We start from the raw sequence: 56,910 nt of genomic DNA, 5'->3' as shown, positions 1-56,910 counted from the left end.
ACTGCGCGACGGCGAGGGAGAGAACGGCGGGCACTCCCCCATCCTTGTGGCGCCGGCGGGCGACGGCAACCGCCTCGACTGGCGCACTGCCCGAACGCATGCTAGTGTTATCTCTTGTGCCGCGGGGTGGAGCAGTTCGGTAGCTCGCTGGGCTCATAACCCAGAGGTCGCAGGTTCAAATCCTGTCCCCGCAACAAAAAGAAGGCCCGGATCCTCGGATCCGGGCCTTCTGCTTTGCGCGAGAAGCCCCGGTCAGGGCGCATTTCCCCCTCAGGCGTCCGGGTCGATGCCGACCGACATCCGTTCGAGGAAGTCGGCGATCACGGCGAGCTCCGTCGGCGAGTAGTCGAACGCGACATCCCGCATCGCGTCGATGCTGTCGCGGAAGTGGTGCGTGAAGTCGGTGCGGGACTTCTCCGTCAACGAGATGAGCCGCGCCCGACGATCGACCGGATGCGGCTTGCGCAGGACACGCCCCGAGTCCTCGAGACGGTCCACCAGCTTCGTGGTGGAGGCGGTCGAGATCCGCAGGTGCCGCGCGATGTCGTGCGGACTGACGTCCTGTCCCCGCTGCTCGCGGATGATGAGCATGCGCAGAGCGGCGAGGTCAGTGGCGTTCATGTCCATGTCGCCCTTCATGCCGCTGTACATGCGATCCATGGCGTCGCTGAAGGCGCGCACGGCCGACAGGACGCGCCATACTGCGCGATCCATATCACGCGACGTATCGTCGGAGTCAGCGGGACTCGCCATGTGGACACCCCCTCATGCCGTATGTATGCTCAATCGAACTCGGTTAGCTAGTAAAACTAGCAAAATGGAAGGGCGCATGGACGAGATCGAACAGGTCATTCTTGTGGATGACGAGGGCAACCAGATCGGGACTGCGCCCAAGAGCAGTGTCCACGGTACAGACACCGCGCTGCATCTCGCCTTCTCCTGCCATGTTCTGGATGACGAAGGTCGCGTCCTCGTCACCCGTCGAGCCCTGCACAAGCGCACCTGGCCCGGCGTGTGGACGAACTCCTTCTGTGGACACCCGCGGCCCGCCGAGCCCCTCCTGAACGCCGTGAAGCGTCACGCCGACTCCGAACTCGGACTGCGCCTGACCGACATCGAACTGGCCCTCCCCCTCTTCCGTTACCGCGCCACCGACGCGAGCGGGATCGTGGAGAACGAGATCTGCCCCGTCTACATCGCCCGCGCCGAGAACCTGCCGCAACCCAATCCGCTCGAGGTGCTCGAGACGCAATGGGTGCATCCCGCCGACCTGGTGGCAGCCCTCGATGCCGCGGAGTGGGCGTTCAGCCCCTGGCTCGTGCTGCAAGCACGTCAGCTCGATCTGTTCGTCACCCAGCGACGGATGCAGGCGGCGACGCGATGATCTCCTGGCTCAGCGCGGACAACCGCGCCGGGATCGACGCGGCGGTCGATGCGGCTCTCGCCCGCATCCGTCGCCGCGCGACCGACGGCGCAGACGCCTACGCCGCGCTCACCGCCGCGGTCACGCGCGCGGCCACCGGAGGAAAGCGCTTCCGGCCGGCCAACGTCGTGGGCGCGTATCTCGCATTCGACGGCGCGGACGAGGCGCTGCCGGCGGTGTACGAGGTCGCTGCGGCCTTCGAACTGCTGCACGCGGCGTTCGTGGTGCACGATGACGTGATCGACCACGACGTCCAGCGCCGCGGCGTGCTGAACATCTCCGGCGAGTTCCGCACGCGTGCCACCGCGGCAGGAGCGTCCCGCTCGGGCGCGAACGATCTCGGCGACGCCGCGGCGATCCTCGGGGGCGACCTGCTGTTGTACGAAGCCACCCGCATCCTCGCGCTCGTCGACGTGCCCGCAGCGACCCGGACCGCACTCGTGGAGCTCTTCGACGACGCCGTGTCGGTCTCGGCCGCCGGCGAGCTCGCCGACGTCGAGAACGCGCTGGGACTGCACCCGGCGGAGGCCGCGTCCGTGCTGACGACCGCACACGACAAGACCGCCGTGTACTCCTTCGACGCGCCGCTGCGTGCAGGTGCTCTGCTCGCCGGCGCGAGCGAGCCCGAGCTCGAGGCGCTGCGCCGCGCCGGCGGCGCGCTGGGACTCGCCTTCCAGCTCGTCGATGACCTGATCGGCGCGTTCGGCACGGCCGACCAAGCCGGGCGGGATGCGGGCAGCGATCTTCGCGAGGCCAAGCGCACTCCGCTTGTGGTCCTGGCGCAGCAGGGGGCGGGCCGCGACGCGGTCGCGGAGGCGCTCGCGGTCGCACACACGGGGCCCGTGGCGGTGCTCGCCGCACAGCGCGCGCTGGATGCGACAGGCGCCCGCGAGCGCCTCGCGGTGCTCATCGACGAAACGCTCCGCTCCGCGCGAGCCGATGCCGCCACCCTCTCCCCCGCAGCTGTCGCGCTCGTCGACGAGCTCGCGACCCGCATCGCGGAGAGGATGCCGTGAGCGCGCGCGATCAGCCGAGCGGACTCTCCCTCTACGACCGCACGGCGGTGGCGGCCGCCGCATCCGTCATCCGCGCGTACTCCACCTCGTTCGCCCTCGCGACCGGGCTCCTCAGCCCGCGCACACGCCCCCACATCCGCAATGTCTATGCGCTCGTTCGTGTCGCGGACGAGATCGTGGACGGACCGGCCGGAGAGGCCGGGCTCGACCGCGAGCGGCAGCAAGAAGTGCTGGACGCGTTCGAGCGCGAGACCCGTGCAGCCGTCGAGCGAGGATTCAGCGCGAACCTCGTCGTGCATGCCTTCGCCCTGACCGCTCGCGAGTGCGGAATCGGCGAGGACCTGACGGCCCCGTTCTTCGCCTCGATGCGGACGGATCTCGGCGTGCGCGAACACGACGACCTGTCGCACGACGCGTACGTGTACGGATCGGCCGAAGTGGTGGGGCTGATGTGTCTCGCCGTCTTCGAGAACGCGGGACGCCGCTCTCCCTCCGCTCCCCCGGCCGAGCTCGTGACGGGCGCACGCGCGCTCGGGCGCGCCTTCCAGGACGTCAACTTCCTTCGAGACCTGGAGCACGATGCGGGAGCTCTCGGCCGGGACTACCTCGCCGTCGACGGCGTCGAGCGCACGCGGGACGACGTGCTCGACCGGATCGACCGAGACCTCGCAACGGCAGCCGCCACCATCCCCCTCCTGCCTTCGGACTGCCGCAGGGCCGTCACAGCGGCCCACGATCTCTTCGCCGCACTCTCTGCGCGCCTACGCCAGGCGTCCGCCGAAGGGCGCGTGCGTGTTCCCACATCGCAGAAGGCGGTTCTCGCCGCCCGCGCCTGGCTGGGCGCCGCACCCCTGAAGGAGCGCTCATGAGTCGCACCGTCGTCATCGGAGGCGGGATCGCGGGGCTCGCCACGGCCGCCCTGCTCGCGAACGACGGGCACGAGGTGACCCTCCTCGAGGGGCGTGGCGCGGTGGGCGGCCGGGCGGGCTCATGGGAGCGCGACGGCTTCCGCTTCGACACCGGTCCCAGCTGGTACCTGATGCCGGAGGTGTTCGACCACTTCTTCCGCCTGCTGGGGACGACGACCGCAGAACAGCTCGATCTCGTCGATCTCGTGCCCGCGTACCGCGTCTATGCCGAATCCCACCTCGATGAGGCACCCGTCGACGTCGTATCTGGTCGTGAAGAAGCGACCGCCCTGTTCGAGTCGATCGAGCCGGGAGCCGGTGCGCGTCTGGATGCGTACCTGGACTCGGCCGGCGAGGCGTACGATCTCGCCGTCTCCCGCTTCCTGTACGACACCTACGAGTCGCTCGGCAACCTCACGGACCGTTCGATCCTGCGCCGGCTGGGCCACCTGACGCGCCTGCTGACCCAGCCGCTGCAGTCCAGGATCGACAAGCGCTTCACCGACACGCGCCTGCGCCAGATCCTCGGCTACGCCGGCGTCTTCCTGGGCGGCTCGCCGTACCAGCTGCCGAGCCTCTACCACCTCATGAGCCACCTCGATCTCGATGATCGGGTGCGCTATCCGCAGGGGGGCTTCACCGCGCTGATCGACGCCATCGCGCGCGTCGCGACCGAGCGCGGCGTCGTGATCGAGACCGGTGTGAACGTCGATCGCATCCTCGTCGCCGACGGCGTCGCGCGCGGCGTCGTCACCGCCGACGGCCGCCGCTTCGACGCCGACATCGTGGTCTCCACCGCCGATCTGCACCACACGGAGACCCGCCTCGTCCCCGAGCGGTACCGCACCTACCCGGAGTCCTGGTGGCAGTCGAAGACGCCGAGCTACGGCGCGCTTCTCGTGCTGCTCGGCGTGAAGGGCGAGCTCCCCGAACTCGCCCACCACACGCTCCTGTTCACGGAGGACTGGCGCACGAACTTCGCCGCCATCTTCGGCGACGCGACCCGCATCCCGGACCCGGCGTCGCTCTATGTCTGCCGCCCCAGCGCGACCGACCCCTCCGTCGCGCCCGAGGGCCACGAGAACCTCTTCGTCCTGGTGCCCATCCCCGCGGATCCGAGCCTCGGCCACGGCGGTGTCGACGGGGCCGGTGACGTCGTCATCGAGCGCGCGGCGGATGCGGCCATCGATCAGATCGCCGCCTGGTGCGGTGTCCCCGACCTGCGCGATCGCGTGGTCGTGCGCCGCACGATCGCCCCCGGCGACTTCGAGAGCGACCTGCACGCCTGGCGCGGCAACGCCCTGGGCCTCGCGCATCCGCTCACGCAGAGCGCCCTGTTCCGGCCCCGCAACGCCTCCGCCAAAGTCGAGGGACTTTACTACGCGGGCGCGTCCGTGCTGCCGGGCATCGGGCTGCCGATGTGCCTCATCTCCGCCGAGCTCGTCGTCAAGCGACTGCGCGGCGACCGCTCGGCGGGCCCCCTCGCCGAGCCGATAGCCGAGGCGGTGTGATGCCGGGTCTCTACCTGCTGGCGCTGCTTATCAGCATCGCCGGGGTGGGCGCTCTCGATGCCCGATTCCGGCTGGCCCTGTGGGCCCGGCCGGGGCGCACGGCGGCAGCCGTCGGCATCGGAACCGTGTTCTTCCTCGTGTGGGACGCCGTCGGCATCGCAACGGGCGTGTTCGTCAAGGGCGGCAGCCCCCTGCTCCTCGGCATCGATCTCGCACCTCACCTCCCGCTCGAGGAGCCGGTGTTCCTCGCGTTCCTGTGCTACCTCGCGCTCGTCGTGCACGCCGCATCCCTCCGTGTCACGAGACGTCGGCGAGACACCGTATGACCTACCCGCTGATCGTGCTGCCGTTCGTGCTGCTGACCGCCGTCGTCACCGCGGTCAGCGCCCGCCGACCCGGCTTCGCCCGACGGATGCGGGCCAGCCTCGCCACCGCCGTCGTGCTGTTCGCGCTGACCGCGGTCTTCGATAACGTGATGATCGCCCTCGATCTGTTCACCTATCCCGCGGAGCATCTCAGCGGCATCCGGATCGGACTTGCACCGATCGAGGACTTCTCCTACCCGCTGTGCGCAGCGTTCGGCGTTCCCGCCGTGCTCTCGCTGCTCCCGACTCGGAAGAGCGAATGACCGACCTCCGCCCCGCCGACATCCTGCGCACGCTGTTCGTCTCGTCGCGCCCTGTGAGCTGGATCAACACGGCGTTCCCTTTCGCGGCGGCCGTCGTGATGACCACGCGAACGGTGGATCTGACGCTCATCGTCGGCACGCTGTTCTTCCTCGTCCCTTACAACCTCGCGATGTACGGCGTGAACGACGTCTTCGACTACGAGTCGGATCTTCGCAATCCACGAAAAGGCGGCGCGCACGGCGCCGTCCTCGACCGGCGGATGCACCGGATCACCCTGTGGGCGGCGGCGCTGTCGTGCCTGCCGTTCGTCGTGTACCTCGTCGCGGTCGGCTCGCCCGCATCCTGGGTCGTGCTCGCGCTCAGCCTGTTCTTCGTGGTGTTCTACTCGGCGCCGCCGCTGCGTCTCAAAGAGGTGCCGTTCGCCGATTCGATGACGAGCAGCATCCACTTCTTCTCACCGGCCGTGTACGGGCTCGTCCTCGCGGGCGCGACCTTCACGCCGGGGCTCATCGCCGTCCTCGTCGCCTTCGCCCTGTGGGGCGTCGCTTCCCACGCGTTCGGCGCCGTGCAGGACGTCACCGCGGACCGCGAGGCCGGCATCTCCTCGATCGCGACCGTGCGCGGCGCGCGGTGGACCGTGTGGTTCGCGCTCGGATGCTACTTCGCGGCGGGTCTCGTGATGCTCGCGTCGGCCTGGCCCGGACCGCTCGGAGGCTTGCTCGTCATCCCGTACCTCCTCACCCTCTGGCCATACCGCTCGATCACCGACGACACGTGCGAGCGGGCCACGGTCGGCTGGGGACGATTCCTGTGGCTCAATCAGCTGGGTGGTTTCGGCACGACCCTACTGCTCATCTGGTACGCGCTGCTCACCGCCTGACGCGCGCCCCGCATCCCCCTCCCGCTCCCGCATCCGCGCAATGCCGCGAGCGCGCAATGCCGCGAGACTGCATTTCCCACACGAGATCACGGGCAAATACCGTGATCTCGTGCTCGAAATGCAGTCTCGCGGGGGGTGAGAGGGATGCGGGTCAGCCGCCGAGCTGGATCAGCTTGTCGACCGCGGCGGTGAGCCGGCTGTCGGCCTCGCCGTACTTCGTCCAGTCACCGGCCTTGAGCGCGGCGTCCCGGTCGAGCAGCGCCTGTCGGGCATCCTGCAGCGCGGCCTGGTAGTCGGGGCTTCCGGTGCTGCCGCCCGACGAGCCGTCGCTGCCGCCGGTCTGCTCGGGCGAGGGCGTCGTGCCGGGATCGGGCGCGACGTCCTGATCACCCGCGTTGGCGCCGGAGTCGCCCCCGAACAGGGCGTTGAGCGCCTCGTTCAGGGTGTCCTCGAACGCGACCTCCGTACCAAAGGCGACGAGCACCTTCTGCAGCTGCGGCAGCTGCGTACCGCTGGAGGCCTGCACGAACACCGGCTGCACGTACAGCAGTCCCCCGCCGACGGGGAGGGTCAGCAGATTGCCGTTGATGACGTTCGACTGCCCCTGTTTCAGGATGTTGATCTGCGCCGAGATCCCGGGATCCGAGTTGAACGTGTTCTGCACCTGGCCGGGACCGGGGATGGTGGCGCCCGCCGTGATCTCCAAGAGCCTGAGCTTGCCGTAGTCCGGGCTCTTCACGCCCGCCTGGCTGCCCGCATCCGAGTCCACCGAGAGGTATCCCATGAGGACGTTGCGCGACTCCGTGCCCGTCGACTGCGGGATGAAGCTCGTGAACATCGAGTAGCTCGGCTCGTCCTGACCGGGCATCTTCATGCTCAGGTAGTACGGCGGCTGGTTGACGTCGGGGTTCTGCGGGTCGGCCGGCGTGGACCACGCGTTGTCGCGCTCGTACAGCGACTGCGCCGTGTCGACGTGGTACTCACCGAGCATCGCGCGCTGCACCTTGAACAGGTCGGTCGGGTAGCGCACGTGGCTCATCAGGTCGGCGGACATGTCCGAAACCGGCTTGATCGTCGTCGGGAAGACGTTCTGCCACGCCTGCAGCAGCGGGTCGGTGTCGTCCCAGGCGTAGAGCGTGACCTTGCCGTCGTAGGCGTCGACGGTCGCCTTCACCGAGTTGCGGATGTAGTTGACGTTGTCGAGCGCGACGCGCGGAGTGGGGTTGTTCGCATCCTCGATGGCCTGCGACATGCTCGTCGCCGTCGAGTACGGGTACTGGTCGCTCGTCGTGTAACCGTCGACGATCCACACCACGCGGCCGTCCACGACGCTCGGATACGGGTCGGAGTCGAGCGTGAGGTACGGCGCCGCCTTCTGCACGCGCACCGCGGGGTCGCGGTCGTAGAGGATCTGCGAGTTCTCGTTGATCGAGTCGGAGAACACGATCTGCTCCGACTGGAACTTCAGTGCGTAGATGAGGCGGTTGAACATGTTGCCGATGGACGGGCCGCCGTCGCCGTCGAAGGTCGTGCGGGTGTCGTTGCCGCCGTCGCTCGCCGACGGATAGTCCAGCTCGATCGGCGTCGTACCCTCGGGCGCACCCACGATCGAGTACGCGGGCGAGTTCTCGCCGAAGTAGATCCGCGGTTCGTACTGCTCGTCGGTGAGGAACCCGGATGCGGGGATGCTGCCCTCGATGAAGACGGGGTCACCGTCGGTCGTGCGCTCGTTGCCCTTGGCGACAACGAGGCCGTAACCGTGGGTGTACACGAGGGTGGTGTTCTGCCAGGAAGCCGCATCGCCGAGGCCCGCGGTGTTCACCTCGCGGACCGAGACCACGGTGTCCTGCGTCTGACCGTCGATCTTGTACCGGTCCACATCGAGCGGGTCCTCGAAGCGGTAGTACGGACGGTACTGCTGCAGCTGACGCACGGTCGGCTGGATGATCGCCGGGTCCATGATGCGGATGGATGCGGTCGTCTCGGCGTCCGAGCGCAGCTGACCGGGCTCGGCATCGGTCTTCGCGTCGTACGACGTCGTGTCGAGACCCTCGATGTTGAACGCCGTCTTGGTCGCCTCGAGGTTCCGCTCGAAGTACGGCATCTCGAGCGTGCGCTGGTTGGGCCGCACCTGGACGGTGTTGAGGATCCACGGGTACGCCACCCCCACCACGAGCGAGGTGACCACCAGCAGGGCGGTCGCGATCAGCGGGTAGCGCCAGCGTCCGACGACGGCCGTGACGAAGAAGAGCACGGCGACGAAGGCGGCGACGATCGAGAGGATCGTGAGGCCGGGGATCGTCGCGTTGACGGTCGTGTAGCTCGCACCCGTGATCCGGTCACCCGCCTGCGTCAAGGTGCCGAAGCGGTCGAGGAACAGGCTCGCACCCTGCAGCAGCAGGTAGAGGCCCGCGATGATCGCGAGCTGGATGCGGGCGGGCTTGGAGATGCGCAGCTCACGCTGGCCGATGCGCACCGAACCGTAGAGGTAGGACACGAGCGCGGTGACCAGCAGTGCTACCAGGACGACCGCCGAGGCGAAGCCGACGGCGCCCTGATAGAACGGCAGCGCGAACAGGTAGAAGCCGGTGTCCATGCCGAACTGCGGGTCGGCGGTGTCGGTGTGGACGCCGCCCAGCCACAGCGCCGCGGTCTCCCACTGCGCCGAGGTCGCGAAACCGGCGAAGAAGCCGAAGAAGACCGGGATCCCCCACATGGCGAGACGGCGCAGCGGCTCGACGACCTCCTGGTAACGGTCGAGCTGGGAGCTCAGTCGCACGTAGACCGGTCGCAGCCGATAGGCGAGCTGGATCGTGATCCAGATCGGGATGGCCATCCCGAGGAAGCCGACGACGAACATCGCGGCGCGCCAGAGCCACTGCGTGGTCAGAACCGTCGAGTAGCCGAGCTGGTCGTACCAGAGCCAGTCGGCGTAGAGGCTCGCGAAGAGGAAGAACCCCACCGCGAGCGCCGCGATGACGGCAAGCGAGATGGCGATCACCCGCCGGGATCTATTGACAGGGACGGGCGTCGGCGCTGCGGTCGAAGTCACCCCTTCATCCTACGAGGGGCATACGCCAGCGGTCGCCGTGAGGCCGCTATGCACGGCGATCGGTCAGCTGCAGGTGGGCAGCGCCTCCAGATCGGCGTCGGACGAGATCGCGTCCAGCACGTCGACGGCATCGTCGAGCGTCGACACCGAGAAGACACGAAGACCGTCCGGAACGTGTCCCACGACCTCGTCGCAGTTGCTCTCGGGCGCGAGGAAGTACTGCGCACCGGCGTCGTGCGCACCCCAGAGCTTCTGACGGATGCCGCCGATGGGGCCCACCTCGCCGTCGGCCGTGATGGTGCCGGTGCCGGCGACCTGCGCGCCTCCGTTGAGCTCGCCCGGAGTGAGCTGATCGATCATTCCCAGCGCGAACATCATGCCCGCCGACGGCCCGCCGACGTTGTTGAGCTGCACCTGGACGTCGAAGGGGAACGTGTAGGACACGGTCAGGGTGATCCCGATCTGCCAGATGCCCGCCGCTTCACCCGTTCCCTCCTGCGGCGTGACCGTCACGCTCTCCTGGGCGCCGCCGCGGTCGACGAGGATCTGGACGGGCGCGCCCGCACCGTCGTTGATGATGCGGCGCAGGCCGTCGGCCGTCGTGACGGCCGTGCCGTTCGCCTGCAGCACGCGATCGCCCGCCTGGAGTTGACCGCTCGCGGGCGATCCGTCGGCGACGGCGGTGACCTGCAGCTGAGGGCTCACGTCGTAGCCGAGATGCGTGAGTGCGGCGGCGGTGGCATCCGCCTGCGAGTCCACCATCATCGCGGTGTTCTGTTCCGATCGCTGCTCGCTCGTCTGCCCCGTCGGGAAGATCTGCTCGATCGGGACCACCGCCTTGGTGGGGTCGAACCAGGCGACGGCCGCGTCCAGCCAGGATAGCCGCTGCTCGGGTGAGCCGACGACCTGCACGGTGAGCAGGTCCAGCGATCCGTCCGTCGGATAGGTCTCGGCGCCGTCGATGGCGATCAACGGCACGTCCTTGCCGTCGGCGTCGGTGACCTCCCCGAGCGTGTTGTAGACGGGACCGGGACGCTCGATCACGTACGGGCTGGGCAAGAACGACATCGCCAGCAACGCCAGGAGGGCGACGATCAGCGCCCAGATACCGGCCACCGCGCCCCGCGGCATGCGTCGACGCGGCGGCTCGGGCGCGATCACGCCCGGGGTCTCGAACAATGTCACTGTGCCTCTTCCGTCGGCCGTTCGCGGCCGGCGTACGGCGAAGTCGTGCTCGCCCGGCTGTGCGATGTATCCCTGCGACTAGCGTAGAACGGGACGTTATCCCCCGGCTGAAAGGCGCCTGACGTGGCAGACGAGGACGACCGGAGCCCCGAAGACCAGTTCCAGGAGCTGCTGCGCCAGCTGTTCGGAGCGGACGGTCTGGACCCGGAGCAGCTGCGACAGCTCCAGCAGATGGGCATCGACCCGGCGATGATGCAGCAGATGATGGGCCAGATGCAGCGCGCCTTCACGAGCTCGGACGGCTCGATCGCGTGGGATGCGGCGGAGCGACAGGCCCTGCACATCGCGAACCAGAGCGACCTCGGCGTGGGCGCAGGCTCGCGCAGCGATCTCGACCAGGCCTTCTCCCTCGCGACCCTGTGGCTCGGCGAGGCCACCACGATCTCCGAGCTCGCCGAGGCGCCGCGCGCTCTGACCCGCGGCGCGTGGGTGGAGGCCACGATGCCGGTCTGGCGCGAGCTCGCCGAACCGGTCGCCACGAGCATCGCCGATGCCCTCACCGCCACGCTGGCCGAGCAGGCCCCCGAGGAGATGCAGTCCATGCTCCAGGGCGCGGGACGCATGATGCGCTCGATCGGCGGCTCGCTGTTCGCGACCCAACTGGGCCAGGTGGTGGGGCGTCTGTCCATGGAGGTCGTCAGCGGCGGCGACGTGGGACTTCCCGTCATGCCCGCCGGTGCCGCGGCGATCCTGCCGCAGAACTTCGCCGACTTCGGCCAGGGCCTGGAGATCCCGGAGGATCAGCTCGCGCTGTACGTCGCGACCCGTGAGCTCGCCCATGCGCGCCTGTTCCGCCACGCCCGCTGGCTGCGCCTGGACGTCATCGCGCAGGTGACCGAGTTCGCCCGCGGCATCCACGTCGACACGAGCCGGCTCGAAGAGCTCGCGGAGCGCTTCGATCCCAGCCAGCCCGAGGAACTGCGCCAGGCCCTCGAGAGCGGTGCGCTGCTTCCCGAGCGCACGGAGCAGCAGAACCTTGCCCTCACCCGCCTGGAGACCCTCCTCGCTCTCATCGAAGGCTGGGTCGACATCGTGACGGCCGACGCGACCCACCGCTTGCCCAGCGCCGACCGCATCGCGGAGGTCGTCCGGCGCCGTCGCGCGGTCGGCGGTCCCGCCGAGAAGGCACTGGGTTCCCTCGTCGGCCTCGAGCTGCGTCCGCGACGGATGCGGGAGGCCGCCGCGATGTGGCGACAGGTCACCGACGCCGTCGGTGTCGCCGGTCGCGACGCCCTCTGGGACTACCCGGACCTGCTTCCGGGCGCGGCCGACATCGACGACCCGACCGCGCTGATCGAGCGGCTGTCGGCACGCGCGCGGGGCGAGGCACCGGAGCGCGATGCGATGGACGAGGCCCTCGAGCAGCTGCTCGCCGAGGAGGAGGGCGGTGAGGGGCCCGAAGGCCCCCGCCCCGTCTGATCTCTCCTCCCCAGCCGCTCCGCGTGGCGAGGCGGCGGTGTGGACAACCACGGCGTCGGTGTCGACGGGAACAGAATCGGGGCATGCTCCGACTCGATCCCGCCTATCCGCCGGTCTGGCGCGACGAGCGCACGCTGCAGTTCGGAGACGAGGCACGCGCCGTGATCGCGGGGGCCGAGCCGTGGCACGAATGGCTCGTGCATGCGCTGCGCACGGGCATCAGCGCCAACGACGCGATCACTCTCGCCGCCTCGCTCGGGGCGGACCGTGCGGCCGTGAGCGACGTGCTGGAACAGCTCGCTCCCGTCCTGTGCTCGGACGCTCCCCGCACGCGAGTGGGATTCGAGGTCTCCGACGCGATCGACGGTGCCGTCGCTGTCGCCGTGATCCGGCTGCTCGACACCTCCGTGGAACTCGTGACCGACCCCGACGAGCACTGCACGGTCGTCATGCTGGAGTCGTTCGTCGCCGACCCCGGTCGCTATCTCGGGCACCTGCGCGACGAGCGATCGCATCTGCCGATCACCCTCGCTGGCGACCAGGTGCACGTGGGGCCGCTGATCACCCCCGGCGACGGGCCCTGCCTCGCCTGTGATGCGGCGCACCGTCGAGACGAGGATGCCGCGTGGCCGGGCATCGCGGCGCAGCTCATGTCACAGCCCGCGCCGCCGGTCGCGGCGGCACTGATCGGAGAGGCGGTCGCCTACGCCGCGCGCCTGCTCACCGGTCAGCTGCCACCGTCGGCCGCGCGGCGCCGGATGACGTTCGCTGCTTCCTCGCCCCACCGGCGGTCGGCCTGGCCGGTCGTTCATCCAGCGTGCGCGTGCCGATCTCTTGCAGAAAGCGCGACGGCTGCCGAGCCTGCCGCGCCGACTGCGATGCCCACGAGAGCGACAGTGTTCGCGCGGCCCGCGTGATGCCGACGTAGGCCAGCCGCCGCTCCTCATCGATCTGTTCGAATCCCTGCGCGTAGGAGATCGGCAGCAGACCCTCCGACAGCCCCACGAGATGCACGTGGTCCCACTCGAGACCCTTCGCCGCGTGCAGCGTCGCGAGAGTCACCGTCGCCAGCGAGGGCTCGTGCTGGTCGCGCGCCCTGGCCATCAGATCATCCGTGAATGCGCGCAGCGTGGTGTCCTCGGGCTGCTCTTCGGCGAGCGCCAACAGCGCGGCGCGCGCTTCCCACGCATCGCGCAGGGCGCCGCCGACGGCGGGCGGCTCGTCGGTGTACCCGCATCCGCGGAGCACGTCGCGCACCGTGTCCCGGAAGCCCCCTTGCATCGGGGCCACCGTCGCGGCCCGCAGCGCCATGACAGCCTGCCGCACCTCCGGCAGGTCGAAGAAGCGCTTGCCGCCCATGACGCTGGTGGGAACGCCCGCATCCGCGAGCGCCGTCACCAGTTCCGCGGACTGGGCGTGAGCTCGGTACAGCACGGCGATCTGACGGGGATCCACGCCGTCGTCGAGCTGCGCACGGATGCGGGCGGCCACGCCCGCCGCCTCGTGGGCGTCGTCGTCGAAGCGGGTCACCGTGGGCACGGGAGAGTCCACGCCGCGGTCGGTGACGAGCTGCAGCGCCCCCGGACGACCGCGCATGAGGGCGTTGGCCACACGGAGCACGGGCTGGTCGCTGCGGTAGTTGTGCTCGAGCGTGAAGCTGCGCGCGTCGGGGTGGTGCCGGGGGAAGTCCAGGAGGTAGTCGGCGCGCGCCCCGGCGAAGGAGTAGATCGTCTGGCTCGCGTCGCCGACGACGCACAGGTCGCGTCGCTCGCCGAGCCACAGCTCGAGCAGCCGGTTCTGCAGCGGCGAGACGTCCTGGAACTCGTCCACGGTGAAGTGCCGGTACTGCTCGCGCACCGATTGGGCGACGCGCGGCTCCGCCTCGATCATGCCGGCGCAGGCGAGCAGGACGTCCTCGAAGTCCAGTTGGTGACGCTCGTCCTTCAGCTTCTCGTAGGCGGCATGCAGATCGCGGATCTGCCCGGTGTCGAGTGTTCCGATCGTGACAGGACGCGTGCTTCCGATCTCGTCGATCCGCTGCATCGCGACCTTGCGCTGCTCGATGTGCGAGGCGACATCGCGCAGCGTCGCGGTGTCGAGATGCAGTCGCTGCTGTTCGGCCGCCTGCGCGAGCAGTCGCACCTTGTTGTCGACGATGCGCGGAGCCGGAGCTCCCGCCACCTGTGGCCAGAAGTAGTTCAGCTGGGAGAGGGCGGCAGCATGGAACGTGCGCGCGGCGACGCCCACGATCCCGAGCGCGCGCAGACGTCCGCGCATCTCACCCGCCGCCTTCGCCGTGAAGGTCAGCGCCATCACGCGGCCCGGTGAGTACGTGCCGCTGTCGACGCCGTAGGCGATGCGCCGTGTGATGACGCGGGTCTTACCCGTGCCGGCTCCCGCCAGAACCCGCACCGGGCCGCGCACCGCCATCACCGCGGCGTGCTGCTGCTCGTCGAGATCGGCCAGGATGTCCACGCTCATGCGCGCTCCTCATACCAGTCACGGATCAGACGCCAGGAGATGGATGCCGAACCGGGCAGCACGACCTCTCCCCTGCCCTCCAGCGCGTCCCCGATCTCCTCGCGGGTGAACCAGCGGACTTCGACGATCTCGTCGCCGTCCGGGCGAGCCGCATCCGCGATCCTTGCCGCCGCGTGGAAACCGAGCATGAGCGAACGCGGGTACGGCCAGGCCTGGGACCCGCGGTATCGCACCCCGACGAGCTCGACCCCGGCTTCCTCCGCGACCTCGCGGGCCACCGCGTCCTCCAGCGATTCACCCGCCTCCGCGAACCCGGCGAAGCACGAGTATCTGCCCGCGGGCCACGCGGCATTGCTGCCCAGGAGCAGCCGGTCCGGGTCGTCGGCGTCATGCACCGCGACGATGATCGCGGGGTCCGTGCGCGGGAAGTGCTCACGCCCGCAGTGCGGGCAGTGACGGGCCCAGCCCGCCTGTCGCAGCTCGGTGCGTGTGCCGCAGAACGGGCAGTAGCCCTGCTCGCGCAGCCACACGCCCAGCGCCACAGCAGTGGTCGCCGCATCCGATTCCGCCTCCGGAAGCAGTCCGCCAATCTCCCGCAACCGGGCGAACGGCTCGGCAACGGCCTCCGTCACCGCCACCAGGACGCCGCGCCCGTCGACCGTGCGCCCGAGGAAGGCCCACTCGGATGCGGCCAGCCCGGCTGCGGCGACCAGGCGAAGACGAGGCTCCTCTGAACTGCCGGAGATGGTCACAAGGTCGCCCGCCACAGCGAGGGCGAGGGTGGTCTCGTCGGCGCGCAGGGTGTCGACCAGCGCCGGGTCCTGCCGCTCTTCCGCCGCGCGCCGGAGCGGGAACAGAGCCTGTGCACCGGTGTCGGAAACGCTCACCGATACCTCCTCGACGGGCGTGGCGACCGGCTCGGGCCGGGGGTGGACGCCTACCCTGAGTGCATGCCACGCTCACCCCTCACTCTAGCCGCGTCGGTGACGGCGGCTCTTCCGGAGGCCGTCGTCGTGAGCGCGGGACGGCTGGGAAGCACGGACGAGACCGGCACGGCCGCGGCACTGGTGGAGCTCGCCGACGGTCGCCGCGTCGTGGTGCGCGTGGCGGGCGACGACGAGGCCGGTCGCACGGCGCGCGCCGATGCCCGCGTGCTGTCCTCGCTGAGCGCCGGCGTGCGGAGCCTCCTCCCCTTCCAGGCACCCACGGTGCTGGGCGAGACCACGATGGGCTCGGAGCACGTCATCGTGACCGATTACCTCGTCGGCTACCGCGTCGACGCGAGCGATCTGCCGCCAGGCCCCGGATTCACCGGGCTCGTCGGGCGCGCCATCGCCGCGGTGCACGATCTCCCCGTGACCGTCATCCGCGCCGAGGGGTACCCGGTGCGCTCCGCGCAGCAAGTGCGCACCGACGCACGGCGTCTCGTCGAGCGCGCGGATGACACGGGCCGCCTCGTCCCCGAGCTCCGGGAGCGTTGGCTGAGCCTGATCGACGACGACGCCGCGTGGCGTTACGAGCCCACCGTCGTCCTGGACGGGCTCGATGTGTCCTCGTTCGTCTTCGACGACGTCGACGGGACACCCGAGGTGGTCGCCCTCCTGGACTGGCAGGGCTTGTCGATCGGGGATCCCGCTGTGGATCTTCGATGGCTGGGCTCCGCGCCGGAATCGGTCGAGGGTGTCCACGACGGCTATACGGCAGCATCGCATCATTCGCCGGACCCTGCCCTGATCGCCCGGGCGCGGTTGTTCGCCGAGCTCGAGTTCGCGAAGTGGCTGGTGCACGGCGTCGACCAGGGCGATGAGTTCGTCATCCAGGACGCCACCAAGCTCCTGGCCTCCCTCGCCGAGGCGACCGCGGGCACCGAACTCGTGCGCGGCGTCTCCGCCGACGTCGAGGACGCCATCGCGCTTCTCGGGCGGGTGCCGGAGACCGAGCCCGCAGGCGGGCAGACATCGATGCAGACCGACGCGTACGACCCGGTCGAGCTGGGCGCCTACCTCGCCGAGGAGGAGAATCGCCAGGGCTCGGCGGACGCGGAGGGCATGCCGACGCTGCCGGTGGACCTGTCCGAGTGGACGGCCAGGCCGCAGCCGGCGCACGACGACACCGCCGACACGGCGGAGGACGACGACGAGAGTCGCGAGGAGACCGCGCGCGCATCCCGGGAGGCGCTTCGCCGCTGGACCGAGGGCTGAGCAGACGCGAACGTCGACTCAGTCGCGGATGACGAGATCGTCGGCGACATAGTAGAGCGCCACGTCGATCTGCTCGATCGGAACGCCGTGCCGGGCGTGATAGGCCTGACGGTACAACTCGAGCTGCACCAGTCGCTCACGTCGCTCGGACTCCGACCGCGGCGCACGACCCGTCTTCCAGTCGACGATCTCGATGCGATCGCCCCGACGGTAGACCGCGTCCAGCTTGCACACCACCACGTGGGGGCGGTCGTCGATGCCGATGTAGCGGAAGTCGATCTCCGTCTCGACCTCGATCGGCTGGAGCGCCGCCCACTCGCTCGCCTCGAAGTTCTCGACGAGACGCTCGAAGTCCGCGTCGTCCCCGCTCTGCTCGACATCGGGAGACCAGAGCGGGTCGTCGAGCGAGACGGAGGCGCTCACACCGGAACGGCGCTCCACCCACGCGTGGAACCGCGTGCCGAGCGAGGTCTGTCGGTAGGGCCGCTCCGGCATAGGACGCTCGAGGGCTGCGACAGCAGCGTCGTAGTCGGTGACGAAGTCCTTGTACGCGGATGCGGGGATGCGCACCGGCGCGCCCGCGCGGGCGGGGCGCAGGCGTTCGGTGCGCTCGGCGAGCAGGAGCGCGAGTTCGTCGTCGGCCTCGCCCGGATCCTCGCGGGCCGCCTCCACCGCCGCCGCGGCGGCTGTCACGCGTGCGCGGCGAGACCCCAGCGCGTCCAGTGGCCAGTGCAACGTGCGCGCCGCATCCGCCAGCGGGTTCTCTCCGGGATCGATGCGGGGATCGTCCTGTCCGAGTGCCTGTGCGATCTCGATCGTGAACCGGCTCAGCTCCCGCGGCCTCGTCGTACCGGCCCAGGGCGATCCGCTCAGCAGCAGGTGGTCGCGGGCACGCGTGACCGCCACGTACGCGAGACGCCGATCCTCCTCGAGCGCGCGGTCCCGGTGGGCCGCCACGAACGCGGCCCGTCGATCGCGCAGCTCCTGCTGACTCTCGGCGCCCTGCCACGGATACCGGGGCAGCCAGGCGGAGTCCCCTCGGAAGGCGTAGGGCAGCACGCCCGCGCCGAGCCAGCCTCGCGTCTCTTTCGGTGTGGAGGGCAGTTCACCCTCGACGAGCCGGACGACAGCGACCGCATCCCACTCGAGCCCCTTCGAACCGTGGATGGTCAGCAGTTGAACCACGTCGGACTCCGGCGGATCGGTCCGCGGGGCCAGGTCGTCGCTACGCTCGGCGTGCTCGAGCCAGGCCAGCAGACTCGTCAGAGATCCGTGCTCGTCGGCCGCGAGGAACGCGTTGACCTCGTCGACGAACGCGCGCACCTGGGCGGCGGCCGTCCTCGCCGGTCCGCGACTCTCGTTGGCGGCGAGCTCGACGTCCAGCCGCAGCTCCACCTCGATCGCCCGCACCAGCTCCGTCAGGGGCAGGGTCGCTGCGACCTGCCGAAGACCGGCGAACACCGCCGCGGCCTCTCGCAGTCGGTCGCGGGCGGCCGGTGTGAACGTCTGGAACCAGGCGTGGTCAGGGCGGAGCCTCGTGAACAGATCCAGCGCGTCGATGAGCGATCCGGTCTCGCTGCGTGCGCTCCGACGCAGTCTCGCCAACAGGTCCGGTTCGCTCTCGCCGGCGGCCTGAGCACGCACCTGGCGCCGGGCGAGATCGTTCAGCGCGGACATATCCGCGAGCCCGATCGCCCATCGCGGACCGCTCAGCAGACGGATGAGGGCGGAGCCCTGCGTCGGATCGCTGACGACGCGCAGGGCGCTGACGATGTCGACGATCTCGGGCGTGCTCAGCAGTCCGCCGAGACCGAGAACGCGATGCGGGATGCCGTGACGTGCCAGTGCCTCGGCGAATCGCGGCATGTGCTTCTTGGCCCGGAAGAGCACGGCGCCCGTCGTCGAGCGGCCCTCAGCACCGCGCTCGCGGATGACCTCGGCGAACCAGCGCGCGACCGCATCCGCCTCGCTCTCCAGGTCGGGCTCGGTCACGATCTCGACCCGCCCGTCGTCGGCGCCGGGCCTGGCGCGGAGCGTGCCCACGGCGACCGCACTGCGTTCGGCGAGCGGCGCCAGCACGGCGGTGGCCGCGTTCAGCACGGTCGGTGCGTTGCGCCAGCTTGTGAGCAGGTCGAAGCGGGCACACGTGCCGTGCGCAGAGAACGCGGCCCCGAAACCCGCCAGGTTGCCGGCGCTCGCACCGCGCCATCCGTAGATCGCCTGGTGAGGATCTCCCACCGCCATGACCGCCGAGTCGGCGAACAGCGTCGACAGCAGCAGGCTCTGCACCACCGAGGTGTCCTGATACTCATCCAGCAGCACCACGCGGTACTGGTCACGCAGCTCTTCGACCAGTCGCGGATCGCCTCGCACGATCTCGTAAGCGCCGGCTACCTGATCCGCGAAGTCGATCACCCCGGTCCGGCGCTTGTTCTGGTCGTACTCGCGGGCGAGGCGTGCGTAGAGCGAGAGCTTGCCGACGGCGGCGACGTCGTCCAGCACGTCCTTGTAGACCGTGGTGCGCGCGTTCTCCGAGGGGATGTCGACCACGCGCGCGAAGGTCTCGGGGAATCGCTCGAGGTCATCGAGATCGACGAGGTTGTCGACGGCGTCGCGTGCGATGCGCAGCGCACGATCGACGAGGGTCCGCAGGGACTCCTCCGTCGTCTCGAGCTGCGGATCGTCCGAGGCGAGCACCGTGCGCCGCATCAGCAGCCAGGCGGCGGACTCGGACAGCACGACGGCTTCCGCATCGCGCCCGATGCGGGCTGCGTGTTCGCGGACGATGCCGTCAGCGAAGCTGTTGTACGTCGAGACCGTGGGCCGGTCGAGCAGATCGTTGGCGTCCTCCGCGGTCGCGGCGGCGGTCATCCGCTCCTCGGCGAGACGATCCAGCAGTCTTCGTCGATCGTCGTCGGATCCGCCGGACCGCTCGATCTCACCGAATCCCGCGAGCTCGCCGCGGCGGTGGAGATCCTCGAGACTACCGAGCAGGCCGCGCTGCTCGAACTCCGCGAGACGCGCCAGCCGGCGCTGGATGCGCTCGGCCAGCTCCCCCGCCGCTTTGCGCGTGAAGGTGAGCCCCAGGATCTGGTCGCGGCGGACGAGACCGTTCGCGACGAGCCACACGACGCGGCCCGCCATCGTCTCGGTCTTGCCGCTGCCGGCTCCCGCGACCACGAGCGCCGGTTCGAGATCGGACTCGATCACGGCCGCCTGTTCGTCTGTGGGCGGGAACTGCCCGAGTGCGGCGGCGATCGCCGCCGCACTGATCAACGCGGTCACGGCGCGCTCACCGGCGCGACGGTGTGGATGCGGCACACGCCGTGCGAGAAGTCATCGCGACAGTGCGTCTCATAGTGCGCCTCGAAGGAGCGCGCACTCATCACGGTCGCCGCGGCGTTCAGGCGGCCGAGGAACGCAGCACGCGCCGCGTCGTCGAGGGGCGGCTGTGTGGGTGTCGCGAAGATCGACCGCGACGACGTCGGCTGCAGCACCAGCAGCTTGGCGCCCGCACCGTCACGCCCTTGCGCGTCGGGCACCATGCCCGCATCCACCGCGAGCTGGTAGGCCGCCAACTGCGCATTGTCGGCCACCTTCTCGTCCGTGCTCGGCACGGAGCGCCCGGTCTTGAGGTCCACGATCTCCACACGGCCGTCGGGCAGGAGCTCGACGCGGTCGATGGTTCCCGACAGCATCATGGGCTGCGCGTCGTCGCCTGCCGGGTGGGGCAGCGGCACCTCGAACCGCGACTCCGCTCCGAGGAGCGTCCCGCCGCGGGCCTCGAAGTCCCGGAGGTAGGCCGAGAGCCGCCGCACGAGGTCGCGCGCGCGGTCGCGTTCGACGCGCTCGCGCCACGGCGCATCGAACTCCAGTTCGTCCCAGCGCTCTTCGACCGCCCGCCAGAGAGAGTCCTCGTCCGGTCCCGCGGTCTCCATCGCGTGGTGCAGGAGCGTTCCGAGGCCGGCGGTCGTCTGGGTGCGCGCTCCGCCGAGATCCGCGATGACCCAGTCGAGTTGACACGTCTCCAGCGCCTCGAGCCGAGAGGGCGAGAGTCGCACGGACGTCTCGGAGGCGTCGTGCAGCGGCGCCTGGGAGGTTGCCGCAGCCATGCCGTACCACTGCGCAGGCGCAGCGCCGGCGACCCGGGCGTCGGCCAACAGGACGAGTTGCCCGGCGGCGTGCGAGCGGACCGCCGGAGCGGTCGCCGTGGTGAGCGTGCGTCGATGCGCGGCGACGAGTCCGCGCAGGGAGAGTGGATGACGGGTAGGCGCCGGCTGGGCGTCGGGCAGCAGTTCCAGGAGAGGGCTCGGCACCGATGCGTCGTCCGAGACCGCGGTCACCACCACGCGACTGCGTGCGCGGGACAGCGCCCGGGCGAACAGACGCAACTCGTCGTGCAGCACCTCTCGCCGCCGATCGCGCGTACTCGCGGCCGCCGCGCCCATACGCGCCTCCGCGAGCCGCCACGCCTGCAGCAGGGTGCCGCGCAGACGCGTGTTGGGCCAGACGCCCTCCTGCATCCCGGCGATCACGACGGTGTCGAACTCGGTGCCCAACGCCGCCGCCGGTGTGAGCACCTGCACCCGCTCCCGGCGGCTCGGCGGGGCGAAGAGGTCCTCCGCCACGTCGCTGTCGAGGACACCGCGCACGAAGACCATCGGGTCGCGGGGACCCCCCTCCTCGGCACGCTCGCCGAAGCGTTTGGCGGCTTGGAAGAGTGCCACGACCGCATCCAGGTCACGGTCGGCCTGCTCGGCGAGCGGACCCGATCCGCGCGCGAGCGTCGACCAGGCGGCCTCGAGTCCACTGCGCGACCAGGCGGTCCACAGCAGCTCGTGCGCGGTGGCACCGCGGCGGAGCTCGTCTCGCAGCTGAGCGAGCGTCGCGGCGATGGTCGCGGCGCGTGACCCCTCGCGCGTCCCGAGCGCTTCCAGGCGCGCGGGATGGTGCAGCGCCTCGCCGAGCAGCTGCGCGGCAGGTCTCGCACCCGCAACCAGCACCTCGGCGCGACGAAGCGCCGCACGGAGCCTGCGCAGGTCGACGGGGTCGAATCCCGCGGCCAACAGGGTCTCGGCCGGGTCGATCTCCTCCGCCGCCGCGCGAACGACCGTGAGCAGGCGCCTCACACTCCCCCGCGTTCCCAACGGTTCGACGAGACCCGGCGCGCGGGCAGGCACCTCCCGCGCGCCGAGCTCCGCCTCCAGGGCGGCGACCTGCCGCGAATCGTGTGCGATCACGGCGCAGTCCGCCCACGCCACCCCGTCACGCAGGTGCCGTTCGCGCAGCACACGCGCGATGAGATCGTGCTCCTCGGGAGCAGAGCGTGCGAGATAGACGCGCAGACTGTCGTCCGCGGGCGCGCCCTCAGGCGCCCGCCGGTGGGCGACGACCCCCGCGGCGCCGATCCTGCTCGTGACCCGCCGCACGGCATCCGTCTGCAGCACGGTTCCGCGATGAGCCCGCTCGAGCACCGCCGTGCGTCCGAGGGATGCGGCCAGACGCGAGAAGTGCTCGGGACGAGCGCCGCGGAACGCGCCCGAGCCGATGTCGGGATCACCGAAGGCCGTGACCGCGATCCCCCGCTCGCGCAGAGCCTCCAGCAGGGCGACAGCCCCCGGGGTGAGCTCCTGCGCGTCGTCGACCAGCACGGCTCGCAGGCGCCGCACCACCGCGAGCGCCGGGTCTGTCGCATCGAGCCGACCCAGCAGCGCCACGGCCTCGGCGACCAGCCCCGCCGCGTCACGGTGCGAGGCACGCAGATGACCGCGAGCATCGTCGTACTCGACGAGGAACGAGCTGAGCGCGGCCCAGACCGGTATGCCCTCGGATGCGGACAACGCGGCGAGCTCAGCCGCGTCGATACCCCATGTCGTGCACTCGGCGAGGAAGGCCCGCAGCTCGCTGCGAAAGGCGCGCGACGAGCGCACCGCGGCGCCGAAACCCTCCGGCCAGCGCGATGCGACGCCGTCCTGCTCGTCGAGCTCGTCGCCGCGCAGCAGGTCGTGCACGATCTGATCGTCGTCCGCTCCCGTCAGAAGACGCGGAGCCGGTCGCTGGCGGAGCACCTCGTGCGCGCGCACGATCTCGAACGCGAGAGACGCCACCGACCGCGCGGGCGCGCCCGATCGGGCACCCGTCATCGCCAGCGAGAGGCGGTCGCGCAGCGCGGTCGCACTCTGGCGCGTCGACGTGAGCACCAGCACCTCGTCCGGGTCGAGCCCCCGAGCCGTGAGCTGCGCCGCGCGAGCGATCAGCAGGGTGGTCTTGCCCGACCCCGGCGCACCGACGACCACCAGCGACTGGTCCGGGTCCGCATCCAACACCGCTCGCTGCGAGGCGTCCCAATCGGGCGCCTCGAACACCGGCTCGGCGTCGGCCGCGGCGGTCGCGGAAGCGGAGAGAAGAGGCATCGGCAAAACGCTAACGCGCCCCGGCGACACCGGCCCGGTGCGACGCGTTCGCCCACAGCGTGCACGGGCACCGGCCCCGCCGGGCGTCGGCATTCTGCGGTGCCGTAGAGTCGGAACGTCCCCGAAGACAGACGAGAGAGGCGACATCTGTGGAGATCCGCATCGGCATCGCGAACACCGGCCGCGAGCTCAACTTCGAGACCGACCAGGCCGCCGACGACGTGAAGAAGTCGCTCGCCGACGCGCTCGGCTCGGGAGCTCCGTTCGTGTCGTTCGCCGACACCAAAGGCAACTCCTACATCGTCCCCGCCGCGAGCCTGGCCTATGTCGAGCTCGGCACCGAAGAGGCCCGTCGGGTCGGCTTCGTCGCCTGAGCGATGGAGATCCTGCTCGCGCTGATCTACGGCGCGGCCGTGGGTATCGCGGCCCACTTCGCCCTCCGCGGTCGTGAGCTGCGCGGCGTCGCTCTCGCACCGATGATCGGCGCGTTCGTCGGCGGGGCCGTGTGGCTCGCGCTGACCTGGGCCGGGGTCACGACGGCGGAGCCCTGGCTGTGGCTGGCGATGCTGGTGGCCGCACCCGTCGTCGTCGTGCCCGTTCTCGTGGTGCTGGAGCGCGTCCGCTCGGCGCACGACGCCCGCGAGCGTCAGCGCCTGCACATCGGCTGAACCGATGAGCGCTTCCGCCGTGCGCCTCATCCGCGCGCAGCAGTAGAGCGATGTGGCCGAGCACGCCGACGCCGCCACCGCGCCCGCCGGCACCCGCTTCATCTTCCTGGCGGGAGCGTGCCCTCTCGCCGACGACGGTTCCACCGTCGCGGTCGGCGACTACGCCGGTCAGGCGTCTCGATGCGTCCAGACGCTCACCGAGGCCCTCGCGGCCGCCGGCGCAGGACTGCACGACGTCGTCAGCACCCGCGTGCTGGTCGCCTCGACACGCCAGAGCGACCTCGTCACGGCGTGGTAGGTCGTCCGGGACGCGTTCGGTGATCACGATGCGCCGAGCACCCTGATGGGCGTGACGGTTCTCGGCTACGACGGTCAGCTCGTCGAGATCGAGGCGGTCGCCGCCGTCACGGACTGAGGCCGGCCGCGTCGCCGGTCAGGAGGACAGGCCCAGCGACTCCATACGGCGCGCGTGCGCCGCCATCAGCTCGGTGAACACCGGCTCGACCGTCTCCTGGATCGCCGTCGTGTTCTCGGTGCCTTTGAGCGCTGCGCGCGCGATCAGCAGAGTGTCGCCGACGAGACGGCGTCCCCACAGTGCGAGCAGCGACGGCCACTCCTCGCTCTCGCCGAGGGTCTCGAGCAGGATGTCGACGAGCGCACTGCGAGCATCGTCCGCCTCCAGCGCGCGGGCGACGCGGAGCCCCGTTTCGCCGTAGCTCGCCGAGAGCGCGAGGTAGAAGTCGTCGAGCATGCCCGCGGTCAGATGAACCGAGAGCATCGTCTCCGGCCAGCGCACGCCGTGCACCTCGGCGCGGAACGCGTCGAGCGGCTCGCGGAAGGGCAGCATCAGGGCCGTCGGATCCTCGTCACGATCACGGATGACGGCGACGAGCTCCTCGTGCTTGCGCAGCGCCGCGCCCGCAGCACGCGAGATCGCCTCCTTGCGAGCGAGTTCGGGAGTCAGCGCGATGAGTTCGGAGAGGGTCTCGAAGAAACCGAGCTGGAGATAGGCGGCCTGCCCGAGGAAGGTGTCGGTGTCGGGGGCGAGCTCGGCGAAGTCGACGCGCGTGATGCCGTCATACTCCCCGCGCGAGCGCAGGCGCAGCGTGCGGCCCGCGGGCCTCGAACGACGTCGGAACCATTCCCACACACGACCAGCCTAGAAGGTTCCTCGCCCGCGCGCCGGAGCGCCAGGCGGAGCCGAGGCCGCGCTCCGGTATCCTGGTGGGGTCCCGGCATCGGATCGGGACCTGCGCGCCTGGGGCTGACAACGGCGCGGACATCCGGCGGCGCCTTCCGCGCCCACAACCAGACAGGTGCATATTGTGACGACTTTCGCCGAGCTCGGCGTCGACCAGGACATCGTCGACGTTCTCGCCGCTCGCGGCATCACCGACGCGTTCCCCATCCAGGAGCAGACCATTCCGCTCTCCCTGCCCGGGCAGGACATCATCGGCCAGGCCAAGACCGGCACCGGCAAGACCTTCGGCTTCGGCATCCCCGTCGTGCAGCGCCTCGGCGCCTCGCCGGAGCCCGGCGTGAAGGCTCTCATCGTGGTTCCCACCCGCGAGCTCGCGGTGCAGGTCTACGAGGACATGGACCTGCTGACCTCCGGCCGCAGCACCAGCGTCGTCGCCATCTACGGCGGCAAGGCCTACGAGGGCCAGATCGACCAGCTCAAGGCCGGCGCACAGATCGTCGTCGGCACGCCGGGTCGGCTCATCGACCTCGCGAACCAGCGTCTGCTCGATCTCTCCCACGCGACAGAGGTCGTCCTGGACGAGGCCGACAAGATGCTCGATCTCGGCTTCCTGCCCGACATCGACAAGATCTTCTCCAAGGTTCCCGCCGTGCGGCACACCCAGCTGTTCTCGGCGACCATGCCCGGGCCGATCGTCGCGCTCGCGCGACGCTTCATGTCCAACCCCATCCACATTCGGGCCAACGACCCCGATGAGGGACTGACGCAGGCGAACATCCGCCACCTGGTCTACCGCGCGCACAGCCTGGATAAAGACGAGATCATCGCCCGCATCCTGCAGGCCGAAGGCCGCGGCAAGACCGTCGTGTTCACGCGCACGAAGCGCGCGGCGCAGCGACTGGTGGACGAGCTCAACGACCGTGGCTTCAACGCCGGCGCTGTGCACGGCGACATGAGCCAGGAATCGCGCGAGCGGTCGATGGCGGCGTTCAAGGCGGGCAAGAAGGACGTCCTCATCGCGACGGATGTGGCCGCGCGCGGCATCGACGTCGACGACGTCACCCACGTGATCAACCACACCATCCCGGACGATGAGAAGACCTACCTGCACCGCGCCGGCCGCACCGGGCGTGCCGGCCGTACCGGCATCGCGGTGACCTTCGTGGACTGGGAGGACCTGCACAAGTGGGCCCTCATCAACCGCGCACTCGAGTTCGGACAGCCCGAGCCCGTCGAGACCTACTCGTCGAGCCCGCACCTGTTCACCGATCTCGACATCCCCGAGGGCACGAAGGGACGTCTGCGCAAGGCTCCCGCCACCGCGAGCGTCACGACCGTGTCGGGCGACGCGCCCGCCGCAGACGCGGCTCCCCGCACGCGCCGTCGCCGGCGCACGGGCGCGAACTCCGATGCGTCCGCCGCATCCGGCTCCGAGGCTCCCCGCACGGACGGCGGCGGCACGCACGATGGTGGCGGTGCCGAGCACCACGACGGAAAGCCGGCCGCACGGCGTCGCCGGCGTCGCCGCGGCCCCCGCCCCGACGCATCGGCCCCGTCCGCCTGACGCTTCGCAGCGCGCCGGTCCCCCTCAGGGGTGGATCGGCGCGCTGCCGCTTGCGCGGGCGATGATCCGCGCGAGCATCTCGGCCGACGTGGTGTTCTCGCCCGGTCGATTGGGTTTGCCCGCGCCGTGGTAGTCGCTGGAACCGGTGACGATGAGCCCGTTCTCTTTCGCGACGCGGCGCAGCACCGCCTTGCCGTCGGAGGTGTTCTCGCGGTGCTCGATCTCGAAGCCGCCCAGCCCGTGCGCGATGAGCTCGTCGATCACGGGCATCGGCAGCATCCGGTCGCGACCGTGCGGCGTCGGGTGAGCGATGATCGGCACACCGCCCGCGGCCACCACAAGCTCGACGGCGGTGAGCGGGTCGGGCGCGTAGTGCGGCTCGTAGTAGCCCGCGCGCGGGTGCAGCACGCCGTCGAACGCGGCACCGCGATCGACGACGATGCCGCGCGCGACGAGTGCATCCGCGATGTGCGGGCGCCCCACGGTGGCACCGGCGCCGGTCTGGGCGAGCACGTCCGCCCAGGTGAGGTCGTAATCGCGCGCGAGGCTCGCCACGATCCGTTCCGCACGGCCGATGCGGTCGTCCCGGATGCGGGCGAGCTCCGCCGTCAACGCCGTGTGGGTGGGGTCGAACAGGTACGCGAGGACGTGGACGCTGCGCCATCCCTGCCGTGCGCTCATCTCCATCCCCGGCAGGAACGTCATACCCAATCGCACGGCTTCGTCGGCCGCCTCGGCCCACCCCGCCGTCGTGTCGTGGTCGGTGAGCGACACCGTGGCCAGCCCCGCCGCGCGCGCCTGGCGCATGACCTCGGCGGGCGACTCCGTGCCGTCCGAGCGGGTGGAGTGCAGATGCAGGTCGGCGGGCGTCGATACGCGGCCGTCTGCACTCATCCCCCGAGCGTACCGCGCGCGCTGGTGCGCCCTGCTGCGTGCGGCCGACGCTCAGGTCGGCTGCCTAGGCTCGGAGGGTGTCACGTCTGCTGGGAATCCTGCTGAGCCTGCTCTGCGCGATCGCGGCGGCCGTGCTCACCTGGCCGGAGTTCTTCCGCCTCTCGCGGACCTTTCCGCTCACCCAGATCGTGTCGTTCCGATCTCTCGTCGCGCTGGCGTTCGCGGCACTCGCCGTCGTCGCGCTGCTACTGTCGACCGCTCGTCCGGTGCGTCGCGTCGTGCTCCCCGTCGCTCTGGTCGCGGTGCTCGCCGTCGGCGCCAACGCGACGATCATCGTCTCGCGCGGCACGGGCACGATGGCGCTGCCCGCGAAGACCGAGAACAGCATCCGGGTCATGACCTGGAACACCGCCGGCGATGCCACCTCGCCGCAGACGATCGCGCAGACCGCCATCGCCATGGGCGCGGACATCGTGAGCCTTCCCGAGACCACGATCGAAACGGGCGCCGAAGTGGCGGTCGCGATGCGGGATCTCGGCAGCCCCATGTGGGCGCACCACACCGAGTACGGCACCGACGGGTGGGCGGCGGATTCGACGACGCTGCTCATCAGCCCGTCGCTCGGCACCTACTCCGTCATCGCCTCCTCGCAGGAGGGCACGAGCACCGTCCCCAGCGCCGTCGCGATGCCGACAGACGGCAACGGCCCCACCGTCGTCGCCGCCCACGCGGTCGCGCCTCGCGAGGATCAGATGGAGCAGTGGCGCCACGACCTGCAGTGGCTCGCCGACCAGTGCGCGGGCGGGGACGTCATCATGGCGGGCGACTTCAACGCGACCCTCGATCACATGGCCGGGCTCGGAACCGACGGCGGAACGCTCGGCGCCTGCCGGGATGCGGCATCGCAGACGGGCAACGGCTCGGTCGGCACCTGGCCCACCGACCTCCCCGCCCTGGCGGGCGCGCCGATCGACCACGTGCTCGCCACACCCCAGTGGACCCCCACCGGCTCTGTCGTGCTGAGCGGGATGGACGACGCCGGCAGCGACCATCGGCCGCTCGTCGTGCAGTACGAGCGCACCGGCTGAGCGAGCCGCCGAGGAGGGTGGGAGACTGGAGCCATGTCGGAATCCACGGACACCTCACCCTCGACCGCTGAAGAGCCGGTCGTCTCGAACCGCAAGCAGCCCTTCCCCCAGGGATTCCTGTCGACGATCTCGACTGGATGGGCCGAGCGCGCGGAGACGATCGCTCCGCCGCGCATCGAAGCGGCCTACGCCGCCGCACGCCGCGTCGCACTCTCCGCACTGTTCCCGGGCTCGCGCCTCGTGATCCCGGCGGGCGAGCTGAAGCAGCGCAGCAACGACACCGACTACCCGTTCCGCGCGCATTCCGCGTTCGCCCACCTGACTGGATGGGGCGCGGACAGCGAACCGGGTTCCGTGCTCGTCTTCGAGCCCCGTGGCGAGGAGGGCCACGACGTGATGCTCTATTTCCGCGAGCGCGCCGACCGCACCACGAGCGAGTTCTACGCCGATGCGAGTGTGGGCGAGTTCTGGATCGGCCCGCGCCCCTCGCTGGCGCAGGTCGCGGCGGATCTCGCGATCGCGACGGCTCATCTCGATGCCTTCACCGTGAGCGACGCTGACCGCGTGGTCGACGAGGACGCCGAGCTCAGCCGGATCGTGTCGGAGCTGCGCCTCATCAAAGACGAACACGAGATCGCCCAGTTGCAGCTGGCGGTGGACGTCACCGGCGCCGGCTTCGACGACATCGTCCGAGAGCTTCCCCGCATCGTCACCCACCCTCGCGGCGAACGCGTCGTGGAGGGTGTCTTCCACCAGCGGGCTCGCAGTGACGGCAACTGGGAGGGCTACGACACGATCGCCGCTTCCGGGGCACACGCCTGCTACCTGCATTGGACCCGCAACGACGGCCGCGTTCTGCCGGGGGATCTCATCCTGATCGACGCCGGTGTCGAGGTGGACAGTCTCTACACCGCCGACATCACCCGCACGCTGCCGGTGAACGGGCGCTTCACCGAGGTGCAGCGCCGCGTGTACGAGACGGTGCGCGAGGCCGCCGACGTCGCGTTCGCCGCTGCTCGCCCCGGCGTGAAGTTCCGTGAGATCCACGAGGCGGCCATGTCGGTCATCGCCGCCCGTGTTGCGGAGTGGGGCCTCATCCCGGTCACGGCCCAGGAGGCGCTGGACGCCGATCACGGCGGTCAGCACCGGCGATACATGGTGCACGGCACGAGCCACCACCTGGGCCTCGACGTGCACGACTGCGCACAGGCGCGACGTGACATGTACTACGAGGGCGAGCTGGCACCGGGGATGGTCTTCACGATCGAGCCCGGGCTCTATTTCCAGGCCGACGACCTCACCGTCCCCGAGGAACTGCGCGGCATCGGAGTGCGCATCGAGGACGACATCCTCATGACCGCCGAGGGCCCCGTCAACCTGTCCGCGGGAATCCCCCGCACCGCCGACGAGATCGAGGCGTGGATCGCTCGCCTGTCGAGCTGACGGAGGGCGGTCGGGCCGGATGCGACGCGCTCAGGCGCGGTCGTCGTCCTGGCCCGGCTGCGCCCCTGGCGTGGCGGGCCGCTCGACGGGCGGCGTCTGGGGCGACGGAGAACCGGGCGTGATCCGCTCGCCGTAACGCGGCGGAGCGTCGCTGCGCGGCGCTGCCGAGGCCGGATGCGCCGCGGTCGGCGCTGTGCCCAGCGCGGCACGCGCCTTGTGCACGCTCGTGGGCGCGACCTTCACCTCGTAGTGGTCCGCGACGACCTGCATGACGGAGGCGTAGTCGCGCCGACGGCGCACGATCGAGAACATCAGGATGTTCAGCAGCATGCCGATCGCGATGCCGACCAGCAGCACGCCCACGAACGCCTGGATCTGCACCGAGGGCGAGCCGAGCACGAAGATGAACGAGAAGAGCACGCCGAGCATGAGGCCGTTGATCGCGCCCGACCTGGCGGCCGTGGCGTAGCCGAGCCGGCCGGTGATGCGTTCGATCGAGCGCAGACCCGCACCGACGATCGCGATCTCTTTCGCCGGCACCTCGGCGGCGATGAGAGCGGACACGGCCTTCTGCGCCCCCTCGTAGTGCGTGAACGAGGCGACGGTCTCGCCCGTCTCGGCGGAGCCTTGCGAGAACGGTGCACCCTGGTTGCTCATCACCCCATCTTCCCACGCCGAGCCGGAGCGCTCCCGGCGTGCTCATCGAGCCCGGGGCTAGGCTGGACGAGTGAGCACACAGCGGGTTTTCGTCGCGCGTCTGGCCGGATGCGCGGTCTTCGATCCCGCCGGTGACCGCCTCGGACGCGTGCGCGACGTCGTCGTGATCTACCGCGCCGACGACGCTCCCCGCGTGATCGGCCTCGTCATCGAGATCCCCGGACGACGCCATGTCTTCGTCTCGATCGGGAGGGTCACCTCGATCGAGACCGGCCAGGTAATCACGACCGGCCTCATCAACGTGCGCCGCTTCCAGCAGCGCGGCGGCGAGGTGCGGGTTCTGGCGGAACTCGTCGGGCGCAAGGTGTCGCTGCGCGACGGCTCCGGTCAGGCCGTCATAGAGGATGTCGCCATCGAACGCAACCGCCTCGGCGAATGGGACGTGTCGCAGCTCTTCCTGCGCAAGCCCAAGACGAGCCCGTCGCCGTTCGCGAAGGGCGCGACCACCTTCGCCTCCTGGCACGACGTCAACGACGGCCAGACCCGCGGCGAGGCGCAGTCCGCGGAACGGCTGGTCGCCAGCTACGCCGAGCTCAAGGCCGCCGACCTCGCCAACACCCTGCTGGATCTTCCCGAGGACCGCCTCCTCGAGGTCGCGGAGGAGCTTCCCGACGACCGCCTCGCCGACGCGCTGGAGGAGATGCCGGAAGAGGAGCAGGTGCACATCCTCGAGGCTCTCGGCGACGAGCGCGCGGCCGACATCCTCGACGCGATGGAGCCCGACGACGCCGCCGACGTGCTCGCCCAGCTGCCGGCCGAGCAGCGCGAGGAGCTGCTCGAGCTCATGGAGCCCGATGAGGCGGAGGACGTGCGCGCCCTCCTGCAGTACGGGCCCGACACCGCGGGCGGACTCATGACGCCCGAGCCGATCGTGCTGTCCGCCGACAACACGATCGCCGAGGCGCTCGCGCTCATCCGCCGCCACGAGACGCACCCGGCCCTCGCCGCCGCCGTGTTCGTGACACTGCCTCCCTACGAGACGCCGACGGGCCGCCTGCTCGGGACGGTGCATTTCCAGCGGATGCTGCGCTATCCCCCGCACGAACGGCTCGGCGCACTGCTCGACGATTCGCTCGAGCCCGTGCCCGCCACCGCCTCCGCTGCCGTCGTCGCGCGTCTGCTGGCGACCTACAACCTCGTCTCGGTTCCCGTCGTCGACTCCGCACAGCGCCTCGTCGGCGCCGTCAGCGTCGACGATGTCCTCGACTATCTGCTCCCCGAAGACTGGCGCACCGGTGACTCGGAAGGACGGCCGCAATGATGGCCCGATCGCCTCGCAAGGGGGCGCTGGATGCACCCCGCGGGCGGGGCGGGATGCTGTCGCGGTCCGGTCAGCCGTCGCGCGACCGCTTCGGCCGCTTCACCGAGGTGATCGCCCGCGGCATGGGAACGCCCTGGTTCCTCGTGGGGCTGAGCGCGTTCTGCGCCGCGTGGCTCGCGTGGAACACCATCCTGCCGCCGGAGCTGCGCTTCGACTCCTCGGACAACGGCTTCACCGCTCTCACGCTCGTGCTCTCACTGCAGGCCTCCTACGCCGCCCCGCTCATCCTGCTCGCGCAGAACAGACAGGACGACCGCGACCGGGTGCAGATCGAGCAGGACCGTCAGCGCGCGGAGCGCAACCTCGCCGACACCGAGTACCTCGCCCGCGAGATCGTCGCGTTGCGGATGGCGCTGACCGATGTCTCGAGCGAGTCGGTCACGCGCGAGGTGCTCCGCGACGAGCTGCGCGCGCTGCTGGAGGATCTGCAGGCGCACGGCGCCGGTGAGGAGCCGGAACAGGTCCGCGCGGAGCGCGAGGAGAAGCGCCGTCGGGCCGAACGCCGCGAGAAGGCGGAGCGCGAAGCCCGTGAACTCTGAGACCGACCGCGTCGCCCGAGTACGGGAGGCGGTCGGCGCCGTCACCGATCCCGAGCTGAGACGCAGCCTCGCCGACCTCGACATGCTGCGCGAGGTCAGCGAGGGCGCCGACGGCGGCGTGCGCGTCGCTGTGGCCCTCACGATCGTCGGCTGCCCCGCATCCGATCGCATCGAACGCGACGTGCGCCACGCCGCCGAGCGCATCGTCGGCGACGCCCCGGTCGAGGTCGTCCTGGGCGTCATGAGCCCCGAGGAGCGTGAGGCGCTGACAACCCGTCTGCGCGGCGGCCGCCGGCGCGGCAACCCCTTCACCCCTGAGTCGCTGACGCGCGTGATCGCCGTGACGAGCGGCAAGGGGGGCGTCGGCAAGTCGACGCTCACCGCCAATCTCGCCGTCGCGCTGGCGGATCGCGGCAGACGCGTGGGCGTCGTGGATGCGGACGTGCACGGCTTCTCGATCCCGGCGCTGCTGGGACTCGTCGACGCCGACGGCGCGAGTGTGAGACCCACCAGGATCGACGATCTCATCGTCCCTCCGGTCGCCTTCGACGTGAAAGTCGTCTCCATCGGCATGTTCCTGCCCGAGGGCGCAGCCCGCAGCGCCGTCGCGTGGCGAGGGCCGATGCTCCACCGCACGATCCAGCAGTTCCTCACGGAGGTGTATTTCGGCGACCTCGACGTGCTGCTCATCGACATGCCGCCGGGCACCGGCGATATCGCCATCTCGATCGGGCAATTGCTCCCGCACGCCGACGTCCTGGTCGTCACCACTCCGCAGGCGGCCGCGTCCGAGGTGGCGGCACGCAGCGGGCTGGTCGCCAGGCAGACGGGGCAGAGCGTTCTGGGGGTCGTCGAGAACATGACGGCCATGACCCTCCCCGACGGCACGACGTTCGATCTGTTCGGGTCGGGCGGCGGTGATCGCATCGCGCGGGAACTGAGCACGGATGCCGAGACGGTCGAGGTGATCGCGCGTGTTCCGCTCAGCCGCGCACTGCGCAGCGGCGGGGATGAGGGCGAGCCGGTCGTGCGCCGCGCCCCGGACGACGCCGCCTCGCTCGCCATCCAGCAGGTCGCCGACCGCATCCTGCTCTCCGGTAGGCCGCTCTCCGGCAGGCCGTTGCCCGTGACCCCGCACTGAGCCGCTGGGGCCTCAGGTCGCCTCGTCGTCGAACGGGGGCTGCTCCCCCGACTCCAGGTCGAAGCTCTCCGCGGCACGTGTCGTCGACATGGTCGCCGCTGCGGCGGCGCCGGCCGCACGCACGGTCGCCGTGGGCGGATCGTCGAGCAGCGCCTCGCGGATGATGCGTCGCGGGTCGTACTGACGCGGGTCGAGCTTGCGCCAGTCCACCTCGTCGAACTCCGGGCCCATCTCCTCCTTCACGCGGCTGCGCGCACCGCGCAGAAACTCGCGTGAGCGGTTCGTGAACCGCGCCAAGGCCTCCGCATACCGGGGCAGACGTTCGGGTCCGATCAGGAAGGCGGCGATCACGGCGATCACCAGCAGCTTCTCGATCGTGAGCCCGAAAACCATGCCTTCAGATTACCGCCGCGCCTGACCGCCGCCGCCCATCGGCGACCGTAGGCTTGCCGAGGAGGAACACCATGGCCGGACACGACGCGAGCGATCGATTCGCCCGCGAGGCGACCGTCGAACCCGACGCGATCGCCCGCGCACGCACGCACGCCCTCGAACTGGGCGCCGACCCGGTGAGCCCGCCGATCGGGGCGCAGCTCGCACTGCTCGCCCAGGTCTCACGCGCCCTCAACATCGTCGAGATCGGCACGGGCGCCGGTGTGTCGGGGCTGTGGCTCATGCACGGGGCGCCGCGGGCCATCCTCACGACCATCGACAAGGAGCCCGAGCACCTGCAGGCCGCCCGTCGCGCGTTCTCGGACGCGCGCATTGCGCCGGCTCGCGCCAGATTCATCACCGGCCGCGCCTCCGATGTCCTGCCGCGCATGAACGAAGCCTCCTACGACATCGTGCTCGTCGACGCGGATGCGGACGGCGTGATCGAGTACGTGGAGCACGGCCTGCGCCTGGTGCGTCCGGGAGGGCTCGTGCTCGTGCCCCGCATCCTCGCCGGCGGCGCCGTCGCCGATCCAGTGCGCCGCGATCCCGTGACGACCGCCTACCGGTCGCTCATCCAGGAGACGCAGTCCTCTCCCGCCGTCATCGGCGCGCTGTCGATCGTCGGCGAAGGACTCCTGCAGCTCACGACCATCGACGAGAGCCGCTGACACGCCACTGCGGCCGATCCCGAAGGACCGGCCGCAGTGAAGTAGGAAGTGAACAGCTCAGGCGCCGACGACCCCCGCGAGCACGTCGTGCAATTCCTTGGCCTCGGCGTCGTTGACCGACACCACAAGACGCCCGCCGCCCTCGAGCGGAACACGAACGATGATCAGGCGCCCCTCCTTCACAGCCTCCATCGGCCCGTCTCCGGTTCTCGGCTTCATGGCTGCCATCGTGGCTCCTCTTCGTCAATGGTGAGTTCCCAGTTTATCGTGCGTGAGAGCGCGCCCGACGCTTGTCCTCAGGGGATCTGCCAGAGTGTGTTCCCGAGCGCGTACATGTTGTAGATCCACCACCATTGTCCCGCCAGTCCCGCGACGAGCATGCCGATGCGCCAGGCCGGATGTCGCCCGACGGCGACCGCACCCCAGAGAGGCGACAGCGGAACGAGCAGCCGGAAGGTGCTCGACTGCGGGAAGAAGACGGCGAGAAGGTACAGCAGGTAGCTCGCCGACCAGAGGCGGATCTCCGTCCCGAGCCGTCGCACGCCCGGCGCGAACACCAGCACGGCGGCCACCACGACCACGATCACGGCGAGCAGCGCGAACCCGAGCCACAGCGGCCACCCCCACAGCCGCGCCCAGAAGGCCGTGCCGGCGAGGAAGCCGTCGAAGGGGAAGAAATGTGCGGCCGCATCCGGGATCCAGTTGCGTCGCCACGCGAGTTCGGTGGTGAGATATGCGGCAGGATCGCCCGTCGCGACCGCCGCGATCACCTGCCAGGAGAAGCCGACGAGGCTCGCCAGAGCGGCGAGGGCCACCAGGTGCACGACCTCCCTCACGGGGAGGGGGTCCACGCGCCGGCGGATCCATCGCCAGATGCCCACGAGACCGAGCGTGAGGGCGAAGGCGAGGATGCCGGGGCGCGTGAAGCCCATGAGCGGGATGAGCAGGTACAGCCATACGTAACGCCGCCGGAGCAGGGCGTCCAGAGCCAGCATCAGCCACAGGAGGAACAGCGACTCCGCGTACGCGATCTGGAAGAGGGCGGCGAGCGGTCCCGCCACGAAGAAGACGACCGCCCAGGTCGAGGTCGAGCGGTCCAGACGTCGACGCATCAGGCGATAGAACGCGAGCGCTGCGAAGTAGCCGGCGACGAGCGCGACGACCGGCCCCGCCACCTGCCACCCGCCGACGAAGAACCCGACTCCCTGCGACACCCAGGGATACAGCGGCAGGAAGGCCCACGCGTTCTCGGCCACCTGTCCCGCTTCGGTCAGCGGCAGGGGCGAGGGGTATCCGTTGGCGGCGACGACCCAGTACCACTGCGCGTCCCAGCCCATGAGCAGCTTGCCGATGCCGGGGTCCACGCCGAACCGGGATGCCGGGGACGACAGCGAAGAGGCGATGGCGAAGAACCCGAGCGTCACCAGACGAGCGGCGAGGTAGATGAGCCCGATCCGGACCGCGACCGGCCAGCGGCCGACGCGGGTCAGCTGCTGAGCCACGTGCGCAGCCCGCGCTCGACGTCCTCGATCTGCGCGATCGGAACGCGCTCCTGATCGTGGTGCGCCAGGCTCGGGTCTCCCGGGCCGTAGTTCACCGCGGGGACTCCGAGCGCCGAGAAACGCGCGACATCCGTCCAGCCGTACTTCGGATGCGGCTGCGCACCGACCGCGCGCACGAACTCCTGTGCGAGGGGGGCATCCAGGCCCGGCCGGGCGCCGGCGGACGAGTCCGTCAGCTCGACCTCGAAGCCTTCGAGCACCTCGCGCACGTGGGCTTCCGCCTCCGCCACCGATCTGCTCGGCGCGAAGCGGTAGTTGATCTCGACCTCGCAGAGATCGGGGATGACGTTGCCCGCCACGCCGCCGGTCACGCGGACGGCGTTCAGACCCTCGCGGTACGCGAGTCCCTCGACGTCGATCGTCGCCGGCTCGTACGCGGCCAGACGGGTGAGGATCGGGGCGGCGGCGTGGATCGCGTTCTCCCCCACCCAGGCCCGAGCGCTGTGGGCCCGGACGCCGTGCGTGCGTGCCACGACGCGCAGCGTCCCGTTGCAGCCCCCCTCGACCTGAGCGTTCGACGGTTCGCCCAGAATCGCGAAGTCCGCCTCGAAGAGGTCCGGGCGCAGGCGCGCCACCCGACCGAGCCCGTTGAGGGAGGCGTCCACCTCCTCGTGGTCGTACCACATCCAGGTGAGGTCGACGCGAGGATCGGTGAGCTCGGCGGCGAGCTTGAGCTGGACGGCGACGCCCGCCTTCATGTCGACCGTGCCGCGTCCCCAGAGGGCAGGCTGCCCCTCGTCGTCGATCAGGCGCGTCGGGAGGTTGTCGTTGATGGGGACCGTGTCGATGTGGCCGGCGATCACGACACGCTGCGCTCTGCCGAGGCGGGTGCGGGCGACGATCGTGTCGCCGTCGCGGAAGACCTCGAGGTGCGACAGGGGCGCCAGGGCCGCGGCGATGGCATCCGCGAGCGTCGCCTCGTTCCCGGAAACGCTCGGGATGTCGCAGATCGCCTGTGTGAGCTCGACGGCGGACGCGGACAGATCCAGCTCGGGCATGGCCTCAGTCTAACGAGGCTGTTCGGGCCGATAACCTGAGGGGATGAGCATGATGCGCACGGTATGGGGCACGGGTCTGGCGACGACGAGCGAGGACGGTACCGTTCTCGACGCGTGGTTCCCGACCGTGGCGGCCCAGGCCCAGACCGGTTCGGCGGCGGAGCTCGCGGAGTACGCCGGCGAAGACGCCCGCCGCCGGGTCACGATCGCTCCCGTCGAACTGACGATCGATGCGGATGCGGCTCCCGCCTCCACGATCGATGCCTACCTGCGCCTGCACGCGCTCTCCCATCGCCTCGTGGCTCCGAACGAGATCAACCTCGACGGCATCTTCGGCCATCTGCCGATCGTGGCGTGGACGACCGCGGGGCCCATGCACCCCCGAGACGCGGAGCGACTGCGCCCGGCGCTGACCCGCGCCGGCATCCAGCTGCACAGCCTCGACAAGTTCCCGCGGCTGCTCGACTATGTCACGCCGCCCGGGGTGCGCATCGCCGACGCCTCGCGCGTGCGCCTGGGCGCCTACCTCTCCCCCGGCACGACGGTGATGCACGAAGGATTCGTCAACTTCAACGCGGGGACCTTGGGCGCCTCGATGGTCGAGGGGCGTATCTCCCAGGGCGTCGTGGTCGGCGACGGCAGCGACATCGGCGGCGGCGCATCGATCATGGGCACCCTCTCGGGCGGCGGCACGCACCGCGTCTCGATCGGCTCGCGCACCCTGCTCGGCGCGAACGCCGGCATCGGCATCTCGCTCGGCGACGACTGCGTGGTGGAGGCCGGCCTGTACGTCACGGCGGGGTCCAAGATCGTGCTCGCCGACGAGCAGCCCGGCGCCGATGGAGCGCGCCCGGTCGTGAAGGGCGCGGAACTGTCTGAACGCGACGGCATCCTGTTCCGAAGGAACTCGGTGACGGGAGCGATCGAGGCCGTGCGACGCGCGGGCGTGGGCGTCACCCTCAACGAGGCGCTGCACGCATGAGCGCGGCGCGGCTGCCGAAGAAGCTCTACGAGCGCGAGCTCGCGCGCCTGCAGGCCCAGCTCGTCGACATGCAGGCGTGGGTGCAGACGACCGGCGCGCGCGTCGTGGTGATCTTCGAAGGCCGCGACGCTGCCGGCAAGGGCTCGACGATCAAGCGCGTGTCGGAGTATCTGAATCCCCGCGTCAGCCGCATCGTCGCGCTTCCGACGCCGACGGATCGTGAGAAGTCTCAGTGGTACTTCCAGCGCTACATCGCGCATCTGCCCGCGGCGGGCGAGATCGTGCTGATGGACCGCTCCTGGTACAACCGCGCCGGCGTCGAGCGCGTGATGGGCTACTGCACCGAGGCGGAGTACCAGCGGTTCCTGCACCAGGCACCGCTGTTCGAGCGGATGCTGGTCGAGGACGGCATCCTCCTTCTGAAGTACTGGTTCAGCGTGTCCGACGTCGAGCAGGAGGCACGCTTCCGCTCCCGGGCGAGCGACCCGATGCGGCGCTGGAAGCTGAGCCCGAACGATGTGCTCTCCATCACGAAGTGGGAGGACTACTCCCGGGCGAAGGACGCGATGCTCGTGCACACCGACATCCCCGAGGCGCCCTGGTACGAGGTCGACAACGAGGACAAGCGTCGTGGGCGGATCAACATGATCCACCACTTGCTCGAGCGCATCCCGTGGCAGCCGGTCCCCCACGAGACGGTGGAGATCCCCGCACGCCCCGCCTCACGCGGATACGAGCGGCCGCCGCGCAGCGCAGACGCGATGGTTCCCGATTACGCCGCTACGCTCGAGCGCTGACGCGGTCAGTCGCGCAGCCGCACCGACAGACAGGTGACGCAGCCCTCGAGCTTCTCGAACTCGGTCACGGGGGTGGTGACGACCTCCAGACCTCTCTCCCGGAAGAGCGCGGCGGATGCGGGGGCGTCCGCCGACATGAGCACGGTGTTCTCGTCGAGCACGACGACGGCCGTGCCATGTTCCTCGGGCACCGGCAGGAACGCCGGGAAAGCCTCAGGGTCGTCGACCAGCGGCGGATAGCCGATCACGGTGCCGTCCGGAAGCGCCGTCACCGCGGACTTCAGGTGCAGCACCCGTGTCACGGGGACACCCTGCACCACCCAGCCGCGCGGTTCGAGCAGGGCGCGCAGCTGCCCCACGGCGTCTTCGTTCGTTCGCGCCGACAGCCCCACGTACACGGTGCGGCCGATCTTGAGCACGTCGCCGCCGTCGAGTGTCGCCGGGGCGACGATCTCCGCGGTCTCGAGCCCCGTCCGGGCGGTCGCGGCTTCGATCGTGGGGCGCTCTCCCCGGCGTGAGTCGGCGCCGGCGCGGCAGAGCACGGCCAGATCGCCGAAGACGACCACAGCATCCTCGACGAACACCCCGTCCGCCTGCTCATCTGCCTCGGCGACGGTCAGGATCTCCCACCCGCGGGAGCGGAACACGTCGACGTACGCCTCCCACTGCTCTCGCGCGAGCGCCGGATCCACCGGCACGCGCTCGAGGTGGGTGAGCTCCCCCTCGGCCAGTCGCGACGACGGCGGCCGCACGAGAAGCCGCGGCATCGTCAGCTCACGCCCGGGTAGTTGCGCTCGGGAGCGCCCACGTACAGCTGCTGAGGGCGACCGATCTTGGTCTGCGGGTCCTGGTTCATCTCGCGCCAGTGCGCGAGCCACCCCGGAAGACGGCCGATCGCGAACAGCACGGTGAACATGCGGGTCGGAAAGCCCATCGCCTTGTAGATGACGCCGGTGTAGAAGTCGACGTTGGGGTACAGCCGGCGGGAGATGAAGTAGTCGTCGCGCAGGGCGATCTCCTCCAGCTCCTTGGCGAGATCCAGCAGCGGGTCGCTGACGCCGAGTTCGGCGAGCACCTCGTCGGCGGACTCCTTGACGAGCTTCGCGCGCGGGTCGTAGTTCTTGTAGACGCGGTGCCCGAAGCCCATGAGCTTCACGCCGTCTTCCTTGTTCTTGACCCGCTCGACGAAGCGCTGCACGCTCTCGCCGGAGTCGCGGATGCGGCCCAGCATGTCGAGCACGGCCTCGTTCGCGCCGCCGTGCAGCGGCCCGGACAAGGCGTTGATGCCTGCCGAGACCGAGGAGAAGATGTTCGCGCCGGTGGATCCCACGAGGCGCACGGTCGACGTCGACGCGTTCTGCTCGTGGTCCTCGTGCAGGATCAGCAGGCGCTCGAGCGCGCGCGACATGACCGGGCTGATCTCGTACTGCTCGCTGAGCACGCCGAAGTTGAGCTTCAGGAAGTTGTCGACGAAGCTGAGCGAGTTGTCGGGGTACAGGAACGCCTGACCGACGCTCTTCTTGTGGGCGTAAGCCGCGATGACGGGAAGCTTCGCGAGCATCCGGATCGTGTTGAGTTCGACGAACTCGGGATTGTGAGGATCCGACTGGTTCTCGTAGTACGTCGAGAGTGCCGCCGTGGCAGCCGACAGCACTGACATCGGATGCGCGGTGTGCGGCAGCGCGGAGAAGAAGCGCTTCAGATCCTCGTGCAGCAGCGTGTGACGCCGGATGCGGTTGTCGAAGTCCTCGAGCTCGCTCGCACTGGGCAGCTCGCCGTAGATGAGCAGCCAGGCGACCTCGAGGTAGGTCGAGTTCTTCGCGAGCTGCTCGATCGGATACCCGCGGTAACGGAGGATGCCTTCGTCGCCATCGATGAAGGTCACCGCGGACTTCGTCGCCGCGGTGTTCACGAACCCGTAGTCGAGGGTCGTGTGCCCGGTCTGACGCGTCAGCGACGACACATCGATGCTGGGCGCACCGTCCGTGCCCGTCAGCACAGGCAGCTCCGCGGTGTGATCTGCGACGGTCAGACGTGCGGTCTTCTGCTGCGAGCCGGCTTCGGTCACGGCGCCTCCTTGCGATGGATCGTCGGCGAAAGGTGGGGATCCTCGGTCGCCGGTGGCGACCTGCCCGGGCACGCTACGTGTCGGCGCGCCCCTGCGATTACAGCCTAGCCGTGGCCGGGGCCTACGGTGACTGGCGCCAAAGGAACGAGAGATTCGTAGGAGAAAAGCTACGAGCCAAGGGTGGCGAGGCGCCCCGCAGCCGCGGCGATCCGCTCGTCCGACGCCGTGAGGGAGAGCCGGATGTGCTGGGGGTGGTGCGGCCCGTAGAAGTGCCCGGGACCCGCGAGAATTCCGAGTTCGGCCAGGGCGGCCATGCTGTCCCACGCGTCCTCGCCGCGTGTCACCCAGAGATAGAGACCGGCCTCGCTGCGGTCGACGCGGAAACCGGCGGCCTCGACGGCGGGCTTCAGCACCTGGCGCCGGGCGCCGTAGCGCGCCTTCTGGGCGGCGACGTGCGCGTCGTCGGTCAGCGCGGCGACCATCGCGGCCTGCACGGGAGCCGGCAGCATGAGACCCAGATGCTTGCGCGCCGTCAGCAGCCGTGCCACGAGCGAGGGATCACCCGCGAGGAAGGCGGCACGATACCCCGCGAGGTTGGACTGCTTGCTCAGCGAGTAGACCGACAGCACACCGGAGAGATCCGCGGCGACCACGGCGGGATCCAGGACGGACGGCACGGGGGCATCAGCCCACGGCGCATCCCACCCCAGTTCGGCGTAGCACTCATCGGATGCCAGGACCGCCCCGAGCTCTCGGGCGCGCTCTCGTGCGCGGCGCAGCTCCTCGACGCTCCACACGCGACCGTCCGGGTTGCCGGGAGAGTTGATCCAGACGAGCTTGGTGCCCTCCGGCCAGGATGCGGGATCGTCGGCGGCCACCGAAGTGGCCCCGACCAGGCGTGCGCCGACCTCGTACGTCGGGTACGCCGCAACCGGATGAACGACGGTGTCGCCCGCGCCGAGCCCGAGCAGCAGCGGAAGCAGCGCGACGAGCTCCTTCGAACCGACGGTCGGCAGCACGTGAGAGGGCGTCAGACCCGCGACACCGCGGCGCCTGGCGTACCAGTCGACGATCGCCTCGCGCAGCCGCGACGTGCCCACGGTCTGCGGGTAGGCGTGCGCATCGGTCGCTGCCGTGAGGGCGGCTTCGACCACCGCAGGAGTGCGGTCCACGGGAGAGCCGATCGAGAGATCCACGATGCCGTCAGGATGTCGACGCGCGGTCTCGGCGTACGGTGCGACGGCGTCCCAGGGGTAGTCGGCGAGGTCGGCGACGCTCATCTAGGTGATCACTCGCCCTGGGGCGGCAACTCGGCGATGACCGGGTGGTCCTTGTGGATCACGCCGACCTTGGCGGCGCCGCCGGGCGAGCCGATGTCGTCGAAGAACTCGACGTTGGCCTTGTAGTAGTCCTGCCACTCTTCGGGAAGGTCGTCCTCGTAGTAGATCGCCTCGACGGGGCATGCCGGCTCGCACGCTCCGCAGTCCACGCACTCATCGGGGTGGATGTAGAGCGAACGATCGCCCTCATAGATGCAGTCGACGGGGCATTCGTCGATGCAGGCGCGATCCTTGACATCGACGCACGGAAGGGCGATCACATACGTCACGGAATCAGTCTAGTTCGCCTCGACTGCTGGTCGGGGCGCACGCGGCCACGCCACGACGATGGCGGCGATCAACGGGACGGCCCCCATCCAGATCAGCGCGAGCGTCTCGTGCTCCACGGTGAACAGCACGGACCCGCCTGTGGACGGCTGGGCGAACACGTACGTGATGACCATCACGCCCAGCGCCGCCGCCAGGGTCGTCCATCTGTCCCCCGTCAGCAGCCGCACGGCGATCAGCAGCGCTCCGGCACCGATCACCCCGAGGAGGAGCCCGATCGGCACCGGTCCGATCACTGCCGCATGAGCGAAGGATCCGGCGGCGCCGTAGACGACCCCCACGACGAGAGCGATCGCCCAGGCGGCGATACGAGATGCAAGCGAGCCCACCCCGGGATCCTAGTCGCCGCGGATAGGAGTCTTCTCAGGCAGCCCAGCCCACGAGCCGAAGCAGGGCTGCGACCGCGGCCGCCGCGACGACCACGATGAGGAACGGCGCGCGCAGCGCGAGCAGGCCTCCGGCGACCAGGAGTGCGGGCACGCGCGCATCGACGACGATCGCCTGCCCCGCCCCCAGCGCCTGCACGGCGACCAGCGCACCCAGAAGCGCCACGGTGAGCAGGTCGGCGATGCGCGCGGGCCTCGGCGCCTCGACGAAGCGGGTCGGGATGGCGTAGCCCACCGCTTTGAGGGCGAGGCAGATCACGGCGGCGAGAAGGACGGCGTTCCACAGCGTCATGATGCCGCCTTCGCAGCAGGACGATCGGCCCATCCGACCACGATCGCCACGAGCGCGGCGATCAGCACGGGGACACCCGGCATGAGCACGGGGGTGAGCACCGTCGCCACCACGGCTGCGGCGATGCCGACAGCGATGGCCTGCCGTCCCGCCAGCCGCGGCCACAGCAGCGCGAGGAAGGCCGCGGCGGCGGCCGCATCCAGTCCGTACGCGCGCGGGTCGCCCAGCACATCCCCCAGCAGCGCGCCCGCGAGCGTCGAGATGTTCCAGCCGATGTAGATGCCGATACCCGTGACCCAGAAGCCCAGCGCTTTGGCGCGCGTGTCGGTCTGGGCGAGCGAGACGGCCGTCGACTCGTCGATCGTGAATCCGGCGGCGGCCATCTTGCGCCAGATTCCGTCGAACTGCGGCGACAACCGCATGCCGTACGCGACGTTTCGCACCCCGAGCAGTGCCGCTGAGGCGATCGCTGCGGGGGCTGCAGCGATCCCGCCGGCAGCGATCACGCCGACGAAGGCGAACTGCGAACCGCCCGTGAACATGAGCAGGCTCAGGACGCACGTCTGCCAGACATCCAGGCCCGCAGCGACCGAGAGGGCGCCGAAGGAGACGCCGTACGCGCTCGTCGCCAGAGCGACCGCGAGCCCCTGCCTCACCGCGCGACGGCCGGCCTCGGGCGGGCGATCCTCTTCCATTCCCCCAGGATGTCCCGCGGAGAGGCGTTCGTCAAACCGAACAATCGTGCGTCATACTGACCGCATGGAGACCATAGGTCCACGCATCGCCCGCTCCCTCCGCCGCGAACGGGAACGCGCAGGCGTGAGCATCTCCGAACTCGCGCGCCGCGCGGGAGTGGGAAAGGCCACGATTTCACAACTCGAGTCGGGCGCCGGCAACCCCAGCGTGGAGACGCTCTGGGCCATCGCGACCGCGCTCGGCGTGCCGTTCGCCGTCTTCGTCGAAGACCCCGACGACACCCCGCGCCTCATCCGCGCGCGTTCGGACGAGGGCATCCGCGCGGCCGACTCCCCGTACAGTGCGCTGCTGCTCGCGGCCGGGTCGCCGCATTCGCGCAGCGACCTCTACCTGCTGCGCGCCGAGCCGGGAGATCCGCGGCGGTCGCTGCCGCACGCCACAGGGACCATCGAGCACGTCGTGCTGATCACCGGACGCGCCGCCGCCGGACCGGCGGACTCCCCCGTCGAGCTCTCGCCGGGCGACTACCTGCGGTATCGCGGGGATGCGCCTCACATCTTCGAGGCGCTCACCCGCGACACCAGCGCGGTCCTCGTCTCCGAAGTCCGCTAGGTCACGCTCAGGCGTTGGCGTCCTGGCGCTTCAGGCGCGATGCGGCGCGGCCGCGCTCGGTCGCGTCGAGCACGACCTTGCGGATACGCACCTTCTCGGGGGTGACCTCGACGCATTCGTCGTCGCGGGCGAACTCGAGCGACTCCTCGAGGGTCAGCACACGCGGCGGCGTCATCGACTCGAAGGAGTCCGAGGTCGACGAACGCATGTTCGTCAGCTTCTTCTCCTTCGTGATGTTGACGTCCATGTCGTCGGCGCGCGAGTTCTCGCCGATGACCATGCCCTCGTAGACCTCTTCGGTCGGCTGCACGAAGAAGCTCATCCGCTCCTGCAGTGCGATCATCGCGAAGGGGGTGACGACACCCTGGCGATCGGCGACGATCGAGCCGTTCTGACGCGTCGTGATGGAGCCGGCCCAGTCGTCGTAGCCGTGGGAGATCGCGTTGGCGATACCGGTGCCGCGCGTGATGGTGAGGAACTCGCTGCGGAAGCCGATGAGTCCGCGCGAGGGCACGACGAACTCCATGCGCACCCAGCCGGTGCCGTGGTTCGTCATGTTGTCCATGCGGCCCTTGCGAGCGGCCATGAGCTGCGTGATCGCGCCGAGGTGCTCCTCGGGGGCGTCGATGGTGAGATGCTCGAACGGCTCCTTGAGCTTGCCGTCCTCGCCGCGCTTGGTGACGACCTGGGGCTTGCCGACGGTGAGCTCGAAGCCCTCGCGGCGCATGTTCTCGACCAGGATCGCCAGCGCCAGCTCGCCGCGTCCCTGCACCTCCCAGGCGTCGGGGCGGCCGATGTCGACGACCTTGAGCGAGACGTTTCCGATGAGCTCCCGGTCGAGACGGTCCTTCACCATGCGAGCGGTGAGCTTGTGACCCTTGACCTTGCCCATGAGCGGCGAGGTGTTCGTGCCGATCGTCATCGAGATCGCCGGGTCGTCGACCGTGATGGCCGGCAGCGGACGGACGTCCTCGGGATCGGCGATGGTCTCACCGATCGTGATGTCTTCGAAGCCGGCGATGGCGACGATGTCGCCGGGACCGGCGGACTCGGCCGGGAAGCGCTCGAGAGCCTTCGTCTTGAGCAGCTCGGTCACGCGCGCGTTCGAGTGCGAACCGTCGTGGCGGACCCAGGCGACGGTCTGACCCTTCTTGAGGGTGCCGTTGAAGACGCGCAGGAGAGCCAGGCGGCCGAGGAACGGGCTGGAGTCGAGGTTGGTGACCCACGCCTGCAGCGGCGCCTCGTCGTCGTAGGACGGCGCCGGCACGTGCTCGAGGATCGCCTCGAACAGCGGCTCGAGGTCTTCGTTGTCGGGAAGCGACCCGTTCTCGGGGCGCGTGCGCGAGGCGGCACCGGCACGGCCGGACGCGTAGACCACGGGGACGTCCAGCAGAGCGTCCACGTCGAGGTCGGGCACGTCGTCCTGCAGGTCGGAGGCCAGACCCAGCAGAAGGTCGTGAGCCTCTTCTTCGACCTCGGCGATGCGCGCATCGGGGCGGTCGGTCTTGTTCACGAGCAGGATGACCGGCAGCTTCGCCTCGAGCGCCTTGCGCAGCACGAAGCGTGTCTGGGGCAGCGGACCCTCGGAGGCGTCGACGAGCAGCACCACGCCGTCGACCATCGACAGGCCGCGCTCGACCTCGCCGCCGAAGTCGGCGTGACCCGGGGTGTCGATCACGTTGATCGTGATCGGGGTGTCGGTGTGGATGCCGTTGTACGTGATCGCCGTGTTCTTGGCGAGGATCGTGATGCCCTTCTCACGTTCCAGATCGTTGGAGTCCATGGCGCGCTCTTCGACGTGCGCGTGTTCACCGAACGAGCCCGTCTGACGGAGCATGGCATCGACGAGAGTCGTCTTGCCGTGGTCGACGTGGGCGACGATCGCGACGTTACGCAGATCGGAGCGGAGGGCGCGCGCCATACAGGTTTCCTTGCAGTGAGGGAGGGTGACCCGGGACTCCGGGCCCTTCAGTCTACCGCAGGCGGCTGCACCGCGGTCAGCCGGCTCCCGCTACCGCCACGGCGATGCCCGCCCAGACCACGAGGGCGGTGAACGAGACGAGTGCCGGGACGTCCCACATCCGCCGGACCGGGGCGGGGACCGCCGTGCGTTCGAGGGCCGATTGCCAGTCGTCGATGATGCGCTCGGCGTCTCGCGAACCGGTTGCGGGACGATCGTCACTCGAGGAGCGGCGTGAGCCGCTGCGGGCGGACACCGGCCCCCCGTAGCAGGTGATCGTGCGCCCCTCGGTCGTCTCGATCACGAGCTGATAGCGCATGCGGATGTCGGCGACAGCGGAGAAAGGGATGCGGGTGATGCGCAGGAAGTTCTGCACGCGCAGGCCGTCGGCGGAGCTGGTCACGCTCGACGCGAAGACGCCGACGTAGATCGCCCACAGCGCGAGCAGGATCCACGGGGCGAGCAGGAGCGCGCTCACGATTCCGGCGCGGATCAGTGCGTCGCCGAGGAGGAAGGCGGCGGCGACCGCCGAGATGATGATCCCGACGGTCGCCGCCGTCGACCGGTAGACGGTGCGGTTCAGTTGCCGCCTCCGAGCGGGATGGTCGCGCCGGGGATGGCATCCAGGAGGCGACGGGTGTACTCCTCGGCGGGGTTGGCGAAGATCTCGTCGACCGTGCCCTGCTCGACGATCCGGCCCTTCTCCATGACCGCGACCATGTCGGCGGCCACGCGCACGACGGCGAGGTCGTGGGTGATGAAGAGGTAGGTCAGCTCGAGCTCGGACTGGAGCTCGGCGAGCAGCTGCAGGATCTGGTCCTGCACCAGCACGTCGAGGGCCGAGACCGCCTCGTCGAGGACGACGATGTCGGGCTTCAGCGCAAGCGCGCGGGCGATGGCCACGCGCTGACGCTGACCGCCGGAGAGCTCGTTCGGATACCGAGTCGCCAGCTCCTGCGGGAGTGAGACCTGGTCGAGGAGCTCCCGCACGCGCTTACGGCGGGAGGCGCTGTCGCCGACCTTGTGGATCTCCATCGGCTCCGCGATCGTGTTGCCGATGTTGCGCAGCGGGTCGAGCGAGCCGTAGGGATCCTGGAACACCGGCTGCATCCGGCGACGCAGCGCGAAGGCCTGCCGGTTCGAGAGCTTCTCGATGTTGGTGCCGTCGATCTCGATCGATCCCGCGGTGGGCTCTTCGAGCTTGAGCACCATCTTCGCGACGGTCGACTTGCCGGAGCCGGATTCGCCGACCAGGGCCAGCGTCTTGCCACGCGGGATCTCGAAGGACACGCCGTCCACCGCGCGGAAGGCTTCGCTGCGGAAGCCACCCTGGCGGATTTTGTACTCCTTGGTCAGCTCCGTCACCCGGATCGCGGGCGTGAGGTCCTGGATGTCCTCGGTCGTCTCGATGCCGCGTCGCTCGGCGACGGCTTGGATGCGCTGCGACGCGAGCGAGGGAGCGGCGGCGACGAGGCGCTGCGTGTACGGGTGGATGGGGTTCTGCAGGATCTCGCGGCTGGGCCCGGACTCGACGATCTCGCCGTTCTGCATGACCACGATCTTCTCCGCACGCTCGGCCGCGAGGCCCAGGTCGTGCGTGATCAGCAGCACCGACGTGCCCTTCTCCCGAGTGAGGGAGGCCATGTGGTCGAGAATCACCCGCTGCACGGTCACATCCAGCGCAGAGGTGGGCTCGTCGGCGATCAGCAGCTTCGGGTCGGCGGCGAGACCGATGCCGATGAGGGCGCGCTGACGCATGCCGCCGGAGAACTGGTGCGGATACTGATGCAGACGCTTGGCCGCATCCGCCAGTCCTGCCTGCTGGAGGACCTCGATCGCGCGCTCGGTGATCTCCTTGCGGCTGGTCGCGATGCCGTTCGCACGGATCGCCTCCTTGACCTGGAAGCCGATCGACCACACCGGGTTGAGGTTCGACATCGGGTCCTGCGGGACATAGCCGATCTCGCGACCGCGCAGACGCTCCAACTGCGTGCGGCTCAGCGTGGTGAGCTCGCGACCGTCCAGGGTGATGCTGCCCTGGGTGACGTGACCCGTGCCCGGGAGCAGGTTCACGACGGCGGAGGCGGTCGTGGACTTGCCCGAGCCGGACTCGCCGACGATGGCGACGGTCTCGCCGGGGAAGACGTCGAGGCTGACGTCGTGCAGGACCTCGCGGCTTCCCGACTGCGTGTCGAAGGCGACGCGGAGGTTGCGGATGCTGAGCAACGGGGTGGCGGCGGTGTCGCTCATCGGCGGGCCCTCGCTCTCGGGTCGAGGGCGTCGCGGATGAGCTCGCCCAGCAGGATGAACGCGAGAACGGTGACCGTCAGCGCGATCGACGGGTAGATGAGCGCCATCGGGGCGACACGCAGCGAGGACTGCGCCCCGCTGATGTCCGCGCCCCACGACATGACGCTCGAGCCGAGTCCGACACCGAGGAACGACAGGGTCGCCTCGGCGACGATCGCCGCAGCAAGGCTGAGGGTGGAGATCACCAGCAGCGGCGCGATGGCGTTGGGCACGACATGCGAGACGAGCACCTGGAACCGGTTCTGTCCCAGCGCCCTCGAGGCAGTCACGAAGTCCGCCTGGCGCACCCTGAGCACCTCGGCGCGAACCACGCGCGCCGTCGAGGCCCAGGCGAAACCGCCGATGGCGAGCGAGAGGGTGAAGACGTTGCGGTAGTCGGCGAACACGCTCATGACGACCACAGCGGCCAGGATGTAGGGGATCGCGAAGAACATGTCGCCCACGCGCGAGAGCAGCGAGTCGAGCCATCCGCCGTAGAAGCCGGCGAGAGCGCCCATGACGAGGCCGATGGTCGAACCGATGATGGTCGAGATCAGACCCACCGACAGCGAGGTGCGCGAGCCCCACACGATGCGTGCGTAGATGTCGCAGCCCTGGAAGGTGAAGCCCAGCGGGTGACCGGCTTGCGGCCCGCCGTTGCTGTTGGAGAGCTGGCAGTTGTCGTTCGGCGGCGTCTGGGTGAAGAGCGTCGGCCAGATGGCCATCAGCAGCACCACGGCGACCACCAGGAGCGAGATCCAGAAGGTGGGACGCTTGCGCAGATCGCGCCAGGCGTCGCGCCAGAGACTGGACGGCTTCTCGTCGACGCGCACGGCGTCGACGGTGATGGCCGTCTCCTTGACCTCTGCGACGAAGTGCGTCGGCAGATCGGAGTTACTTGACATAGCGAATCCTCGGGTCGAGCAGACCGTACAGCAGGTCGATCACCAGGTTGACCAGGACGTAGATGATCACGAAGACCGTCACGAACGAGACGATCGTGGGGCCCTCATGACGCAGCGTCGCCTGGAAGAGCGTGTTGCCGACGCCGGGGACGTTGAAGATCGCCTCGGTGACGGTGGCACCCACCAGCAGGACGCCGAAGTTGGTCGCCGAGTTGGTGATGACGGGGATGAGGGAGTTGCGCAGCACGTGGACAGGAATGACGCGCCGGCGCGGAAGACCCTTGCTGTAGGCGGTGCGCACCCAGTCCTGGTTGAGCGTGTCGATGACCGAGCCGCGCATCAGGCGCATGCTGGTCGCGAACAGGCTGAATCCGAGCACGAGGGCGGGGAGCCACAGATCACCCCAGTCGTTCTGCGACCCGACCGTCGGCTTGAACCAGCCGAGCTGGATCGCGAGGAAGTACTGCGCGACGAAGGCCAGGACGAAGATCGGGATGGCGACGAAGATGAGCGAGATGACCAGCGCGACGTTGTCGAAGATCTTGCCCTTGCGCAGTGCCGAGATCGTGCCGATGAGGATGGCCAGAGAGAACTCGATGGCGATCGCCATGACCGCGAGGCGGCCGGTGACAGGCAGCGTCCGGGCGAGGACGTCGTTGACCGATTGGCCCGAGAACGTGGTGCCGAGATCCCCCTGGAAGATGCCCAGGAGGTAGTAGAAGTACTGGACGATGAACGGCTCGTTCAGGTGGTACTGAGCCTCGAGCGCGTCGATGACGGCCTGGTTCGGCGTCTTGTCGCCGAACAGCGCGAGGATCGGGTTGCCCGGCATCGCGAAGACCAGGAAATAGATGAGCAGGGTGGACCCAATGAACACGGGGATCACCTGCAGGATGCGTCTGAGGATGTAAGCGAGCATCCCTCTCCCTCCGAAAAATGGCCGAGACGATCCTCGCACGGTCGGTGCGCTGATCGGCTCGCCCGTAGAGACCACCACCCCGCGGGTGTGAGCGGGTGGGTGTCTGGACAGGCCGCGAGGCGGTGACGAGATCGTCACCGCCTCGCGGTTGCGATCCTTCGGGCTCAGCCCTTGGTGATCGCGTAGTACAGCGGAACCGAGTTCCAACCGAACTGGACGTTCTGAACCGTGTCAGCGTAGCCGCCGTTCACGTTCGAGTACCAGAGCGGAACGGACGGGAGGTCCTGCAGCAGGATCTCCTGTGCCTTCTGGTAGTCCTCGTTCGCCGCCTCGGGGTCGGTGTTGGAGATGCCGTCCTGCAGGAGCTTGTCGAACTCGGGGTTCGAGTAGTCTCCGTCGTTCGACGACGCGTTGGTCGCGTAGAGCGGGCCCAGGAAGTTGTACAGACCCGGGTAGTCCGCCTGCCAACCGGTGCGGAACCCGGTGGTGATGGTGCGGTTCGTGACCTCGGTGCGCAGCGAGGCGAAGTCGACGAACGGAGCGCCGGACGCGTCGATGCCGAGCGTGTTCTTGATCGAGTTGCTCACGGCGTCGACCCACTCCTGGTGGCCGCCGTCCGAGTTGTACGCGATCTGGAACGTGCCGGACCAGGGCGAGATCTTGTCGGCCTCGGCCCACAGCTCCTTGGCCTTGTCGGCGTTGTACTCGAGCACGTCAGCGCCCTCGAGCGAGTCCGACCAACCGGCGATGACCGGCGAGGTGAAGTCGCTGGCCGGGGTGCGGGTGTCCTGGAAGATCGTCTTGGTGATCTCGGGACGGTTGATCGCCATCGAGATCGCCTGACGACGCAGCTTGCCCTCTTCGCCCGAGAAGTGCTCGAGCTTCTCCGGGATGGTGAAGGACTGGAAGATCGCGGCGGGCTGGTTGACCGCACGCTCGCCCAGGTCCGACTCGTAGGTCGCCAGCGAGGCGGCGGGGATCGCGTCGAGCACGTCGAGGTTGCCCGCGAGGAGGTCGGCGTAGGCCGCATCCTGCGAAGCGTAGAAGACGATGTCGAGGCCACCGTTCTGGGCCTGACGGCCACCGGTGTAGTCCTCGTTCTTGACGAGGTTGATCTCGACGTCGTGCTGCCACGCGCCGTCGCCCGCGAGCTTGTACGGGCCGTTGCCGATCGGGTTCTCACCGAAGGCGGTCGGGTCGTCGAACGCGGCCTGGGGCAGCGGGAAGTACGCCGAGTAGCCCAGGCGCAGTGCGAAGTCGGAGGCCGGCTTGTTGAGCGCGATCGTGAAGGTGAGGTCGTCGACCTTCTTCAGACCCGTCAGCTCGGTGTCCTCGTCGTAACTGAAGCCCTCGATGTCCTCGAAGAAGTACGAGTTCTTCTGGTTGTTGGAGAGCTTGGCGCCGTAGTTCCAGGCGTTGATGAAGCTGTCGGCGTTCACCTCCTCACCGTTGGTGAACTTCTGACCCTCCTTGATCTTCACCGTGAGGTTCTGGGGGTCATCGACCGTGATCGAGTCGGCCATGTCGTTGACCGGGTTGCCGTCGGCGTCGTAGTAGACCAGTCCGGCGAAGATCGAGTCGATGATCTTGCCACCACCGGTCTCGTTCGTGTTCGCCGGGAAGAGCGGGTTTTCCGGCTCGGACCCGTTGGTGCTGACGATGGCGTCGCTCGAGCCGCCGGTCGGCTCGGTCGAGCCGCCGCCGCTCGCGCAGCCGGCCAGGGCGAGAGCCCCGATGCCGGCCAGCGCCACGCTCGCGAGAGCGATCTTGCTGCGCTTCACTGTTCCTCCTGTGAAAGGGATGATGCGGGCACGACGAGCTGTGTGAACATCGAGCCGCGGATACCGAAACATTAAGCACGTCCCCCGGCTTGGTCAAAACGACCGCGCGAATAGTTACACACCCTTAACGAACCCCCGCACGAACCGAGCAGATTGCTCAATCCCGCGAGCGCAGCCAGCCGCGCGGGCCGGGATTACTCCGCCCTCGGTGTCGGCGGGTCGGGTGAGGGTTGCCACATCGCGAACATGGAGAGGATGCGGTCGGCCGACACCTCGGCCGGAGGAGCCTCGAGTGCGCGCGACCACACCGTGAGCTGCGGCACGGCGAACAGCGGCAATGCCCACGCCTCACCGGATACGGCCTCATCCAACTGGGACAGAAGCTGGTCGCGCTGCGTGGCCTCCAGGGTGGAGGAGGCATCGACGACCAGCGCGTCGACCGACTCGTCGCTCCAGCCGTAGACGTTCTGCGTCGCCGCGGTGTGGAACACCGTCGCCGCCGCCACGGTGGCCGCGGGGTCGGGGCTCCACGCGAACAGGGCCGCGTCATAGGCGTCCGGCTGCTCACGGAGGATCCGTTCCCAGTCCGGCGACGACACATCGACGAGGGTGACGCCCGCCCGTGAGGCGGACTGGGACATGAGCGCGAACTCCGCCTCGCGGCGCGCGTCGCCCGCGGGGTACAGCACGCGGACGGTCAGCCCGGCCCCATCCGTCGCTTCCGTGCCCGTACCGCCCGATGTCGACGAGGGCGTCGGGGCGGGCTTCGGCTCCGCGGCCTCGATCATGCCCCACCGCAGCGGCTCGTCGGCGAGCAACGGGTGGATGAGCTCCCCCAGCATCTCTTCGCGCGGAACAGTCACCAGGAACGCGGCGCGCGCACGGTGCGCGCGCTCCGCATCCCCGCCATAGGAGGCAGGGTCGAACGCTCCGCCTCCCGCGGTCTGCAGATCGAGATGGTCGTACGCCTCCCCCGGCGCCACATGGGAGCCGTCTGCTCTGGCCGCCGCGTGGACGAGGTCCTCGTCCGCCGCCGCCGCGGCCAGATCCGCCGCGCCGCCTGTGACGGCCGCGACGCGTTCGGCAGGCTCCGGGATCGCGTGCACCCGCACGCGTTCGATGCGCGCGGCACTCGGACGATCGGCGGCGACGAGATCGATCGTTGCGCCATCATCGGCGATGCGCGCGATGTCATAGGCGCCCGCCGTGACCCGGGCCGCATCCGGGAGGTCGCCGTCGAGGCGGAAGTCCTCACGGAAAGCGCGCGAGACGGGCGCGAGCCAGTCCATATCCCCTGCCTCGACGGCATCCGTGAACGCCATCTTGGCTGCCGCCGCATCCTCGTAGCGCCCCGGGTAGGCGAGCTCGACCAGCACGTGGGCGGCGACCGGCGGCGCGTCGAAGGCGACCTGCCAATCCGCGTAGGGCGTGTCGTAGACCAGGGTCAGGCTACGTCCGCCGTCGCCGATCCGGGGCACCTGGGAGACGAGGTCGAGACCCTGACCGTCGCCGGCGCCCGCGTCCCAGTGCGTCTGGGCCGCGGGCGCCGTGCGGTGCGTCGTGCGCGCAGCCCACACGAGCAGCAGGTCCGCGGCGTCGACCGCTGCGCCGTCGGACCATTTCGCCGAGCCGTCGAGCGTGTAGCGGACGGTGAGCGGGTCGCCGGAGAGCACCCGGACGGTGCCGAAGCGTTCGTTCGCCGAGCGGGTGCCGTCGGCATCCCGCTGCCAGAAGCTGCCCGAGGTCAACGCGGAGAGATCGCGATCGGCGGCGGTGTCCTGCCCCTGCACCAGCGGGTTGAGCGAGGTCACGGGCGCGGCGGTGGCGACGGTCAGCGACGAGCCGGGGCGGACTCGGTTACCGTCGGGCGCGCAGCCGACCACCACGCCCGCCAGCAGAGCGATCACGGCCAGGGTGGTCACGAGCGCGCGACGCCGCATCCGTCCTCCTTCTCCGCGGCGGCAGGGCAGCCCGCCGCGGTCGTGTGCGTAAGCCGCACACACCCTATGCGCGCAATCTGAGCGCTTTCGAAAGCGGGCTCGGTCCGCATCCGCTATGCCAAGCTGAGCGGATGACGACCCTGCCCGCGCGCGAACCGTTCTGGCGCACCGTGAGGGCCTTCGATCCGCCGCGTGCCACAGGGTTCGAGCGTTCGCGCGTGCGGTGGGAGATCTGGCTCGTGCTCGCCGTGACGGTCGGGAAATCCGCGCTGTACTCGGTGCTCTCCTTCATCCGCACGCTGCAGCGCTCGCTGCAGGAGAATCAGGCGATCTCCTCGCAGCAGACGCAGCTGAATCCCGCGCGCGACGCCGAAGCGCTGTGGGACGCGCTCTATCAGCTGCTCGACATCTTCTTCTCGCTGGCGCTCGTCGCCCTCGTCGTCTACCTGCTCTGGGAGCCGGGGATGAACGCGCTCAGGCGGATCGGCCTCGACTTCCGCCGCTTCGGCGGCGACCTCGGACTCGGTGTCGCTCTGATCGCGATCATCGGCATCCCCGGGATCGCCCTCTACGTCGCGGGGCGCCTCGCGGGCATCACGGTCGGCGTCGTCGCCTCGCCGCTGGATGCGGCCTGGTACACCGTGCCGCTGCTGCTGCTCTCCGCCGCGCGCGCAGGCCTCACCGAGGAGGTCATCTTTCTCGGCTACCTCTTCGATCGCCTGCGCCGCCTCGGCTGGGGCTGGTGGTCGATCATCCTCGCCACGGCGGCACTGCGCGGCGCGTACCACGCGTACCAGGGCGTCGGATCCGTCGTCGGCAACTTCGCGATGGGCGTCGTGTTCGGCTGGTGCTACCGGCGCTGGGGCCGGGTGATGCCGCTCGTCATCGCTCACACCCTCATCGATGTGTTCGCCTTCGTGGGCTACCCCCTCGTGGCATCCCTCTGGCCCGGCATCTTCTAGCCGCCTCCCCTCTCCCGTTAGCTCTTTCCCGCGAGACTGTCCCCGTGCCCTCTCCACGCCCGCGGCGCGGACGCGGAGCCTCTGGCACGTGGGCCCATCTCCCACACGAGATCACGGGTAATGACAGTGATCTCGTGCTGAGAATGCAGTCTCGCGGGATCAACGCGCGGTGCGGGCGCCACTGCAGGAGCGGGCGGGTGCATCGGGACCGGCCCTGCACAGCCGGCCCGCATCGGGGTGTCGCGCACGGATGCGGGATCAGCCCCGCGCGGGAGCAGCCGATGCGCGCAGCGTGGGGCGATGACCCAGCCCATTCCCTTGCGCACCGGCGCTCAGCTGCTCCCCTCTCCCGCGCCGTTGCTGCGCGCGCACGACATGCACCGCCCCGACCTCGCGCTGCGCCGCGGTGACATCGTGCGCGTGCACCGCGGGGTGTATGCCCCGGCGCTCGCGTGGAGCGCGCTCACTCCCTGGGATCGCTATCTCACCCGCGTGCACGCCGCGGCGCTTCTGATCCCGGATGCGGTGTTCGCACTCGAGTCGGCGGCGGCGCTGCGCGGCATCCCGCTCGTGGGCGAAGCCGCGGAGGTGCACATCCTCAGGCCGGCGGACGGCACGTCACGGCATGCCGAAGGGGTGCGCGTCCACACGTGCCGGGGCGGCGTCGAGATCACGGATGAAGGCGGCATCCTCACGACCGGGCCTATCGAGACCGCTGTCGCACTGGCGCGGGCGCGTAACCCCGCCCTCGCGCTCAACGTCGCCGACGCCACCCTGCGCGCGCATCCGGACCTGACGACGGAGATCCTCGTGGCGCACAACGAGCTCGCACCCTCGAGCCGTGGCCGTCGGCTCGCGCGGTGGGCACTGCATCGCGCGGATCCGCGCGCCGAGACGACGCTCGAATCGCTCAGCCGGGCCGCCATCGAGTGGCTGGGCTTCGCGACGCCCGAACTACAGTGGCTCGTGCACGGCGGCGGTGTCGCCGCTGACCGCGCCGACTTCGCGTGGCCGGAGGTCGGCGCCGTGGGAGAGGCCGACGGCCTGCTGAAGTACGACGGCCGCTTCGGCGACCCGGTGCGCGCGCTGCAGGACGAGAAGCGGCGGGAGGACCGCATCCGTCGTCGCGTCCACGGCTTCGCGCGGTGGGGATGGGCAGACGTCCGCGAGCCGGAACGCCTCGGCGCGATCCTGGATGCGGCCGGCGTCCGCCGCGAGCGCACGCCCGACGCGCTCG

At 69.8% G+C, this 56,910-nt stretch carries 52 protein-coding genes, 1 tRNA gene and 1 pseudogene (2 of these 54 running past the window's edge); 25 read left to right on the top strand and 29 right to left on the bottom strand.

The window, feature by feature from the left end; genetic code table 11:
• Positions 1-34 carry the 5' portion of a carbon-nitrogen hydrolase family protein gene (locus tag KYX17_RS13650; protein WP_243227531.1) on the bottom strand. It extends 770 nt beyond the left edge of the window, so the window shows 34 of its 804 coding nt (coding positions 1-34); its start codon is at positions 32-34; the stop codon falls past the left edge of the window.
• 86 nt (positions 35-120) lie between these two features.
• Between KYX17_RS13650 and KYX17_RS13645 the strand changes: the two genes are divergently transcribed.
• Positions 121-194: transfer RNA gene (locus tag KYX17_RS13645), tRNA-Met, on the top strand.
• Between the two features lie 76 nt (positions 195-270).
• Here the strand turns inward: KYX17_RS13645 and KYX17_RS13640 are convergent.
• Positions 271-753, bottom strand: a complete 483-nt coding sequence (locus tag KYX17_RS13640; RefSeq protein WP_243227530.1) for a MarR family winged helix-turn-helix transcriptional regulator — start codon at positions 751-753, stop codon at positions 271-273.
• A 76-nt stretch (positions 754-829) separates the two neighbouring features.
• On the opposite strand from KYX17_RS13640, the gene idi reads away from it, so the two are divergent.
• From idi to KYX17_RS13605, 7 genes are read left to right on the top strand one after another with little or no spacing between them, the layout of a single operon-like run.
• Positions 830-1,384, top strand: coding sequence for an isopentenyl-diphosphate Delta-isomerase (idi, locus tag KYX17_RS13635; RefSeq protein WP_243227529.1), 555 nt, complete (start codon positions 830-832; stop codon positions 1,382-1,384).
• Positions 1,381-2,439 carry a polyprenyl synthetase family protein gene (locus KYX17_RS13630; protein ID WP_243227528.1) on the top strand — a complete coding sequence of 353 codons (1,059 nt, stop codon included), beginning with the start codon at positions 1,381-1,383 and terminating at the stop codon, positions 2,437-2,439. Before idi ends, KYX17_RS13630 begins: the two co-directional genes overlap by 4 nt.
• Complete coding sequence (locus KYX17_RS13625; RefSeq protein ID WP_243227527.1) at positions 2,436-3,308, top strand: squalene/phytoene synthase family protein; 873 nt, start codon at positions 2,436-2,438, stop codon at positions 3,306-3,308. Before KYX17_RS13630 ends, KYX17_RS13625 begins: the two co-directional genes overlap by 4 nt.
• Positions 3,305-4,858, top strand: coding sequence for a phytoene desaturase family protein (gene crtI / locus KYX17_RS13620; RefSeq protein ID WP_243227526.1), 1,554 nt, complete (start codon positions 3,305-3,307; stop codon positions 4,856-4,858). The genes KYX17_RS13625 and crtI overlap by 4 nt, the downstream gene beginning before the upstream one ends.
• Complete coding sequence (locus KYX17_RS13615; RefSeq protein WP_243227525.1) at positions 4,858-5,184, top strand: lycopene cyclase domain-containing protein; 327 nt, start codon at positions 4,858-4,860, stop codon at positions 5,182-5,184. Before crtI ends, KYX17_RS13615 begins: the two co-directional genes overlap by 1 nt.
• Complete coding sequence (locus KYX17_RS13610) at positions 5,181-5,486, top strand: lycopene cyclase domain-containing protein (protein WP_243227524.1); 306 nt, start codon at positions 5,181-5,183, stop codon at positions 5,484-5,486. Before KYX17_RS13615 ends, KYX17_RS13610 begins: the two co-directional genes overlap by 4 nt.
• Positions 5,483-6,367 carry a prenyltransferase gene (locus KYX17_RS13605; RefSeq protein WP_243227523.1) on the top strand — a complete coding sequence of 295 codons (885 nt, stop codon included), beginning with the start codon at positions 5,483-5,485 and terminating at the stop codon, positions 6,365-6,367. Before KYX17_RS13610 ends, KYX17_RS13605 begins: the two co-directional genes overlap by 4 nt.
• A gap of 151 nt (positions 6,368-6,518) precedes the next feature.
• Here KYX17_RS13605 and KYX17_RS13600 read toward each other — a convergent pair whose 3' ends face one another.
• Together KYX17_RS13600 and KYX17_RS13595 are read right to left on the bottom strand one after the other, a co-directional pair.
• Positions 6,519-9,419, bottom strand: a complete 2,901-nt coding sequence (locus KYX17_RS13600; protein WP_243227522.1) for a UPF0182 family protein — start codon at positions 9,417-9,419, stop codon at positions 6,519-6,521.
• Positions 9,420-9,482: 63 nt separating this feature from the next.
• Positions 9,483-10,604, bottom strand: a complete 1,122-nt coding sequence (locus KYX17_RS13595; RefSeq protein WP_308220889.1) for a S16 family serine protease — start codon at positions 10,602-10,604, stop codon at positions 9,483-9,485.
• A 123-nt stretch (positions 10,605-10,727) separates the two neighbouring features.
• Between KYX17_RS13595 and KYX17_RS13590 the strand changes: the two genes are divergently transcribed.
• Complete coding sequence (locus tag KYX17_RS13590; RefSeq protein ID WP_243227521.1) at positions 10,728-12,083, top strand: zinc-dependent metalloprotease; 1,356 nt, start codon at positions 10,728-10,730, stop codon at positions 12,081-12,083.
• 720 nt (positions 12,084-12,803) lie between these two features.
• Here the strand turns inward: KYX17_RS13590 and KYX17_RS13585 are convergent.
• Entirely contained in the window at positions 12,804-14,564 is a 1,761-nt protein-coding gene (locus KYX17_RS13585; protein ID WP_243227520.1) for an ATP-dependent helicase, read from the bottom strand.
• Positions 14,561-15,451, bottom strand: coding sequence for an NAD(+) diphosphatase (nudC, locus tag KYX17_RS13580; protein WP_243227519.1), 891 nt, complete (start codon positions 15,449-15,451; stop codon positions 14,561-14,563). The genes KYX17_RS13585 and nudC overlap by 4 nt, the downstream gene beginning before the upstream one ends.
• A 63-nt stretch (positions 15,452-15,514) precedes the next feature.
• Here nudC and KYX17_RS13575 point away from each other — a divergent pair, with 63 nt between their 5' ends.
• Positions 15,515-16,765, top strand: coding sequence for a phosphotransferase (locus tag KYX17_RS13575; RefSeq protein WP_243227518.1), 1,251 nt, complete (start codon positions 15,515-15,517; stop codon positions 16,763-16,765).
• Positions 16,766-16,783: 18 nt separating this feature from the next.
• Here KYX17_RS13575 and KYX17_RS13570 read toward each other — a convergent pair whose 3' ends face one another.
• Together KYX17_RS13570 and KYX17_RS13565 are read right to left on the bottom strand one after the other, a co-directional pair.
• Entirely contained in the window at positions 16,784-20,050 is a 3,267-nt protein-coding gene (locus KYX17_RS13570) for an ATP-dependent DNA helicase (RefSeq protein ID WP_243227517.1), read from the bottom strand.
• A complete protein-coding gene (locus KYX17_RS13565; protein ID WP_243227516.1) occupies positions 20,047-23,178 on the bottom strand; it encodes an ATP-dependent DNA helicase in 3,132 nt (1,043 codons plus the stop codon). The genes KYX17_RS13570 and KYX17_RS13565 overlap by 4 nt, the downstream gene beginning before the upstream one ends.
• A gap of 149 nt (positions 23,179-23,327) precedes the next feature.
• Between KYX17_RS13565 and KYX17_RS13560 the strand changes: the two genes are divergently transcribed.
• The 3 genes and pseudogenes from KYX17_RS13560 (at position 23,328) to KYX17_RS13550 (ending at position 24,261) form a co-directional block, all read left to right on the top strand.
• Positions 23,328-23,552, top strand: coding sequence for a DUF3107 domain-containing protein (locus KYX17_RS13560; RefSeq protein WP_137417388.1), 225 nt, complete (start codon positions 23,328-23,330; stop codon positions 23,550-23,552).
• A 3-nt stretch (positions 23,553-23,555) separates the two neighbouring features.
• Entirely contained in the window at positions 23,556-23,846 is a 291-nt protein-coding gene (locus KYX17_RS13555) for a hypothetical protein (protein WP_243227515.1), read from the top strand.
• 52 nt (positions 23,847-23,898) lie between these two features.
• Positions 23,899-24,261 (top strand): annotated as a pseudogene (locus KYX17_RS13550) (RidA family protein).
• Positions 24,262-24,279: 18 nt separating this feature from the next.
• Here KYX17_RS13550 and KYX17_RS13545 read toward each other — a convergent pair.
• Entirely contained in the window at positions 24,280-24,996 is a 717-nt protein-coding gene (locus tag KYX17_RS13545) for a ferritin-like fold-containing protein (RefSeq protein ID WP_243227514.1), read from the bottom strand.
• A gap of 175 nt (positions 24,997-25,171) precedes the next feature.
• Between KYX17_RS13545 and KYX17_RS13540 the strand changes: the two genes are divergently transcribed.
• Positions 25,172-26,611, top strand: coding sequence for a DEAD/DEAH box helicase (locus KYX17_RS13540; protein ID WP_243227513.1), 1,440 nt, complete (start codon positions 25,172-25,174; stop codon positions 26,609-26,611).
• 24 nt (positions 26,612-26,635) lie between these two features.
• On the opposite strand, the gene KYX17_RS13535 is transcribed toward KYX17_RS13540, so the two are convergent.
• Positions 26,636-27,505, bottom strand: a complete 870-nt coding sequence (locus tag KYX17_RS13535) for a PHP domain-containing protein (protein WP_243227512.1) — start codon at positions 27,503-27,505, stop codon at positions 26,636-26,638.
• Positions 27,506-27,582: 77 nt separating this feature from the next.
• Here KYX17_RS13535 and KYX17_RS13530 point away from each other — a divergent pair, with 77 nt between their 5' ends.
• Both KYX17_RS13530 and KYX17_RS13525 read left to right on the top strand, forming a co-directional pair.
• Entirely contained in the window at positions 27,583-28,593 is a 1,011-nt protein-coding gene (locus tag KYX17_RS13530; protein WP_243227511.1) for an endonuclease/exonuclease/phosphatase family protein, read from the top strand.
• Positions 28,594-28,626: 33 nt separating this feature from the next.
• Positions 28,627-30,036, top strand: coding sequence for an aminopeptidase P family protein (locus tag KYX17_RS13525; RefSeq protein ID WP_243227510.1), 1,410 nt, complete (start codon positions 28,627-28,629; stop codon positions 30,034-30,036).
• 30 nt (positions 30,037-30,066) lie between these two features.
• On the opposite strand, the gene KYX17_RS13520 is transcribed toward KYX17_RS13525, so the two are convergent.
• A complete protein-coding gene (locus KYX17_RS13520; protein WP_243227509.1) occupies positions 30,067-30,693 on the bottom strand; it encodes a general stress protein in 627 nt (208 codons plus the stop codon).
• A gap of 70 nt (positions 30,694-30,763) precedes the next feature.
• On the opposite strand from KYX17_RS13520, the gene KYX17_RS13515 reads away from it, so the two are divergent.
• Genes KYX17_RS13515 through KYX17_RS13505 form a run of 3 tightly spaced genes read left to right on the top strand, consistent with a single transcriptional unit; the run spans position 30,764 to position 33,754 of the window.
• The gene (locus KYX17_RS13515) at positions 30,764-32,014 is read left to right on the top strand and encodes a magnesium transporter MgtE N-terminal domain-containing protein (RefSeq protein ID WP_243227508.1); all 1,251 of its coding nucleotides are present in this window, start codon (positions 30,764-30,766) and stop codon (positions 32,012-32,014) included.
• A complete protein-coding gene (locus KYX17_RS13510; RefSeq protein ID WP_243228187.1) occupies positions 32,014-32,613 on the top strand; it encodes a DUF1003 domain-containing protein in 600 nt (199 codons plus the stop codon). Before KYX17_RS13515 ends, KYX17_RS13510 begins: the two co-directional genes overlap by 1 nt.
• Positions 32,603-33,754: an Mrp/NBP35 family ATP-binding protein gene (locus KYX17_RS13505; protein ID WP_243227507.1), complete on the top strand. Its 1,152-nt coding sequence runs from the start codon at positions 32,603-32,605 to the stop codon at positions 33,752-33,754. Before KYX17_RS13510 ends, KYX17_RS13505 begins: the two co-directional genes overlap by 11 nt.
• 12 nt (positions 33,755-33,766) lie before the next feature.
• On the opposite strand, the gene KYX17_RS13500 is transcribed toward KYX17_RS13505, so the two are convergent.
• On the bottom strand, positions 33,767-34,147 hold the full coding sequence (locus tag KYX17_RS13500) for a Sec-independent protein translocase TatB (protein WP_243227506.1): 381 nt from the start codon (positions 34,145-34,147) through the stop codon (positions 33,767-33,769).
• A 71-nt stretch (positions 34,148-34,218) separates the two neighbouring features.
• On the opposite strand from KYX17_RS13500, the gene KYX17_RS13495 reads away from it, so the two are divergent.
• On the top strand, positions 34,219-34,857 hold the full coding sequence (locus KYX17_RS13495; protein WP_243227505.1) for an O-methyltransferase: 639 nt from the start codon (positions 34,219-34,221) through the stop codon (positions 34,855-34,857).
• Between the two features lie 57 nt (positions 34,858-34,914).
• Here KYX17_RS13495 and KYX17_RS13490 read toward each other — a convergent pair whose 3' ends face one another.
• The 3 genes from KYX17_RS13490 to dapE form a co-directional block, all read right to left on the bottom strand.
• Complete coding sequence (locus KYX17_RS13490; protein ID WP_137417400.1) at positions 34,915-35,085, bottom strand: DUF3117 domain-containing protein; 171 nt, start codon at positions 35,083-35,085, stop codon at positions 34,915-34,917.
• Between the two features lie 68 nt (positions 35,086-35,153).
• Positions 35,154-36,359, bottom strand: a complete 1,206-nt coding sequence (locus KYX17_RS13485; protein WP_243227504.1) for a hypothetical protein — start codon at positions 36,357-36,359, stop codon at positions 35,154-35,156.
• Positions 36,344-37,417 (bottom strand): succinyl-diaminopimelate desuccinylase, encoded by a 1,074-nt coding sequence (dapE, locus tag KYX17_RS13480; RefSeq protein ID WP_243227503.1) that lies wholly within the window; start codon positions 37,415-37,417, stop codon positions 36,344-36,346. Before dapE ends, KYX17_RS13485 begins: the two co-directional genes overlap by 16 nt.
• Before the next feature lie 43 nt (positions 37,418-37,460).
• On the opposite strand from dapE, the gene dapD reads away from it, so the two are divergent.
• Together dapD and ppk2 are read left to right on the top strand one after the other, a co-directional pair.
• Positions 37,461-38,399, top strand: coding sequence for a 2,3,4,5-tetrahydropyridine-2,6-dicarboxylate N-succinyltransferase (gene dapD / locus KYX17_RS13475; RefSeq protein ID WP_243227502.1), 939 nt, complete (start codon positions 37,461-37,463; stop codon positions 38,397-38,399).
• Positions 38,396-39,196 (top strand): polyphosphate kinase 2, encoded by an 801-nt coding sequence (gene ppk2 / locus KYX17_RS13470; protein WP_243227501.1) that lies wholly within the window; start codon positions 38,396-38,398, stop codon positions 39,194-39,196. Before dapD ends, ppk2 begins: the two co-directional genes overlap by 4 nt.
• A gap of 5 nt (positions 39,197-39,201) precedes the next feature.
• Here ppk2 and ddaH read toward each other — a convergent pair whose 3' ends face one another.
• From ddaH to KYX17_RS13435, 7 genes are all read right to left on the bottom strand, one after another.
• Entirely contained in the window at positions 39,202-39,963 is a 762-nt protein-coding gene (ddaH, locus tag KYX17_RS13465; RefSeq protein WP_243227500.1) for a dimethylargininase, read from the bottom strand.
• A gap of 2 nt (positions 39,964-39,965) precedes the next feature.
• A complete protein-coding gene (locus KYX17_RS13460; RefSeq protein ID WP_243227499.1) occupies positions 39,966-41,264 on the bottom strand; it encodes a citrate synthase in 1,299 nt (432 codons plus the stop codon).
• A gap of 167 nt (positions 41,265-41,431) precedes the next feature.
• Positions 41,432-42,544 (bottom strand): succinyldiaminopimelate transaminase, encoded by a 1,113-nt coding sequence (dapC, locus tag KYX17_RS13455; RefSeq protein WP_243227498.1) that lies wholly within the window; start codon positions 42,542-42,544, stop codon positions 41,432-41,434.
• Positions 42,545-42,552: 8 nt separating this feature from the next.
• Positions 42,553-42,873 carry a ferredoxin gene (gene fdxA / locus KYX17_RS13450; protein ID WP_137417408.1) on the bottom strand — a complete coding sequence of 107 codons (321 nt, stop codon included), beginning with the start codon at positions 42,871-42,873 and terminating at the stop codon, positions 42,553-42,555.
• A 9-nt stretch (positions 42,874-42,882) separates the two neighbouring features.
• Positions 42,883-43,260 carry a DUF6113 family protein gene (locus KYX17_RS13445; protein ID WP_243227497.1) on the bottom strand — a complete coding sequence of 126 codons (378 nt, stop codon included), beginning with the start codon at positions 43,258-43,260 and terminating at the stop codon, positions 42,883-42,885.
• A gap of 34 nt (positions 43,261-43,294) precedes the next feature.
• On the bottom strand, positions 43,295-43,609 hold the full coding sequence (locus KYX17_RS13440) for an AzlD domain-containing protein (RefSeq protein WP_243227496.1): 315 nt from the start codon (positions 43,607-43,609) through the stop codon (positions 43,295-43,297).
• A complete protein-coding gene (locus KYX17_RS13435) occupies positions 43,606-44,304 on the bottom strand; it encodes an AzlC family ABC transporter permease (protein ID WP_243227495.1) in 699 nt (232 codons plus the stop codon). The genes KYX17_RS13440 and KYX17_RS13435 overlap by 4 nt, the downstream gene beginning before the upstream one ends.
• Positions 44,305-44,368: 64 nt before the next feature.
• On the opposite strand from KYX17_RS13435, the gene KYX17_RS13430 reads away from it, so the two are divergent.
• On the top strand, positions 44,369-44,917 hold the full coding sequence (locus KYX17_RS13430) for a helix-turn-helix domain-containing protein (protein WP_243227494.1): 549 nt from the start codon (positions 44,369-44,371) through the stop codon (positions 44,915-44,917).
• Between the two features lie 7 nt (positions 44,918-44,924).
• Here KYX17_RS13430 and typA read toward each other — a convergent pair whose 3' ends face one another.
• The 7 genes from typA to KYX17_RS13395 all read right to left on the bottom strand — a co-directional run bounded on the left by typA (position 44,925) and on the right by KYX17_RS13395 (position 54,711).
• Positions 44,925-46,838 carry a translational GTPase TypA gene (gene typA, locus KYX17_RS13425; RefSeq protein WP_243227493.1) on the bottom strand — a complete coding sequence of 638 codons (1,914 nt, stop codon included), beginning with the start codon at positions 46,836-46,838 and terminating at the stop codon, positions 44,925-44,927.
• Positions 46,839-46,914: 76 nt separating this feature from the next.
• Positions 46,915-47,355, bottom strand: a complete 441-nt coding sequence (locus KYX17_RS13420) for a PH domain-containing protein (protein ID WP_243227492.1) — start codon at positions 47,353-47,355, stop codon at positions 46,915-46,917.
• A 101-nt stretch (positions 47,356-47,456) separates the two neighbouring features.
• Entirely contained in the window at positions 47,457-49,127 is a 1,671-nt protein-coding gene (locus KYX17_RS13415; protein WP_243227491.1) for an ABC transporter ATP-binding protein, read from the bottom strand.
• The gene (locus KYX17_RS13410) at positions 49,124-50,071 is read right to left on the bottom strand and encodes an ABC transporter permease (protein ID WP_243227490.1); all 948 of its coding nucleotides are present in this window, start codon (positions 50,069-50,071) and stop codon (positions 49,124-49,126) included. Before KYX17_RS13410 ends, KYX17_RS13415 begins: the two co-directional genes overlap by 4 nt.
• Complete coding sequence (locus KYX17_RS13405; RefSeq protein WP_243227489.1) at positions 50,061-50,990, bottom strand: ABC transporter permease; 930 nt, start codon at positions 50,988-50,990, stop codon at positions 50,061-50,063. Before KYX17_RS13405 ends, KYX17_RS13410 begins: the two co-directional genes overlap by 11 nt.
• Before the next feature lie 164 nt (positions 50,991-51,154).
• Positions 51,155-52,771, bottom strand: a complete 1,617-nt coding sequence (locus KYX17_RS13400; protein ID WP_243227488.1) for an ABC transporter substrate-binding protein — start codon at positions 52,769-52,771, stop codon at positions 51,155-51,157.
• Positions 52,772-52,965: 194 nt separating this feature from the next.
• Positions 52,966-54,711 (bottom strand): ABC transporter substrate-binding protein, encoded by a 1,746-nt coding sequence (locus tag KYX17_RS13395; RefSeq protein WP_243227487.1) that lies wholly within the window; start codon positions 54,709-54,711, stop codon positions 52,966-52,968.
• 131 nt (positions 54,712-54,842) lie between these two features.
• Between KYX17_RS13395 and KYX17_RS13390 the strand changes: the two genes are divergently transcribed.
• Positions 54,843-55,673, top strand: a complete 831-nt coding sequence (locus KYX17_RS13390) for a CPBP family intramembrane glutamic endopeptidase (RefSeq protein ID WP_243227486.1) — start codon at positions 54,843-54,845, stop codon at positions 55,671-55,673.
• A gap of 300 nt (positions 55,674-55,973) precedes the next feature.
• Positions 55,974-56,910 carry the 5' portion of a hypothetical protein gene (locus KYX17_RS13385; RefSeq protein WP_243227485.1) on the top strand. 74 nt of this gene lie beyond the right edge of the window, so 937 of the gene's 1,011 nt are visible here — the first part of the coding sequence; it begins with the start codon at positions 55,974-55,976; its stop codon lies off the right edge, out of view.

It is taken from the genome of Microbacterium sp. CIAB417 (assembly GCF_022788845.1).
This window is presented reverse-complemented; position numbering and strand designations above follow the sequence as displayed.

Coding starts and splice junctions, on each gene's coding strand:
- KYX17_RS13495 (WP_243227505.1), top strand. CDS start 34,219: ATGGCCGGACACGACGCGAGCGATCGATTCGCCCGCGAGGCGACCGTC.
- ddaH (WP_243227500.1), bottom strand. CDS start 39,963: ATGCCGCGGCTTCTCGTGCGGCCGCCGTCGTCGCGACTGGCCGAGGGG.
- ppk2 (WP_243227501.1), top strand. CDS start 38,396: ATGAGCGCGGCGCGGCTGCCGAAGAAGCTCTACGAGCGCGAGCTCGCG.
- KYX17_RS13585 (WP_243227520.1), bottom strand. CDS start 14,564: ATGAGCGTGGACATCCTGGCCGATCTCGACGAGCAGCAGCACGCCGCG.
- KYX17_RS13555 (WP_243227515.1), top strand. CDS start 23,556: ATGGAGATCCTGCTCGCGCTGATCTACGGCGCGGCCGTGGGTATCGCG.
- KYX17_RS13435 (WP_243227495.1), bottom strand. CDS start 44,304: ATGGAAGAGGATCGCCCGCCCGAGGCCGGCCGTCGCGCGGTGAGGCAG.
- KYX17_RS13610 (WP_243227524.1), top strand. CDS start 5,181: ATGACCTACCCGCTGATCGTGCTGCCGTTCGTGCTGCTGACCGCCGTC.
- KYX17_RS13520 (WP_243227509.1), bottom strand. CDS start 30,693: ATGAGCAACCAGGGTGCACCGTTCTCGCAAGGCTCCGCCGAGACGGGC.
- KYX17_RS13390 (WP_243227486.1), top strand. CDS start 54,843: ATGACGACCCTGCCCGCGCGCGAACCGTTCTGGCGCACCGTGAGGGCC.
- KYX17_RS13525 (WP_243227510.1), top strand. CDS start 28,627: ATGTCGGAATCCACGGACACCTCACCCTCGACCGCTGAAGAGCCGGTC.
- typA (WP_243227493.1), bottom strand. CDS start 46,838: ATGGCGCGCGCCCTCCGCTCCGATCTGCGTAACGTCGCGATCGTCGCC.
- KYX17_RS13565 (WP_243227516.1), bottom strand. CDS start 23,178: ATGCCTCTTCTCTCCGCTTCCGCGACCGCCGCGGCCGACGCCGAGCCG.
- dapC (WP_243227498.1), bottom strand. CDS start 42,544: ATGAGCGTCGCCGACCTCGCCGACTACCCCTGGGACGCCGTCGCACCG.
- KYX17_RS13430 (WP_243227494.1), top strand. CDS start 44,369: ATGGAGACCATAGGTCCACGCATCGCCCGCTCCCTCCGCCGCGAACGG.
- KYX17_RS13575 (WP_243227518.1), top strand. CDS start 15,515: ATGCCACGCTCACCCCTCACTCTAGCCGCGTCGGTGACGGCGGCTCTT.
- KYX17_RS13615 (WP_243227525.1), top strand. CDS start 4,858: ATGCCGGGTCTCTACCTGCTGGCGCTGCTTATCAGCATCGCCGGGGTG.
- KYX17_RS13415 (WP_243227491.1), bottom strand. CDS start 49,127: ATGAGCGACACCGCCGCCACCCCGTTGCTCAGCATCCGCAACCTCCGC.
- KYX17_RS13510 (WP_243228187.1), top strand. CDS start 32,014: ATGGCCCGATCGCCTCGCAAGGGGGCGCTGGATGCACCCCGCGGGCGG.
- KYX17_RS13405 (WP_243227489.1), bottom strand. CDS start 50,990: ATGCTCGCTTACATCCTCAGACGCATCCTGCAGGTGATCCCCGTGTTC.
- KYX17_RS13395 (WP_243227487.1), bottom strand. CDS start 54,711: ATGCGGCGTCGCGCGCTCGTGACCACCCTGGCCGTGATCGCTCTGCTG.
- KYX17_RS13490 (WP_137417400.1), bottom strand. CDS start 35,085: ATGGCAGCCATGAAGCCGAGAACCGGAGACGGGCCGATGGAGGCTGTG.
- idi (WP_243227529.1), top strand. CDS start 830: ATGGACGAGATCGAACAGGTCATTCTTGTGGATGACGAGGGCAACCAG.
- KYX17_RS13640 (WP_243227530.1), bottom strand. CDS start 753: ATGGCGAGTCCCGCTGACTCCGACGATACGTCGCGTGATATGGATCGC.
- dapD (WP_243227502.1), top strand. CDS start 37,461: ATGAGCATGATGCGCACGGTATGGGGCACGGGTCTGGCGACGACGAGC.
- crtI (WP_243227526.1), top strand. CDS start 3,305: ATGAGTCGCACCGTCGTCATCGGAGGCGGGATCGCGGGGCTCGCCACG.
- dapE (WP_243227503.1), bottom strand. CDS start 37,417: ATGCCCGAGCTGGATCTGTCCGCGTCCGCCGTCGAGCTCACACAGGCG.
- KYX17_RS13440 (WP_243227496.1), bottom strand. CDS start 43,609: ATGACGCTGTGGAACGCCGTCCTTCTCGCCGCCGTGATCTGCCTCGCC.
- KYX17_RS13410 (WP_243227490.1), bottom strand. CDS start 50,071: ATGTCAAGTAACTCCGATCTGCCGACGCACTTCGTCGCAGAGGTCAAG.
- KYX17_RS13630 (WP_243227528.1), top strand. CDS start 1,381: ATGATCTCCTGGCTCAGCGCGGACAACCGCGCCGGGATCGACGCGGCG.
- KYX17_RS13500 (WP_243227506.1), bottom strand. CDS start 34,147: ATGGTTTTCGGGCTCACGATCGAGAAGCTGCTGGTGATCGCCGTGATC.
- KYX17_RS13535 (WP_243227512.1), bottom strand. CDS start 27,505: ATGAGTGCAGACGGCCGCGTATCGACGCCCGCCGACCTGCATCTGCAC.
- KYX17_RS13605 (WP_243227523.1), top strand. CDS start 5,483: ATGACCGACCTCCGCCCCGCCGACATCCTGCGCACGCTGTTCGTCTCG.